This window comes from Soonwooa sp. (genome assembly GCF_030151385.1).
GTDB lineage: Bacteria > Bacteroidota > Bacteroidia > Flavobacteriales > Weeksellaceae > Soonwooa.
In genome coordinates, this window is sequence record NZ_JASLDS010000029.1 from 1 (window position 1) to 57,671 (window position 57,671).

Below are 57,671 nucleotides of genomic sequence, written 5' to 3' on the forward strand. Positions count from 1 at the left end.
ACGATTTCTAAAAAATTCGGAATTAGCGAAAAGAAAATCATTAAATTCAACGAGCTTAATAGCAATACTTTGAAGAAAAATGACATTGTTTTCTTAGACAAAAAGTCATCTTCTGGTAATGTCGATACTTACAAAGCTGAGATTGGTGAGGACATGCACGACATTTCTCAAAAATTTGGGATTAAGCTTTCTAAACTTTATTCAAAAAACAGAATGGACGAAGGTCAACAACCGCGTGTTGGGCAAGTGATCTATCTTAAAAATAAAAAACCGAGAAGCTAGTTTTAATTTGAGATTTGAAATTTGAGATTCGAAATTTTAATTCAACAAAAATAAAAACTGTTTTTCAGACAATAATAAATTCATAACAAAACATGTTATATCAAAGAAGTTCTGCCTTATTTGACGAGGCACAAAAGTATATTCCTGGTGGCGTTAACTCACCTGTAAGAGCTTTCAAATCTGTTGGAGGCGTTCCTGTTTTTATGAAATCTGCAAAAGCTGCTTACCTTACAGATGCTGATAATCGCACCTATGTTGACTACATCAATTCTTGGGGACCAGCAATTTTGGGACACACGCATCCTGTTGTTTTAGAAGCGATTCAAAAACAAGCAGAACACGGTTTTTCGTACGGAACACCAACCGAACTAGAAACAGAAATCGCGAAACTTATCGTCGAAAATGTTCCAAATATCGACCAAATCCGTATGGTTTCTTCAGGAACTGAAGCTTGTATGAGCGCTATTCGTTTGGCTAGAGGTTTTACAGGAAGAGACAAAATCATCAAATTCGATGGTTGTTATCACGGACATTCGGATTCATTTTTAATAAAAGCTGGAAGTGGCGCAGCAACTTTCGGAAATCCAAATTCACCTGGTGTGACCAAAGGAACGGCGCAAGATACTTTGATTGCAACTTATAACGATATCGAAAATGTTGCTGATATTTTCCGTCATAACCAAGGCGAAATCGCTGCCGTTATCGTAGAACCTGTAGCAGGAAATATGGGCTGCGTTTTACCTGAAAATAATTTCTTACAAAACCTAAAAAAGATTTGTCAAGAAAATGGTGCTTTGTTGATTTTTGATGAAGTGATGACAGGTTTCCGTTTGGCTTTTGGTGGTGCACAAGAGACTTTTGGTGTTGACGCTGACATAGTTACTTTCGGGAAAGTTATTGGTGGCGGAATGCCAGTTGGTGCATTTGCAGCCAGACAAGAAATTATGGATTATCTAGCGCCTAACGGTCCAGTTTATCAAGCTGGAACTTTAAGTGGAAATCCTCTAGCAATGCGCGCTGGATTGACAACTTTAGAATTGATTAAATCGGATAAAGATTTCTATAACAAAATCAATAAAACAACCGAAACTTTAGATTTCGAAATCGGAAAAATACTTAATGAAAAAGGATTAAAACATCGTATAAACCGAAAAGGAAGTATGATGTCTATCTTTTTTGAAACCAGTAAAGTATCGAATTTCCAAGATGCTTACGATTCGGTTTACACATGTATTTTCAATAACTTCTTCCAACAGATGTTGGCGAGTGGCATCTATCTTCCACCAAGTGGTTACGAAACATGGTTTATCTCTGCTGCCATCCAAGATGCAGAAATTGATAAAACATTAGAAGCTGTAAGAAAATTCGAGTTTTAGATAAAATTCATCATTAAAAAAGCCTTTCAAAGTTTTAAATTTTGAAAGGCTTTTTGTATTAATGATTGCCCCCAATACAAGTCATCTTTTTTAAACAAAGCTTGTCATTCCGAGGTACGAGGAATCTTATTAAAATAAAATTGAGATTGACTTCGTAGAACCGCTTCGCTAGGTTTCTTCGCTTCGCTCTGAATGACAATGTTTTTTATACTTTAATCGATTTTGTAAACGATTAATTTATTTTATAATTCAAAAATATTTTACTCCATATTTTCAAGATACTTTTTAAGATTTTTTAAAATTTCTGTCCAACCAGCGTTGTAATTTTCTACTTTAAAATCGTCTCCAGCTTCGGCAAGACCATCAAGATTGTCGTGATTTAGATTTACAATCGTTTGACCATCTTTTTCTGAAAGCTTCCAAGTTAAATGTGTTATAGCTTTACTAAAATCAGGATGCTCCCAAGTATGTTTAAAAATTTGATTCGGAATAACTTCTTCAACTTGACAACGATGCCAAAATTTGTTCTGGCCTCCTGGTTCAAAAAAATTAAAAATAGCATCTTTTTCTAAACTAAAATCTGGAATATCAAAATACCAATGTTTCATTTCTTCTTTATTGGTCAAAGCTTTCCAAACTTTATCAATTGAAGCGTTGATGATAACTTCCTTTTCTACATTAGTTTTCATAGATTTTAATTTTCAGGTTTTGCTTTTTCGTATTGTTTTGGGAAGAAACAATTTTCACCATATTCAAAACTATTAAGAACAGGGAAATAAGGATTTCTTAAAAGTTCTCTTGCAAGAAAAATTAAATCGGCTTCGTTATTTTTAAGAATTTCTTCCGCAGATTTGGCATCGGTAATCAAACCAACCGCGCCTGTTCTCATCCCTGATTTTTGTTTTATCTTTTGCGAAAACGGAACTTGATAAGAATTAAATAATGTAATATTAACGCCATGAATATTACCTCCAGACGAAACATCGATTAAATCCACTGATTTGGTTTTAAGAACTTCGGCAAGCTTTACACTTTCGTCGATGTCCCAACCACCATCAGCATATTCGGAGGCAGAAATCCTAACAAAAAGTGCTATATCTTCATCAATAACTCCACTAACAGCGTCAACAATTTCTAAAAGAAAACGAATTCTATTTTCGAAGCTTCCGCCATATTCATCTGTTCTCACATTCGATAAAGGCGATAAAAATTGATGAATTAAATAACCGTGCGCCGCATGAATTTCAATAATGTTAAAACCAGCTTCTACAGCTCGAATTGCCGATTTCTTAAAATCTTCACCAATCGCTTTTATCTCTTCAATCGTTAATTTTCTTGGACTTTCGTCTTCGACCGTATACGGAATTGCACTTGGCGCAACCGTTTGCCAACCACCATCTTTTACAGACAACTGTTTTCCTCCCCAAGTTGAACCTTTACGCCCCGAATGCGCCAACTGAATTCCAATTTTCGATTTAGAAAACTGATGCACAAAATCCACAATTCGCTTAAGTTCGGCTTGTTGCTTATCATTCCAAAGTCCTAAACATTTTGGTGTAATACGACCTTCGGGCACAACGCCAGTTGCTTCAATCATAATAAGTCCAGCGCCACCTTGGGCACGACTTCCGTAATGTACAAAATGAAAATCGGTTGCCACACCTTCTTTTGCAGAATACATGCACATTGGCGACATTACAATTCGGTTTTCGAGTTTTAGATTTCGAAAATTGATAGCTTCGTAGAGTTTCATTATTTTGAAAGTTCTAATAAACGGGTTTTTAATAATTCGTTGTTGTCAAAGAAAACTGGGAACCGCATTTTCTTACTGTAACTTTCCCAATTGCCTTCAAAAACGACCAAAGCCAAATCGTCTGTCAAAATCTTCATCGCCATACTTCCATTAAAAATTCCTGTATGCTCATGAAGTTTTCTCTCTTGAAAATCGAATTTATAAAACAAAGTTGGCATTTTAGAAGTTCCTATTTCCGAATTTGGTTCCAAAGTCAAATTCCCTTCAAAATCACAAATCGTTCCTTCGACATCCGACTTTCCTTTTACTTTTATTTCTTTAGGAAAAGCTGTTAAATCAACAGTTTGTATGCTAACCAAAATTAGCGCACCATTATTAATTTTCCCAACAAAAGCTTGACTATTGTTGAGTAAATATTTTTCCATTGCTTCTTTCGATTGCGAAAAAAACATGCTTGAAAATAGAAATAAAAAAAGATAAATTAATCTCATAAAGCACCAAATTGAGCCAAATGATGGTCGAGATGTTTAGCCATCATATTATTCCATTCCTTAGACGTAAGAATACCAAAACCACCACTTTCTTTACCATTGAAAGCCTCAGCTCCCAACTGTTGTGTTTTTTGCAAAAATCCGATAAGTCGCTTCTTCTCAAGTTCAAAATCTTTGCGGTCTTTAATCACAAACATTGGTCCAGTCGGCAAATTTTGTTTGTAAGGAAGTTCGTTGGTAACTTTTGGTTTTACAAAAGTCTTCATCATCCATTTTGCAAGAAAACTTGGCTTCTTATGTTTTTGAGGTTCATAGACCAACTCGTAAGTGACATTACAATGCGCCAACATTTGGTCAACAGACATTTTACCCCATTTTGCTGGTGTATCTGGTGTTAATGAGTTAATTGCTTTGATGTAAACATCGACATCTGAGGCATCAAATATATTTCGCATTTTATAAAATTATGTGTTAAGTATGGTTTTAATATTATTTTGAAGTCGTTGATTGGCTTTTCGCTTCTTCCAAATTAAGAACAAAAATATTCCTGACAAAACTAATCCAGCAATTATAATAAAAGTATTGAAAGTCGTTTGCTCCGCTTTTATCTTTTTCGTTTTAGTTTGGTTATCTTTTACCAAACTGTCAATGCTTGAATTGATGGACTTTAATTCGTTTTGTTCCCTTTTGAAACGGGCTTGCAGGTATTTTTGATTGTAAATATTATAATTGTTAATATCATTTAAGGCCAAATAATTTTCAGCCAAATTCCTCTGAATACCTTCATACAAAAGCAAATCGCCAACATTCTGTGATAGAACCTCAGCTTTTCCTAGCAACTGCAAAGCTTCCTGATGTTGCGCATTTGCCATGGTTACTTCCGCTAGTCCTTTATAAGCGAAAGCTTCCAAACTTTTGGCTTTCTCCTTTTGGGCATAATCTAGAGAACGCAGAAAGGCTTGCTCCGACTTTGTTTTGTCTCCCAAATCCATATAACAATAGCCGATATTGTAGTACACAACACTCAGATTCGCGTTGGCCTGAAGTGCCGGCGCAATGTGTTCAAAATTTTTGACAGCTACCAAAAATTTGGAAAGTGCCAATTCGGGATTAAGTTGACTTTTATAAATCATGCCTCGCACAGCGTAAGCTTTTCCTAAAACCGAAAATTTGATACGAGAACTATCGGGCATCTTTTGATTGTGAACATCGATTTGATCAAGAAAATTTAAACTTTTATTAAAAATCTCCATTTGCTGATATTGGATGGCAATCGAGATTAAAATCTGCGCTTTGGTATCCGAATTCGTAATGTCATTCAACAAACTTTGCACCTTCATCACATAAGTCAAGGACTTGTCAAAATCCCGTTTTGCAATGCAAGCTTTGGAAATCGTGAGATACAATTCGGCTTTTTTATTGACGTCGGATTCGTCTTTCAAAAGTTGATTTGACAATCTTATCGTCTCATCTGGATTACTAAAAATATTTTCTTTAGCTTTATTAAACAAGGCTTCGCGAGGGTTTCCAGCAAAAGTCAAAATCCCAAAACTAAAAAGCATAAAGCAAATTAAAAACTTTCTCATTGGGCACTTTGATTAATTTGTTGAATGTAAGCATTAGGCGACATTCCCGTAATCGATTTGAAAACCGTTGTAAATGCACTATGCGACGAAAAGCCAGAAACCTCAGCCAAATAACTCACTTTGTAGTTAAGGTAAATGGGATTGGTTTTTAACATATAAGCGATATAATTAACCCTTAACTCATTGATATACAGATTAAAATTTTTACCCTTATATTTATTAATAGTTTCAGAAAGATACTTAGTGTTGGTTTCCAACTGTCCAGCCAAAACGGCAAGCGACATGTCTTTGTTTAAGAATCGATCCGAGTTTTCGAGTTCGTCTAGCTTTTGCAAAATTTCATCTTCTTTTTCCTTAGAAATCAAAGTAGTCTTCTTTGGCAATCTCGCATCATTTTCCACGTCTTCGGTAACCTCTTCTTGTTTGTTAACAGGTTTTTCCTCTGTAACTATTTCGGGACTAATCTCCGTTTTTGGTTTTGCTTCCGATAACTTTTTTAAATACAATTTCTGGTTTTTGAAAAAGTCAACCTGCTTTGTTAAATCTTCTTGACGTTTGTATTCATAAAAATAATAAATACCAAGTCCCAAAACCAAAGCTCCAAAACCGATTAAAAGCAAACCTGTGTTAAAACGTCCATCAGATTCGGTTTGTTCCAAAAGTTGCTGTTCTCGTATTTCGGTTAATTTTAGCAAATATCGAATGCCTTCTTTTTGGCTCGTTTCTATTTTGGTCTTTGTAGTTCCAGAAAGCTTGATGTAGAATCTATACTTTTCCTCGTCTTGAAGTGCCAAATAATTTTTGGCCAACATCTCATAAATCCTAGATTTTAAAACCAAATAATCAACGCCTTCGATATTAGCTAGCGACTTTTCCAAATTTGCAATTGCAGCATGGTAATCTTTGTCCTCAAAATTAATTCGAGCTAAACGCTCATACACAAGACTAAACAAAAATACTTGCTCTGGGTGTGCATCAACAAAAGTTTTGAGCTGCGAAAATTGTTTCCGTGCTTCGTCGCCTTTTTTCTGATTAAGTAAAATACTCGCAACAAGAATTTGGTTTTCAGTTTTAATAATCAGGTTTTCAGCAGATTCTGTTTTGAGGTAGTCATTACTTTTTTGGAAATAAGACAAAGCATCTTCCGTTTTTCTATTAATGGAATAATTAATTGCTTGCAGCTGAAAAACTTTGGCTAGCGTGATACTATAATTTTCGTCCGATTTGTAAAGCGCTTTGTTTTTAAGCATTTCAGTAATCAGACTTGTTGATTGGTCGTAGAGTTTTAGATTTTGATATTGTTCAGACAGCGCGTAATCTCTAAACAATTGTGCAAAATTTCCGTCGCTAATTTTATGGTTAAATGTCGATTCTTTGTCCAAAGACATTCTTACAGACTGCACATAATCACCTTTCATCGCATAAGCTTGAGCCATAAGATTTTGCAAAACCAAACGCAAATCTGGATTTTGCTCACTCAACATAAAGCTTTGGATAAAGCTAATCGCCTCATCAGGATTCTGGTATATCTTCTGCACACTCTTGTCCACCAAAGACGAAAAGTCATTGTTCTTTTGTCCGTTTAACAACGAAAAGACAAAAAACATAAAAACAATTAAAATATGGGGGCGGAACATTTAACAAAAATAGGTTTTTAAGTGCTTGCAGTCCAATTTTATTAAAATATTTTTTCTAAAATTAAAATTTAACAAAAGAAACAATTTACTGATTATCAACTATTTAAAAATAACAGGTTTTAAAATTTCATGAATTTTAAAATACATTTCCTTTGAAACTCAATCAATTTCCCATAAACTTGCTGTACTCAAAAGTAATATAGATTAAAAATATGAAAAAGAATTACAAACGCATTTTCCAAGTTTTGGCAGTATCATTATTTGGAACTTTAACAAATGCTCAATTGTATATCATTGGCGAAGGTTATCAACCAATGAACGTAAGTGCTAATGGAACTGTAGTAGGAAACAAGTCTTCGAAAACAATTTGGATGTGGACACCCAATCAGCAACCATCGGTTATTGGACAAGTAACAACAGGAAGTTTTTCAGGAAATGTTTCTATCTCTGAGGATGGAAATACGATTGCAAGTAGCATGACAAATCCACAGAGCAATCTAAATGAAATGGCAATCTATAACAAAACCTCTAGCACTTGGAATTTTCTAGGAGGATTGGCTGCCAACCAAGATGCGTTCAAAAGCTCTGTTTGGGGAATGTCACCTGACGGGAAAACAATTGTGGGAAATGGATATCAAGTAACCGCATATTCAAGTGCAGCAACTTGGACTGCTGAGACGGGCGTTACAGCAGTGGCAAATCCACTACCTGGAAAAAATGATAGAGCAAATACCATTAGTGCGGACAAATCTACAATTGTCGGATGGCATGAAGTTGCAACAGGCGAAAGAAGTCCAGCTTTCTGGAGAAACGGTGCCGTTACTGCAATAACCAATAGCAATGGTCAACCAATTGGTGGTGAAGCAAGAGCTGCGTCTTCTAATGGAAATATTATTGTTGGAATAAGTGGAGTCAACTCTTTTGTATATGACAACGGTGTATACCAAGAGATTTCTAACCCAAAATATACAGACATGTACTTTTCTGGTGCGTCAGGAATAACACGTGACGGAAAAAAAGTAATCGGATTCTTTAGACCATCTTCGGGAAGTCCTTATGGTGGTGACGGTTATATGTGGACAAAAGAAAATGGCTTGGTTGATCTTAACGCTTATGTTTCTAGTTTAGGAGTTGATCTTGGAAACTATACTTTGGCTTTACCACTTGCAATTTCTGGCGATGGAACAAAAATAGTTGGTGTTGCAAGAACACCAGATTTTAAAACTTATGGTTTCATGGTTGATCTTACAACTTATCTAGCAGCTTCTAACACAACTACAAAATCGGCTGTTAAAATCTATCCAAATCCTGTAAAAGACGTCCTTAGCATTGCTAATTCTAAAAGCATTAAGTCTGTTGAACTAATCAATATGGCAGGACAAAAAGTTGCTTCTGCAACGAGCAACCAAATCAATGTTGCAAATCTTCCGAAAGGAACTTATGTTGTTAAAGTAGTTGATGGTAATCAAACAACAACGCACAAAATTGTTAAAGAGTAGATAATAAATCATATTTTTTAAGTTTAGGTTATAGAGAATCAGCGACGGATTAATCCGTCGCTGATTTGTTTTTATGATTAGCTGATAGCTGATAGCTGATAGCTGATAGCTGATAGCTGATAGCTGATAGCTGATAGCTGATAGCTGATAGCAAAATTAATTCTTAAACCATTAACACAAAAAAAAACAAATAGTTGATTTTAAATAATTTAAATAAAAAACTCTTTAAAATTTCGCGAATTCTGAAAGTCATTTTGTTGTACTCAATTCACAAACAAGCTAACATTGCAATACTAATTCAATAAGAAATAATTATGAAAAAGATGTACAAAATTTCACTGATTGCATTTTCATTTTTAGGGTTACAAAATGTTTCAGCACAATTTTATCAATTGGGAATTAATGTTGCGATGACCGACATCAATAACAATGGTGTTGCAGCTGGAAGCTCTGCAAACAAAAACAACCTTATGTGGACAAAGGAAGATGGTGTACAGAACATTGGTGTTGTCTCTAGAGACTTGCTGGCTGGACAAAGTTTGATTGGGGCAGATAATAATAAAATTATTGGTTTCATGACTAACCCTGACACCAATTTTAACCAACCAGGCATCTATGATACAACTACAAAAACATGGAAGTTGCTAGGTGGACTTTCAGGCGCATCAGATGCAAGAATTGCTACTGCCTGGGGCATGACTGAGGACGGAAAAATGATTGTGGGGTTAGGTTATATTAATGCTGCCGAAAGTCATGCTGTAACTTGGGAAATCGATGGGGATAATGTAACAATAACCGATTTGGGAACTACTGTGCCAGGTAGAGCATCACGTGCAAATACGATTAGTGCTGACCATAGTACCATTGTAGGATGGCAAGATTCTTCTTTTGGAAATCGAGATGGCGCCTATTGGATAAATGGTGTACAAACACTAATAAAATCAGTGACTGGAGTCGCTGTAAGCGAGCCGCTTGGCGTATCGGCAGATGGAAAAGTAATGGTAGGAGCATCTGGCAACTTCCCTTACGTATATAACAGAGAAACAAATACTTACTTAGAAATAGAAAATCCATTAGTAAACAATTTCTACAGAGGTGGCGCAACTGCTGTATCAGCAGATGGCAAAACGGTTATTGGCTACTATAGAACTTGGCCAGGTGGTCCTCACCTTGGGACAGGCTTTATATGGACAGCAGAAAAAGGACGTATGAATCTTGACGATTATGTTGCAAGTTTTGGTATTGATACAGGTGGACTAAAATTATCATTGCCTTTAGCAATATCGCCAGACGGAACCAAAATAGCGGGACAAGGTATGAATCCTGTTAATTCACTACCTTATGGCTTTGTTGTAGATTTAGCAAACGCTTCTCTAGCTGTATCCAACACAACTGAAAAATCGGATGTTAAAATATATCCAAATCCAGTAAAAGATGTCCTTAGCATTGCTAATTCTAAAAGCATTAAGTCTGTTGAAGTTATCAATATGGCAGGACAAAAAGTTGCTTCTGCAACGAGCAACCAAATCAATGTTGCAAATCTTCCAAAAGGAACTTATGTTGTTAGAGTAGTTGATGGTAATCAAACTACAACGCACAAAATTGTTAAAGAGTAGATATTAAATCATATTTTTTTAAATTTAGGTTAAAGAAAATCAGCGACGGATTAATCCGTCGCTGATTTGTTTTTATGATTAACTGATAGCTGTTGGCTTTTAACTTTTAGCTTTTAGCTTTTAGCAAAATTAATTCACAATTCATAATTCAAAAATCGTCAATCAAAAATCGTCAATCAAAAAACTACTCTTTAATCTCCAATTTAGATCCTGCGGTGTGACTGTTCATCTGAGGTGCATAATAATTTTGCAAAGTCGAAATCCCCGTTGAGAACATACCAGATGCATTGGCTACCAAATCATATTCAAAAACATATTTTCCTTTCGGCATAGATTCGATATAGAAATTGGTGGACGCATCTTTAGTCGATTGATAATATCCGAGATTATTTTTCCATTGATAACCAGAGATTACATCCAAAGGCTCAGTCCCTGCTGCGCGCATATCTTTTAGCTGAACATATTCCATATTTCGGTCGGTGTTAAGAATCATTCTTACTGTAATTTTATCACCAACTTTTAAAGCAGTATTCGCTGCAATTGGTTTTAATTCTTCACCATTTTCAGTTTTAACTTTTTTGAAATATTCTTTTTTAATCGAGATATAACTTTCAGAAGATTTTATTTTATCCAAATCCTCATAATACTGCCAGAACAAACCTCCTTGCGCCACGCCTGCTCCAGTTTTAGTGACCGTTACTTTTCCTAAAGATTTATCAACTTTTGACGATGCTTCACTCATTTTGATATAACCAGTCGCCTTTTGCTGCGCTAGATTCAAATCTTTATTTCCCCAAACAATTGTTGCTTTATCACTTTCTGGCGTTGTCCAAGATTTACCAGAGTTTAAAATCGTAAAAATAACCTCTGCTGTATTTCTCGAAGTTCCCCATGAGTTAACTTCTTTTTGGGTAATTAACCAAATTTTCAAATCTTCAATAAACTGAATATCATTTGGCTTCAAAGTATTAAATGCTTCCAAAGCAGCAGCATGATTGACAACTTTTGACGAGTACCAACCCCAATCATCAAGGTTTTGTTTCCAGTAAGCGCCTTGCGTTTTAGAATCTGTAGATGTTTCTTTAAGATAAGTCATCAATTTTGTAGACACATCTTTTAATCCATATTGGTCTAACAACATTGCCGCTCTATGCAACCCAAAGAATGTGAAATCTGTAATCTTCGCCGTTTTTGCTTTTTTAATAACAAGATTTTTCAAAGCTTTTGGATTAGCTGTCAATGGATAATCTTTTTCCCAATAATGTCTTGCATCCAAATATTCTAGCGAAGCATTGCTCCAAGGATTTTCTTTACGAACATCCCAATAACGATTGACATTGTTATCTACGTAATTAATCAACTTCCCAATCATTTCCTTTTGAGAATCCGATTGATAATCTTTAACATTGTCTTTTAACCACAGGTTTAGCTTTCCTAAATTTTTAAGAATATACAAAGACGAATAATAAGAACTTGGATAACCTGCATACCAACTGAAACCGCCATCAGGATTCTGAAGCTGCAACAAAGCATTCCAATCATCAAGAATCGAATTACGCATCGTATTGGCGTCAAACAATCTTGCCAACTTCGTCATTTGTTCTTCCTCCGTCTTGCTTTCTAGCATCCACGGCGTTTCGTCCAAAAGAAGTTGTTTTAACTCTTGATTTTTGTCAAGGTTTGACGTTAAAAGTCCTTTTGATTGGTATTCGTCAAAAATCGTTTTCATTCTTGGATTTGAACGGAAAACTTCCGACGCAATAACATCCGCAAACCACTTGTTAAAGATAACATCTGCCGAATTTTTAGTCTCATTTTTAAGACTTGGCAATGCAAACATCACTTCCCAAATTGGATTGGTTGTCAGCTCCAAAGTATTGCGGACATTAGAAACTGTTGTTGAATTGTTATTAATTAAATTCTCAATTTCAAAAGTTTTGGTTTCGCCTTCTTTTACAAAAATCGGCACAGCATCCGTCACCAACATCCTGTTAGGAAGCACTGCCACAGCTTTTTGTTCGCCATCAGAATAGTTGCCAGCCTGTGCCACAACTTTTATAATAATCGACGAAACATCTTTTGGCGTGGTCAACGTCCAAGACAAGGCTGTACTCGAATTTTCTTTTAAGCTAAATGATTGTTCAATATTATAGCCAGTAACTTGCGTCAAATTTGTTAGTTTAAATTTCTCCGAAATATCTTCATTGGTAAATGCATCCAAAATCTGAAGTTTTGCATAACCAGTCAAGGCTTTCGACACCAAACTACTAATCTTTGTTTGGAATGTTAACACATCACCTTCTCTTAAGAATCGAGGATAATTTGGCGTCACTGAAAAGTCTTTTTGTGTCACTACCGTTTTTTCCAAATAGCCAGACTTTGCGTCTTTGGTATGTGCGAGCAACATCAATTTCCATTTGGTTAAAGCCTCTGGCGTCGTAAATTCGAAACTTACATTTCCTTTGTCATCGGTTACTAAATTTGGATAAAAGAACGCAGTTTCATTAAGATTTTCACGAACTTTGATATTTTCGGATTTATCTCCAGCATTAAAATCGGTACTATTCTTCATTGGTTCTGGCACTATACCTTGTACAACTTCAACCTTATTATAAGCCAGTCCCTTCTTGGAAACAACAGCCTCACCATTTATGTAATTAGCTGATTGGTCTTTAAGAGAAGCTACACCACGAATCATTACTTTGTTTGCTACTGGTGCAGGAGGTGCCATTTCAAGTCCCGCAACTTGTCCACGTAATCTAGAACCACCACTCATCCAATCAGAATACATCCAATTAAATTGTGGCTCAACAACGCTTTTAGAAGTCACATATTGCAATCTTTTATTGTAGTACAACTGCTTTAGGTCAGTCAAAACGCGATATTCATTAACAATGTCTCTACGGTAATAGATGTTGTTAAATTGATAATTGTTAGCAGCAAATTTATCCAAAGACATATCGTACATATTCGCCAAAACTTCAGCCAAAACTTTTTCGTTTTCAGCACCTGAAACTTTTAAAGTCCATTTTTCTTTAGAATTTGGTTGCAACTTGTCACGGAATGTTGTGGTTTCGATTTTCAAAGCATCCTCTTTTCCATTAATCGGAACATAGATATTTTCTGTTTGTACATCATTGAAACCTGCTAAAACCACTTGTACGTTTAGCAATTCAGCTTTTTGGGAAATCTTAACTGGATAAACTAGGAAACCGTTTTTCAAAGTTTTTCTTTCAAAAACAGTATTGCCATCACCATTTTGAACATAAATATTCGCAATCGCATCTGGAACCGCCGAATAAATCATCAGATTGGCTGTTTCTCCAACTTTGTATTCCTTCTTGTCAAAGCTTGCATTAAGGAAAGTTTTTTGTTTCGAATCCAAACTAGACTTGCTCCACACTTGAAAATCCTGACTTGTCTTAATGCTGTCTTTACCTTCGATATTGTAAAAATCCAATCGGTAATAACCTGCATTTAATTTACCAATGTTAAACAAAGAATCTTGCGCAGTTTTATCAAATACAACACGTTCTGTATTCCAGTTTTTAGGAAGATCAGATTTATCAAATCGATCATTTGGGAAAAGATTTACAAATTCTGGTTTTGAGAACTTTGGCAAATCCTGAATTTGATTCTTAAACTGACTTCTGAAAACGCGTTGTGGCTCTTCCAGCTTCGTCAATTTAGCATGATAAGATTTATTAAGATTTTGATTATTGTAGTTTTTTGTTGCAACATTTAACTTAATATCCTCATCCGAAAACTGGTCTTTAAGAGGCGTTGCATCGATGTAATGTGAAACAGACGAAACGGTTAAACTAGTATCAGCAGATTGCGTTTCGCCAGCAATATCGGTTGCACTGGCATTAATGCTGTATTGATCCACTTGGACACCTTCTAGTTTTTCGTCCTTTTTTAAATCCAATACGATCGTGAATTCGCCTTTGTCATTGGTTTTTGTTTCTCCCAAAATCGAATTTTCGTTATCATAAATTCTTGGATACCAAGAGAAATAACGCCAACGGATATTTTCTTTTTTAATCTCATATTGGATGTTAGAATTAGACAACGGAACACCCGAAAACATTGTTGCTTTCCCTTTTAATTCAATCTTTTGACCATATTTGTATTCACCTTTTATTGGCTCAAAATTAAGTTCGAAAGTTGGGCGTTTGTATTCTTCAACTAGGAAATCTTTTTGCTCGGAAATATTTAATTTTTCATCATCGATTACTAACGTGAAATTCCCATTAAGCTTTGATTTTGGAAGCGTAAAACTTCCATTATAAGACCCGAAATCATTGGTTGTAAAACTTTGCTTTGCGAGCTCTTCACCATTCGCATCCTCCAGTTTAATTTCTTGCGTTGCCTTTGGTACAACCGATTCTTTGTCACCAATCAATTTTGTATTAATAACTTTAAAATAAACAACTTGTCCAGGACGGTAGATTTGTCTGTCAAGGAAAATTTGCGCCATGTTCCTTGCGCTAGGTCCTTTATCATTAGAATAATTGTAATTTGCGCCATAGACTTGCTTCAACTCAACATCGCCAGTTTTGCTATCTTGTAACAATTGAAAACGATAATAAGAATTGCTATTTGTTGCAGGAATTTTAAAACTCGAATCTTTGTCAAATACCAAATTGTTATTGCTAGAAAGCTTGCCTTTTGAAACGTATTCATAAAGTTTTAAACTTGGATTTTTCACCAAACTTCCATCCTCAGAATTAATCCAAAGCAATTCGGAATCGCTTTGGTTTTTAGAAGAAATATTTTTGTAAATGGACTTTGCACCAGAAACTAAAAAATAGTTTGAGTTGTCATTATTAGAGCTTTCACCATCTATAAAATATTCTAGCATATAGATTCCAGCAGGAAGAGCCTTAATGTCAAAAGCCGTTTTATGCTGTTTGTAATCATTGGTCACAGGAACATCAAAATTTTCTGTTCTTATCAAAGTCTTTTTAACGCTAGAAAACTTCGAATTATAAGGATCCGAAACATAACTTAAAAAGCCTAGAATATCATCTTTCACTTGATAAATCTTCAACTGAACAGTTTTAACATTTTTAAACTCAACAAGTGCTTGGATTGGCTTGTTGGTCAAAGATGTCGCTTCAAGATGTACGTTAGAAAATGACTGAATAATGCTATTTTCAAGATTCTTGAGACTGCCTAAAAAGTCCGACTTTGGATATTTAGCTTTTGCATTTTTGATCACTTCCAAAGCTTCTTTCTCCTTTTTATCAGCAAGTAAATTAGATGCGATTTCTGACGCAATAGCCAATTTGTAATCACCATCAATTGGGCTATCATATAAAGTCTGCCATTGTGCTTTTAAGCTTTTATCATTAGGATTTCGCTGGATTTGATACTCTAATTTTTCGGATTGATAATACAACTTTGCGTTCGCAGAATTTGCAGTAATTAAATCATCATAAATCTGCAAAATCTTTGGCTGATTAACGTCCAACTCATTCTTTGTGAACAAATTAGAATCGTTTAAAAAACGAACATACTGAATGGACGTCCAATCCAACATCGTTGGATAATATTCTAAATCAAATTTGGAATCAAAAATAGCTTCATAAGGCTTAAGACCAATGGATTTCAGAGCTTCCTTTTTTTCAAAAATAGCTTGGTATTGTTTTAACAAATAATTTTTGAATCCAAGATTGGTCCACGTCTCGATTTGCGACACATCTTGGTTATCGACATTGGTGCGACTACTAATTTTCCATTGCACCGAATTATAATAATCTTTGATAAACTCAGCTTTGAGAACATCTAACACCAAAGCTTCTTTTCCAGAAAAAGAACGTTGTGCTTCTTCAATTTTCTTAAAAAACTGACTCGCATTATCATTTTCGGTGTCATCGAAAGTCTTTTGTGAAATGCTAAAATCGGCTTTTAGCGCTTTAATTAATTCGGGTAGATTTTTATCTTTCATGGCTTGTTTTTCGATATTCTGAATAATCGTCTGGTTGGACTTGAAAGTCCCTTTCTGGACTTGCTCCTTAACGATTTTCCATTGTTGCTCATAATAGTTCTGTCCAAAAACTGGAACCGAAAAACTTGTTAATAGCAACAATCCTAAGCTAGGAAATAGTTTCTTCATAAACTTTTATTTTTAGAAATTTCACCACAAAAGCCACTTTTTTGTTTTCTTTGTATTGAAATGTCAGTTTTAAAATTAGCAAAAAAATATATTGTCGACAGCCAAATCTATGTTTCCTTGATGGGAACAATGTTGGCGGCATTTTTTCTTTTGGAACAAAATACATTCCGTTTTCCCAAGCTGTACCTTATTTTCTTGACATTTTTTAGCGGTTATCTCTATACCAAATACCAAGGGCAAGGCCGAATATTTAAAAAAATATTAATATTCAACGCCTTCACTGGAATCATTTGCGTGCTTCTTATTATCAGAAACCACAACGAAATCGTTTTGCTAAAATGGCTTTTAATCGTCTTTTTGGGACTTTTGTACAATAGCCGTTTCTTAGAAAAGACCATTCGCAATATTCCGTTGGTCAAAGTCTTTTACGTTGGACTTGTCTGGGGATTGTCTTTTGGATTCCTAGGATTGCCAAAAGTTAATTGGGAAATTATCGGTTTTAGCTTTTTTTTCATTTCCGCCTTGGTTTTACCGTTTGACATTCGCGATATGAAGTATGATAAAGTTGTTACTTTTCCACAAATAATTGGTGTCAAAAATACTAAGTTTTTAGCTTTTTTTTTAATTATATTAGCAAACATCATCAGTATTTTATTTTTTAAAATTGATACAATTGTCGCTTTAGCATTGACTTCTGTTGTAAGTTGCATCTTGATATACTTCGCTTCAGATAAAAAATCCGATTCCTATTTTTCTTTCTGGATTGAAAGCTGTTCTGGACTTCCACTTATCATATATCTTGCTATTAAATATTACCTCCTTTTTTAAGAATGCGAATTGACTTATCTTTGCACAGTCAAAAAATATCATTTTGAGAATTAATAAACTCAGTCTTCATAATTTCAAAAACCACGAAAGTCTTCAGCTGGATCTTTCTGCACAAATCAACTGCTTTGTCGGGAACAATGGTGTTGGCAAAACCAATATTCTAGATGCTTTGTATTATCTTTCGGTAGGCAAAAGCTTTCTTGGTAACTCCGATTTTAACAATGTTAAAAACGATTGCGATTTCTTTAGCATTGAAGCGGAAGTTCAAAATGAAGAAAAAGAAGATATTCTTAAAATCATCTTGAGCAAAGAAGCAAAAAAAGTCATCAAGAAAAATGACAAATCTTATGATCGACTTGCTGACCATGTTGGCTATTTGCCGTCAGTTATTATTTCACCATATGATCAAAATCTAATTTCTGATTCTGGAGAAAGTCGCCGAAAATTTTTGGATGCCATGATTTCGCAAACAGATAGCGATTATCTTTTTGCGTTAATTCAATTTCAAAAAACCTTGCAGCAGCGCAATGCTTTATTAAAAAGCTTTGCTAAGAATCGCTATTTTGACAAAGACAGCTTAGAAATCTATGATGAGCCTTTGGTAAAATATGGTGAAAAGATTTTTGCTAAGCGTAAAAACTTTGTTGAACTTCTTAATCCTGTGATGCAAAACTTCTATCAAAGTATTTCTGGAGGTAAAGAAGAAGTTTTAATCACTTATCAATCCGATTTAGAAGAAGATTATGCCAGTTTGCTCATCCAATCTTTAGAAAAAGATCGCGTGTTAACCTACACATCAAAAGGTATACACAAAGACGATTTACTTTTCGAAATGATGCATTATCCCATCAAAAAAGTAGGATCACAAGGTCAACAGAAAACCTTTCTTGTAGCCTTAAAACTTGCGCAAATGGTACGCATTAAAGAATTGACTGGTAAAACACCAATTCTTTTACTAGACGATATCTTTGACAAACTTGATGACAGGCGTGTTGCACAATTAATTGACTTGGTTAATCAAGAAAATTTTGGTCAAATCTTTATCACCGACACGCATAAGGAACGAACCGAAAACATCATCAAAGGAATTAATGCAAAAAGCAGTATCTACGAAATATAAAAAATGCCAGAAAATTTCTGGCATTTCGCATATATAGAATGGTTATTAATCACATTTAGACATTCATGAGATTCTGAAAAAAAATTAAGCAGTAGTTTTTGTCTAAATATTTTTACCAAATTTTCAAAAAAAACAAAAAAAATGCAAAAATTAGGGGTGGACATTGGGGTGGACAAATGATTTTACAAATAAAGCTATATGATTATCAGTCATTTATATAAATTAAAATAATAGCAAAAAAACTATTTTTTTTAAATATCTTTGCCAATATGGCGAAAATCTATCTCTTTTTGTTTCTTTTTTATGTCTGTGGAGCCCAAATTAGAGCTCAACAAACAGAAAATGTGATTTCTGTTGAAACAGATTTCCTAACAAAAGCATCAAAAATTGATAACGAAAAGCAATTAATTAATTTCCTTGATAGTGATCATTATAAAATACCATCAAACAAAAAAGAGATTATTAAAAAAGTTGTTTTAGCAGATTTCTACTCTAAAAAACTAGATAAATCGAATGCACAAAGTCTCCAACTTTATAATGAAGCACAAAAGCTATCAAATCAAATCAATGATGTTGATTTTTTAATCTGGTTTGACACTAAATTTGGGTTTTACTATTACGATTATAATGATTATCCGAATGCATTAAAATTATTTCTAAAAACGTCAAAACTTTTACAAACCAATAAAGACGAAAATATTGTTGATGCTTGTAATACTTTAAAACTTAATGGTTTTTTCTGGTCTACCATCGAAGATTACAAAAAGAGTATCGAATATCTAGAGCGAGCTTTAAAGCAGTGTAATGGGAACAATGAAAACTATGGAACAATCCTAAATAACATTGCAATTGGTTACACGAAACTCAATGATTATGACAAGGCTCTTTTATATTTAGAAAAAACGAAAGCCGCAGCCATTAATATTAATGACAAAGTTCGTTACGCAAAAGCTTTAGGCGACATTGCTTTTATAGAAGCAAAAAGAAAAAATTACGACAAAGCAATTAGTCTTTTACAGGAGGATATCCAGATTTCTAAGGACGAGAAAAGTGACAAAAACACAATGTTTGCGCAAATACGTTTGGCGAACATCTATATGGAGATGAACAAATACGAGGATGCAAAAAAACTCTCTGTTGAAGCTTTAGAATATATCCGAACAAAAACTTATCTCGCGAGTTACGAACTTGACATACAAAAACTCTTGCTACAGATTGCCATTCACGATAAAAATGATATTGCGGAATTGAGCGCAAGACGGAAAATAGAAGAACTAAGCAAGCAAATCGCAATGCAGGACGGTGTTGAAGTTGTTAAATTAGCAAACTGGCAAAGTCAAAAAGAACGTGTCGAATGGCAACTGGAAGCCGAACAAAATAAAGCTGAAAAATCCGAAATCATAAAGTGGTCACTATTAGGAATTAGTATGTTATTGTGTGGCCTTGTTTTCAGTGTTTATAAGTCTAATAAAAGAAAAATTCGCTTGCTAAAAAGTAGTTACGAAAAGCAGATTTTAAAATTTAAATTAGAGCAGGTAGAATCTGACAAAAAACTACAATCGACCAATACTTCTTTAGCAAGTTTCAAAGCTTATCTAATTGATAGGAATAAACATATTGACAAAATTGACACTGAAATTAGTAAACTTCGACAAACAGGAAGATCTACAAAAACGCTTTCTGCAATGGAGGAGTTAAAAATCTCGCATTTGGTTACAGATGAAAACTGGAACAAATTCAAGGAAGTATTTATCCGAGAAGAACCAGAATTCTACCACCACATTGTAAGTACTTTTCATGGCTTAACCGAATCTAATCTTCGAATTATCCTACTAAATAGACTAGAGCTTAACAATCTAGAAATCGCTCAGTTATTAGGACTAAGCGTTGATGGTGTCAAAAAATCAAAACAACGACTTCGCAAGAAGTTCGATGGTGATGGTTCTTTTGTAATTTAATACTTACAAAAAGCTCGAATCGAAAGAGAACGGAAGTAGATCGCGAACAGATTTCGTCTTAAATATTTCACCTTCTAGAGATGCGAAATAGATTTCGATAGTTTCATTCTGTTTAGCTTCATATTCCAAAATACTTTGACGACATGCACCACAAGGCGGAATTGGCTGTGCGCTAACAGCGTCACGAGGCGCACCAATCACAAACATTTTTTTAATTTGAGATTTTGGGAAGTTGGCAGAAGTCCAATATATCGTAGTTCTTTCGGCACATAAACCAGAAGGATAAGCAGCGTTTTCCTGATTGCTTCCAGTAATAATTTCACCATTGTCAAGCAAAAGGGCGCAACCTACAAGAAAATTAGAATAATTTGCATATGCATTTTCTCGCACTGCCTTTGCAGCATCAAAAAGTTTCTTTTCAGTTTCATTGAGCTCTGCATAAGAAGCAATAACTTCAAAACTGATTTTGATTTCTTTTTCCATTTTTCAAAAATCGGAGGGTAAAAGTACGCCTTTTTTAGTTATCCCGAAACTATTTTCAATCTTTAATAACGAAATCTCCTGTTATCTTTTTTATCGGACAAAATCTTCTTGGCTGTCAGTCGTTTTTCGATTTGACTTTTACGAGGTTTCGTCTTCTTTCTGGGCTTTTGGACAATGATAGAGGCGTTAACAATATTAAGTATTCTATCAATTGCGATTGCCTTATTTTCTAGTTGTGAGCGAGCTTCAGTCGAAGTTAGCTGCAAAATACCATCATTGTTAATACGGTTTTTCAATTTTTCTAAAATTAGCAGAACTTCATCCTCCGAAAACAATTTGGTATCGGTAACTTTCCACATCACAGTCACAGCAGTTTCTACTTTGTTGACATTTTGCCCACCAGCACCACCACTCCTAGATGTTTTGAAACTTAGTTCTTTAGAAAAATCAATCATTATTATTGGCAATTAGCTTTTTTAAATCCAAACGACTCACCTTTCCATTCGGTGTTCGAGGAATATTTTCTATAAAGATAACATCTTTTGGACAATCGAGTTTGCGACGATATTCGGTGTCAAGAATTTTCGTTCTTAAATTTTCATTAGGTTCCCCTTCTACAATCGCAATCATCTTTTCACCTAAAACTTCATCTTTAATAGAAGTCACCACAACTTCATTGCTTATGACTTTCTTGATTAAAGCTTCAATCTCTTCAGGATAAATTTTTGCTCCACCAGAATTAATAACATTATCGATTCGTCCCAAAAATCGGAATTGTTTATCATTAATAATTTCTACCAAATCATTCGTTACCAAAAGTTCTGCGTTAATGCTTGGCGCAAAAATCTGTAAACAACCTCTTTCATCTTTAGAAATCCGAACACCATCAAAACACGTGAAAGCTTGTTCTGTCATTGGGTAAATCTTTCTTAATGCAATATGCGACAAGGTCTCCGACATTCCATAAGTTTCATAGATGCTTTGCTCTTCGGACTTTAGTACAGAAAAAATCTTCTTTTTTAAACTTTCAGAAACTGCTGCACCACCAATAATTAGCTTCTTAATTAAATGTAACTTATCTAACGAATGCTCAACTTGCAAAGGCGTTAGCGCACAAAAATCAATTTCGGAGCTAAGATTAGCAAGAGCATCTGTCTTTGGCGTCAAAACATGAAGCTTCAAACCTCTTTCGATGCTACGAATGACCATCATCTTGCCAGAAATATATTCTACAGGAAGACAAAGCGCTGCAGAATCTCCGTTTTTTAAGCCTAAAAAATCACAAGTCATCTTGGCGGAAGCAAACATTCGGCTTTTTTCGACTTCAAAAAGCTTCGGAATTCCTGTCGAACCAGAACTTTTTATCGTGGTTGTTGTCTTATCGGAAAGACATTCTTGAAAAAATTCAAAAACTTTTGATTCGAAGTCATTTTCAGGCTTCGTTATATCTTGCTGAATATCAGAACAGTCGATTACCATTGCTTTTTCTGTGAAATTATTTTGTATAAAATTATGAAATTTTTTGCGAAATATTTTGGAACTTAAAAAAAAAGTCCTACATTTGCATCACAATAAACGACAGACCCATGGTGTAACGGTAGCACTCCGGTTTTTGGTACCGTCTGTTGGGGTTCGAATCCCTGTGGGTCTACGATTGTCCGAATAGCTTGCTAATTTTAGCAAGCTATTTTTGTATGTATTATTTTAAATTCGGCATTCAAGAATTTAATTAAAACCACTCGAATCTAGCATCTACTGTGCAAAAAGGTTAATAATAGCATTATCGACCTCAACCAAACACCAATATACTAGCCAACTATTTAAACAAGAATTAAGTTTGACTTCATTTTTGATTTATTTAAGGCTAAAAAATCAAAGTATTTTAAACATAAAAAAAATGCCACCTCAAAAATTTGACATTACCAGATAAAGCCAATATTTTTGACAAAAATTTTAAAACAATTAAATGTACAATTTCAGAACAATCTTCGCACTAATTAGCATTTTAAGCACCAACATCCTTTTCGCACAGACTGAAGTCAAAAAACCCGCAGAAGCATTTGACCTTTATTTTAAAACCTTTGTCAACAAAAAAGAAAGTTCATTAAAAGAACTTAACGATTATATGCGTCCAACCGTTGAAGGAAAGGACATGTATAATGTAAACTTTGCAGAAGGCGCTTCTGAAATGATATCGAGTATGTCAGAAAACTTCTTAAACATCTTCTCTCCCGCCGCGGCAAAAGCTAACAAAAAAGAGGCTGAAGACTATTTTGCTGCGATGATCAAAAACTTTAATGAGGCAACTTACAAAATAACCAATGTAAAGTTGGTCGATAACGAATATATAAAAGGTGAAAAAATTGCAGAGATTTCTTATCGAGTAACTTTCAAATTACCAAACGAGTCTGCAGACGAAGTAATGACTGCTTACAAAGATAAAAACCCAAAAAGTCTAAAAGCTGAGGAACTAAAAAAACTTTTGGTTTCGCTCAAAAACACATACAGCAACGCGACTAAAGAAGAAAGCATTGACCGCCAAATCAACTTGTACCAACTAAAAGAAAAAGGCAAAATATATTACAACAGTGGAAGTATCTATGAAGAAATCGTAACCAATCTTACAGATTTCTATTTTGGAAGCGATGAAGAAGGCGAAGAATAAACTCTGTCAACATCGCTTTTAGAATAAACTAAGCCAAATAACACAATTATGAATTTACTTTTTGTTTTGTTGTTTTTCTCCGCAAACTTAGCATTGTTTTATTTCAATCCGCTAAAATACTGGCAGTATATATTGTCATTTTTTGCAATGTTTATCATATTAACCATTGTATTATACATCTTTCCAAACCTCTATTATTTGCACTTTAGATTTGTGATGCAAATTGTAATGTCATTTATGATACTAATCAGCACCAACATTGCGAGAATACTTTGCGAGTTGGTAGTTGATAGAGTCGTCAACTTTCACCTACAAAACAATAATGAAAATTTGAATCGAAATCCAATTAAATTCTTAGTAAAAAACGCCGTCAAAATAAAGAAAGGCTACATCATTGGACTTCTCGTACTTTCGTTGATTATGCTATTAGGAAATTGGTTTGGTCAACAAAATTAAATATAAAATATCCCCGAAAGCTTTTGTTTCGGGGATATTTTATAGCATTTATACTAAACTGTAAGATTCTGTATAAAACTTTGCAAGTCCATATCTTTATCCAAGCCTAATTTAATCTTAAGTCGGTATTTTGTCATCCTTACTGTTTTTACCTCCACTTTCAAGAGATTTGCAATTTGCTGATTATCCATATTAAGATACATATAGGAAGCATATTTAAGATCCTGTGTTGTCAACTTGCCTTTTGAGACTTCGTTAAGTTTTTTAAATAATTGCGGATGAACTTCCTCATGCATATCCTGAACACGTGTCAAATCGCGCTCCATCATTTTGTCATCACGCAAAAGCTTATCAATATTTTGCTTTTGTTCAGTATTTGTTTTTATCTGCTCCGTTAATTCATTAATAATACTATTCTTCTGATCCAGTTGAATAGACTTTGCCAAAGTCTGCTTTTGGAGACGCTCCTGCTCTACTTCCAACAACTTCTGTTCTGCTTCCAAGCGCGCTTTTTCTTCAGATTCGAGTTGAAGTTTTAATTCAGTTTCATTCTTCTCAGCACCTAGCAAATCCGCTTGTTGTCGTGCAAGTTTGTGTTTGTACTTAATATTATTGAAAAGAATCACAAATGCCGCAATAACAATAATTACGATCGCAAGCAACATCCACAACTGTCTCGTATATGCTTTATTAATTAATTCTAATTGATGAATTTGCTCATTCTTCTTTTCGGTTTCATAAAAAATCTGAAGCGATTTTGTATTGTTATCAAATCGCTCTTTGCTCTCTTGTTGAATCATATCTTTTGCCTCGCGCTCTATAACCAAAGCTTTTTCGAAACGACCAGAATTAGAATAGATACGTGACAAGTTGTCAATTGTTGAGATTTTAGAACTTAACATAATCTCGGTATTTGAGCGACCAAGATCATAAGCTTTTTGATAGTAGGATTCTGCTAAACTTACATTTCCTTCATTTTCGTAATTGTAACCAATATTATTGTAGATTAATGATGTGAGATCGACGTAATTAGCATCCTTACTGGTTAAATCCAAAGCTTTGAAAGCCAAATCCAAGCTTTCTTTACTAGCATTACCCGAGCGTATAAAAGGAACCAAACTACTATAGTTGATATAATAAGCAATCAAAGACCGTTTTTGAGCAAGGGCGGGTTGTATTTCCTTAATAACATCAAAAGCGCGGCGATAATTAACATCAGCAGAATCCAAAAACTTCTTCTGATTGGTCGCAGTACTCAGATTTTTATAATAAAAGCCAACATTGTTATACGTGAAATTAATGAGTAATTTGTTATGCGACTTCTTTGCGTAATCCAAAGCCTTAAAAGCATCCTCTTTATAATCCGCCACATCAGCCGCAGTTTTAACCTGATAAGAGAACTTCAGAAAATAAAGTAGTGTTAGAATAAAGTTTTCATTTTTTTGCTTTTCAAAAACAGAGATACTTTCATTAACAGCTTTTACAAATTGTTCGCCTTTATTTAAACTTAAATAATATCGTGCAAATCCATAATCTACATAAGCCTTTGCCAAATCAGACTTAGTCGAACTTGCCAAATCTTGCGCTTTCTTTAAAGTACTAACTTGCTTTTCTTCATCTTTGGTAACAGAAAAATAATCAGACAAATATACCAGACCAATAACTTTTCGGAGATCATCTTTACTAGCCAAAAAATCTGTATCTAAGATTTATTTCGCATTTCCATACTCCTTACTGTAGATGTAAGCATACACCAATTGTTGATTTTTATCCAGATCACTCTGAGCATAAAAAACGATCGGAAATAAAAATATCGCAAAAAAAAATCTAAAACAGCTTAACCTATACATTAAAAAAAACTAACAAATTCTATTAAATCTCATACAGACGAATAAGTAACAAGTCTACACACCAACTCAACCATTTGATTATCAACAATCAAAAGCTCAAACAGCAAAAATAAACTTCATACTTAATTCGAAATCATATGAAATACAAAAATATAAATAATTGATTAATAAAGCATTATTAATTCATGTATATAATTTGTAGACACAATTTTTCAACTTGTCAATATCTTGTCGATATAAAAAAGAAGCACTTAACAGGAAAAAGTGGGACATTTGTATTACAAAACGGACGAAACTAAACTGAAATTTTAAACTATTAAAAATCAGTAAAACGGATCTCTTCACAGAGGTCCGTTTTTTTATGCAAAAAAAAATAAGCCATCAAAATCGACAGCTTATTTATACTATTATAAGTTTTGAAATATTACATTCTATTAACAACACCAATTCCTAAAAGCGAAAGCGCTTTCTTAATTGTTTTAGCTGTTAAGTCAGAAATCTGCAATCTAAATTGAACCGTATTTTTATCTTCCTGATTAAGGATCGGATTATTCTGATAAAACGAGTTATAAACTTTAACCAACTCATAAACATAATTTGCAACCAATGCTGGACTTAATTGCTCAGCTGCTTTTGCAATAACATCTTTAAAGTTAGACAAAGTCATAACCAACTCCTTCTCATTATCATTAATCTGGTAGTCTTTACTAAGCTCTCCTGATTGGTAATTTGCTTTAGTTAATAAAGATTGAATTCTCGCATAAGTATACTGAATAAAAGGTCCTGTATTACCATTAAAATCGATACTTTCTTCCGGATTGAAAAGCATTTTTTTCTTAGGATCAACTTTTAGCATAAAATACTTAAGCGCACCAATACCAACTTTCTCATAAGATTCTTCTCTTTCCGCTTCAGTCAAATGCTCAAGCTTACCAAGTTCTTGCGATTTTTCTTTGGCTGTTAAATACATTTCCTGCATCAAATCATCAGCATCAACAACTGTCCCTTCACGAGATTTCATCTTACCATTTGGAAGCTCAACCATACCATAAGACAAATGATAAAGATGCTCTGCCCAATCGTATCCTAATTTTTTAAGAATTAAAAACAAAACTTGGAAGTGATAATCTTGCTCATTACCCACAGTATAGATCAACTTCTGAATATCATTATCCTTAAAACGCTCAACAGCCGTTCCCAAATCTTGTGTCATGTATACGGAAGTTCCATCTGATCTCAGCAATAATTTTTGATCGAGACCATCATCAGTTAAATCCGACCAAACAGAACCATCTTCTTTTTGAAACAAAACACCATTTTTAAGACCTTCTTGGATAATATCTTTTCCTAAAATATAGGTATTACTTTCGTACTGAACTTGGTCAAAAGCGACACCCAATCTTTGATAGGTTTGATTAAATCCAGAATACACCCACGCATTCATTTTTGACCAAAGTTCACGAACTTCAGGATTTCCGTTTTCCCAATCTAGCAACATTTTCTGAACAGCCAACATAGACGGCGCTTGCTTTTTAGCAGTCTCCTCATCCATACCATCAGCGACAAGTTTTGCGATTTCGGTTTTGTAATTTTTATCAAATTCTACATAGAAATTACCAACCAACTTATCACCTTTTAAATGCTCTGATTCTGGTGTAACGCCGTTTCCAAATTGTTCCCAAGCCCACATTGATTTACAAATATGAACACCACGATCATTAATGATTTGCGTTTTGATAACATCATAACCATCAGCTTCCAAAATTTGCGCAACAGAAAAACCTAAAAGATTATTTCTGATATGCCCCAAATGCAAAGGTTTATTAGTATTTGGCGAAGAATATTCCACCATGACCGTTTGATTTTTAGAATCAACTTTATCAAAATTTTGGTATGTATTTTCTAAGTTTTCTAAAAACAGAGTGTTATTAACTTTAAGATTTAGAAAGCCTTTAACGGCGATAAAACTTTCAATGTATTCCACTTCATTAGTCAACTCACTCCCTAATTCCATTCCGATGACATCTGGACTTTTCTTAAGAAGTTTCACCAAAGGAAAAACAACAACCGTGAAATCACCATCGAAGTCTGTTTTGTTTTGTTGAACTTCAAGTTTCAAATCATGGATCTGATAAAGGTTGGTTATAATCTCAGAAACCTTCTGCTGAATGCTATCTTTAATATTCATTATGCTAAAAAATAATGGCAAAGTTACGAAAATAAAAAAACCGCCCGAAGGCGGTTTGAAATTTATTATACTATAATAAGATTATTTGTAAATAAATGGAGTAAACTCATTCTTAGCAAAAATTTGTGCTAATGTAACATTCGGAACATTAGTAGTGTTACTAGAATATTCTGATGCAGGATATAACATTCTCCATGGCTTATTAGCTCTAACTGTAGTTGTTGCTAATGGTGTCTCAGGATAGCCAGTTCTTAAATAATTAATGTAAGATTCAATACCATTATAATTGATTAAAGCAACCCATCTTTGATATTGAATAGCTGCAATTTTATCTGCATTACTTCCTGTCCAACCAACTTTAGCATTGTTAGCAGCACTCAAAATATATGCTGGAGCATCTGAAGCTTTACCATCAAAAGTAAATGAATCTTTAATACCCTGCTCGAAATGAGCTTGATCTCCTAAGAATCCAGCATAACCTCTTAAAGCAGCTTCCGACTGAAGGAACTCACTCTCTGATTTCATCATTAAATAACCATTTTCAAGAGCTCCACTTCCTGATGTTGCAAATATCCCGCCTAAGCATGAAAAATTTTTAACCGCAGGTTTTAAAGGATTTCCAGGGTATCCCATAAAAGTTTTGTAGTCTTCATTACCCATTCCTTGTGGATAACCGTAATAACCTACAGCACCTCCAGCAGAGGTACCATTATACTTAACACCCGTAGTAAATACAGATCCAATACGAGTATCAGAAACACCACTTGTAATCTTAGATGCATCTCCTCCTAAAGATTTTACAGCATGATCAGAAGCAGTCATTAAATAATAACCTTGTGTATTCTCAGCTCCAGAAGCAAACTTTAAACCAAAATTACCATAAAGAGGGTTTTGCGAAGCATCGGAAGCATTACTATAACCAGGATTAATGCTAACATTACCTGTAATATAAGTAGCTCCAGAAAGTGCCGAAATAATTTGATTTCTTAAAGCAATACCATCCGCATTTGTCGTACTTGAAAGTCGAACAGCAAATTTTAGTAAAACCGTGTTTGCAAACTCAACCCATTTTGGTAAGTTACCTTTAAATATAGGGTCTGCAGTCGCTGGAATTTTAAAATCAGGATTAGCAGCATTAGCAGCTAAGATAACTTTTGCATCTAGCAATTCAGCCACCAAACCTTTATAAACATCAACGTCTCTATCATACTTTGGAGTTACATTTGCAAATTCTTTAAATGCTTCTGTATAAGGAACATTACCATAAAGATCCACAATATACTGCATGTAAAAAGCTTTTTGAATTTTAGCAATCGCCACATAATTAGGATACTTAGCAGTACCAAAATCAATTATTCTTTCAAATCTTGTTACAGCTTTGTAAGTATCTTGGAAAAGAGTTGCACGGTAAGATGTATTAACTTCTAAATTTGACTCTATCGTAAATGGATTTCCAAATTGAGCAAAGTTACCAGACCATGTGTTCATCCAAGCGTTTCCAAGTCCATTCATCGTACCTGCTTGCATAGCATAAGCAGTTGTTGAAGCACCTGCGAGTCTATCAACAGGCATTACATTTTCTGACAAAACCTTATTAGGGTTTAAATTATCATCTAATCTACACGAAATAATCGATAGACCAACTATTGATAATAAAATATATTTTTTCATACTGTTATATTAAAAATTAAAAATTAGAATCTTACATTTAAGGAGAAACCATATACTTTCGTACTTGGTAATTGTCCACGATTAGATACACCCCTTGCGTTCAATGGCGTATTTCTGGTACCAGATGTATAAAAACTAGCTTCTGGATCAGCATAATTCAAGTTGTCTTTAGCAAATTTTTGGAATGGATTTCTCGCATAAGTTCCAATTGTAATTTCTTGAAGTCCATAAGCACTTATCAAACTCTTAGGCAATGTATATGATAATGAAACTTCTCTAATCTTGAATGCTCTACCATCAGTAAGAAGATTCTCTCCAACTGTAGCATAAAAAGAACTAAAGTAGCTAATTGCATGAGCATAATCATTACCACCAGTCATAACTGTTGTATTAGGTTTGTAACCACCATTGCCATCAGAAATTACAGAGTTCGGCATAATAAAGCCTCCTTTTTCTCTATCAATTTCTCCAGAATCCCATAAAGAACCATTAAATGCTAATCCACTTTTTATATCAGCAATAAACTTAGATCCAAATCTGTAGTCTCCAACAACCCCAAGTTTAAACCCTTTATATGAGAAATTAGTACTAAAGTTGTAGATACTCTTTGGCACTGCGCTTCCTGCATTTTGCATAGTTGAAGTTACAAGAGGATTACCAGTTTTTGCGTCGATAATAATTCTACCCTGATCGTCTCTTTGCATCATATTCACTTTTATCAATGGGAATACTGATCCTTTCTGAGCATATATACCCCAACCTGTACCTGTTTGTAAAACAATTTCATCAGCTACTCCAGGTAAAACTTCTTTTACAATTGATTCATTGTAAGAATAACCTCCATTAATTTCCCATTTGAAATCTGAAGTTTTAATTGGAACTAAGCCCAAATTAATTTCAGCCCCCTTAGACTCCATTTTTGCAATGTTGATCTTTCTAGTATTAATCCCTGACGCACTTGATGCAGTTTGATCAGTAATCATATCTTTAGTATCTTGCTTATAAATAGACCCTCCTACTTTAACTCGGTCATTGAAAAATCCTAAGTCTAGATTTAACTCACTAGTCGTTACAAATTCTGGGCGTAAATCTGGATCAGTTTGTACCATTCCATTTCTAAAAGAACTCACACCATTAAATGGAAAACCAGCGGCAATTTCAGCAGTTCTATTAACATCGTACCATCCAATTCCTCTAGAATTACCAACTCTACTCCATCCTCCAGAAATTTTGAAATAATTAAGAACACTTCCTCCAAAATCAAAAGCTTTAGTTGGGATAAAAGATAAACCTACAGAAGGATAGAAATATGAATTATTTGCTTTAGGTAATTTTGAAACCCATTCGTTTCTTGCAGTTGCATTTAAGAACAAGAAATCTTTATAAGCTAAATCTAAGTTAGCGAATAGTGAGTGCGAATTTTTTCTAAAAGTACCGTTCTCTAAAAATGTCGAAGAAAATGGTAATGGTTGATTAATATTCGCCATTGTATATACTCCTGGATACGCTAAATTTGCACCTCCTCTTTCTATACTTTGGTATCTTTGTTCTTGATAATTATGCCCTAAGTTTAATTTTGCATTAATATCTTTAGTTAGGTCATAATCAAAATTCAAAAGGAAATCTCCATAGTAATCTAAGCTTTTTGTATCACTAAGAAATAATGAAGAAGTAACTGTTTTCATTGGACCAGCAGCAGCACCACTGTATATCGCTTTTGACCATGCATCTCTATGGCTTTGCGAACTAGCATATGTCCCTTGTAAATTTCCAGTGTAGCGTACATTAATATGCTTATTAAATTCATAGCCTACACCAAAATTTGCACTAAAATAATCTCTACTATAATCCTGTCTTGCATGCTTCATTTTCCAATAAGGATTCATATAATAGATATTATAGGTATAAGCAATATCAGATGAATTGTATCTATATCTAGTAATTGGGATGTCAGGTGAAGACTGTAACAACGCCCAATATAATGATGAATTACCATCATCATCATACATAGAAGTTGTTTGCGTATAATCTGTTCTGATATAGTTGATACCACCATCAAATGACAATTTATCTAACTTTACACCACCTTTAAATAAGAATGAAGTTTTATTTGACTTGTCTCCTTCTACAATAAAATCCCTTTGTGTATTATTTATACTTACTAATGCATATTTACCTTCACTTCCAGCATTTAATGTAATACTATGACTACGGGTAGCACCAGTTTTAAAGAAGTTTTTAATTTCATTAGGTCTACCAACATATGGCGCATTAATTGCCGCAGGATTATCAGCAGATAAATGATCTGGATCACCCCAACCGATACCGTCTGTATTAATAGTTCCATCACCATTATAATCATACAATGGCAAACCATAGGTTGTCATGCTTCCGTCGAAAGCAGGCCCCCAAGCTCCATTTTCAAATTGATCTCTAGCATTGTCCCATCCTTGACCATATTTATCCTGTCTTTTAGGAATGAAAGCAAGTGACTCAAAATCTACAGATCCAGTATAAGTAACTGATAGTCTATTTTTCGCTCCTCTTTTAGTGGTAACGATAACAACACCGTTAACACCATCAGACCCATACAAGGCAGCACCTTGAGACCCTTTGATTACGTTAATAGATTCAATTAAGTCAGGAGGAAGTCCTTGAAGTACACTTACGCTAGAAATCACATTATCAATTACAACCAATGCACTATTATCAGACGATATGGAACGAAGTCCTCTTAACTGAATAGTGTTAGAGCTATTTACAGAGCTGTTATTTTGAATAATAGATAAACCAGCTACCTTTCCTGTTAAGGCTTGTACAGCATTTGGGTTACTTGCTTGATTCAACTGATCAGCAGAAACTACCTGTTGTGATGATGTTACAGCATCTGCTATTTTTTTAATACCTAAGGCTCCAGTAATGATAACTTCACCAATTTCTGTGGTTTTAGCCGTGTCACTCTTTTTAGTTTGCGCGGAAACCATCGCTAACGAAGAGCCTAACACCAGTACTAAAACACTAGCTGTTAATTTTTTCATATCAAATTAAATTTTTCAATAAAGCAAATTTGCAAAACTTTCTCAATATAAACAATAAAAAAGTTAAACAATTCTTAATTTTTATGTAACATTTATTTCATTTATCGATAACTTTGTTAAATGAATACTGAAATTAAGCTTGCTAAAAGTTTCTCAAACAGCCTTATAGAAGCAGGTTGCGACGAAGTTGGAAGAGGATGTCTTTGTGGTCCAGTGGTTGCGGCAGCCGTTATTATTGATCAAAATTTTAACCAAAAATTTATTAAAGATTCTAAAAAATTAACATTTAAGCAGCGAAATGAGCTCGATATCTATATAAAAGAAAATGCAGTTTGCTTTGCAATCGCCGAACTTTCACCAGAATTCATTGATAAACATAACATTTTGCAAGCTAGTATTCACGCCATGCATCTTGCTCTAGATCAGCTTAAAACAAAACCAGAATTAATCCTCGTCGATGGTAACAAGTTCCATCCTTACAACGACATTCCCCACCATTGTATTGTTAAAGGTGATTCCAAATTTGTTTCCATTGCTGCTGCATCCATTATTGCAAAAAACTATCGAGATAATCTTATGATAGAACTTGCAAAAGACTTTCCCGAATATGGATGGGATAAAAACTTTGGATATTGCACCAAAGTTCACCAACAAGCTTTAATGAAATACGGACCAACAATCCACCATCGAAAATCTTTCAAACTTATATATAATATAGAAGACTAAATTTTGACGATGCAGAACTTTGCCCTAAATTGTAGCAAATTTCCATGAATGCAAAATTCTTATTTAGTCATCAATGCTTCGGCGGGTTCTGGCAAAACATACAGCCTCGTAAAAAACCTTCTTAAAATTTGTCTTAGATATCCGAATCAAGCAGATAGTATTCGTAAAATATTGGCTTTAACCTTTACCAACAAGGCAGCCAACGAAATGAAAGGAAGGATTCTGGAATGGCTGTTTAAGTTTTCTAAAGACAAAGTTGGAGAGAATCAAGATCTTAATAATATAAAAAAAGAACTGGATGAAGAAGGTAATCATATTAGCATTGAAGACCTACACGAACGTGCTAAGCAAATTTTAGACTACATACTTCATCATTACTCAACTTTAAATATTGGTACGATTGATAAGTTTAATTCTAGATTGGTAAGAAGTTTCACTTACGAATTAGGACTTGCGCAAAATTTTAACTTAGAAATTAACGCGGAACCATTTCTTATCGAAGCTGTCGATCAACTTTTAGACGAAATCGGCGATGACCAAAAGATTTCTGAAGCTTTCATGGATTATGTTAACTATGGTCTTGACAACGAAACTAAAGTTAACATCAACAAAAATCTATACGACGCTGCAAAAACATTTATTAGCGACACACATTACGAAGCCTTATCAGAAAATAAAGACTTCGAATGGGATGCTTACGATCGTAAAAAATCACAACTAAGAGAACAAATAAAGGACAATGAAATCCAATCTCGCACGCTAGCAAAGGAAGTCATTCAAAATCTAGAAGCAGCAGATCTTTCGATTGATGATTTTGCAGGCGGAAAATCTAATGGGATCGCAAAGTTCTTTTTTGAAGTTGACAAATACTACAAGGAAGAACGAGATTCTTTTCCTTTCCCTGCAAGTGGTGAAGTAAAAGCAAATGAAAACTTCGAAAAAGGCGCATCAGCAAAAGGCAAAAAGAAGGAGACAGAAATCCTAAATATTTTACCACAGTTAAAAGCGCAACGACTTGAGCTGATTAAGAAATATATTTTGACGGAGCGTGATAAAAAAATACTAGACGCTTTGTTACCTCTTAAAGTCAATGCGGATATTCAAAATAAATTAAAGGATATTGAAACAGAAAACGACCTCGTTCTTCTTTCAAAATTCAATGTTTTGATCAACGAAAATCTTCGGTCAGAACCATCCTCATTTATTTATGAAAAGGTTGGGACGCAATTTCAACATTTCTTTTTTGACGAGTTCCAAGATACTTCTATTATGCAGTGGGAAAACTTCAAACCACTTCGTGACAATGCTATTGCAAGCGACAATACCAGCTTTAGTTTAGTCGGAGATCCCAAACAAAGTATCTATCGTTTCCGTGGTGGTGATAGCGAAATTATGCTCAACATTATTGCAAACAAAGAAGAAGTTGCTAAAAAAGCAGATGTTCAGATTTTGGAGCACAATTGGCGAAGTGCACAAAACATCGTCGATTTCAACAATCAGCTCTACCAACACATGTCAAGCAATTTGAAAGATATTCATCAATATATTTTCGGAGAATCTGCAACTCAAATTGCACAATCAAAAATAAAAGGTCGTGTTCGCGTCAATCTTATCGACAATGATAAAAAAGAAATCTATTATCAAGAAGCGGTTTCAAAAATGAAAGACGACATCCAAAGTTGCCTTGATAATGGTTTTAACTTTTCTGACATTTGTATTCTTTGTCGCGGAAATTCAGATATTTTTAATTTTTCGAATTTGCTTGGACAGCAATTGGTTCTATACAAAAATAAAGAGCAATACATTAAAAGTATCTCGGAGAGTGGTCTTACAATTGGTTTATCTTATACCATAAAAGCGTTAATCGAGTTTTTGAATTGGAAAGCAAATCCTAAAAATTTCCAATTCTTCATTAAGATGTTGTACAATCTGAATCATCTTGGAAGAATCCATATCCAAGACTTTACCACAGAAGTATCAGAACTTATTGAAACTAAAAATTTCGGTGTTATAAACGAGCTTTTAAAAACGAAATATAATTTAGATCTAAGTTCAGAGGACATACTAAATCTTAATCTTTATAATTATATCGAACATTTCGTAAAAGAGTTTTCTGTTGAAAATAAGGAAGTTGATTTCTTACTCAATTTTTTAGAAATGTTGTTTAATTACACACAAAATGCGGGAGCAACCGTTAAAGATTTTCTGAAATACTGGAATGAGGAAGGCATCAACCTAAGTATACAAGCCAGCGAAAACATTGACGCTATTAAAATGATGACGATTCATAAGTCAAAAGGTTTAGAGTTTCCAGTTGTGTTATTACCAATGCGAAATGAAAACAAAGACGCAAAGTTTTCGGATTGGTTTGATCTTGGAAATAATGACGAATTAAAAAAGGTAAATATTTCTGGTTTCAATGCCAAGCTTTTGGAATATGACACCACAATGTTTGCGTTTAATGATGAGAATCAATACAAAAACAAAATTGATCGATATTGTTTGCAATATGTGGCAACAACAAGAGCAGTAGAGCAATTTTATTTATACTTAGAAAAGCCAAGTAAATCGAGTAATCATCTAGAAATCATCGATTTTATTAACACGAAAAAACCAGTAATTAATGATGAAGAATCAGATTCTTTTGATCTTTATCCAATCGAAGAATCTGAGTTAAAAAAGCAAATTCACAAAACTAAAAATAGCGTTGAAAAGCTTTCTATTTCTAGTATCACTGGGGAAAGCACTAATCATGATGCAATCAAAATTGCAACACCAAGTAAGAATTATCAAACAAGAGTTGAAAAAGTGAGATTGGGAATTTTTGTACACGAAATTCTTTCAAAAATAAAATCAAATCGTGACCTTAAGAAAGTTTTAGAAAAATATGAACTAGAAGGGATTTTCACATCTGATGAGCGCATAGAAATCGAGAACCGAATTTTAGAAATAATCACTTCAGAAAAATACAGCAAATACTTCACCGAAGATTTGAAAGTGATCAGCGAACGTGATATTATGCTTTCCGAAAATTCTGAAACCAAAGTACTGCGCCCTGACAGGCTTATCGAAACTGACAAAGGTTTTATCATCATTGATTTCAAAACGGGAAGCCCAAAAGATGCCGATCAACAACAAGTAGAAAAATACAAATCAGCTCTTGAAAAGCTAGGAAAGACAGTACTAGAAACAGAAGTTATTTACATTTAATAAAATAAAAAAAAGGTTTAGAAATTCTAAACCTTTTTTTTGTTTTATTTTTTCTTAACCACGGTAACAACCTGTGCTTCCATATTAGTTATATTATCGAAGACCTGCTTGAATACAGGATAATAAGCTTCAGGATAAATGGAATCTTCAACTGAAGTTGTCGACTCAACAGTCAATTTATTTCCATCTTGTTTTATAACATAACTGTAGACAACAGAACTATCTTCACTTCTAAATTTTTTCGATTTAGGAAGGTTTTCAAATGTATAGCCGTCTGGTAGTTCAACAGTCACTTTTTTAATTCTGTCATAACCAGAAAGCATCTCTATGGGTGATCGACGTGCATCTTCTTGATCAAAATCATGATTTTTTCTAAACAAGAACAGCAAAGGATTAAATACAAATTTTCCACCTACACCATCAACAAAATTATCCGAATTAAAATTGAACTTAGTTACAAACGTTCCATTTTCCATTTGCTCTCCTTTCATATTCTCAATCGGAAACTTGTAATTTTCTTTATAATCTTTAAAGTATTGATCTGCATCTTTATTATAAGCTTCAGAAGATGTCAAAGCGTATAGTACTGCATCGGTATCAGAAAAATCTCCAGAAATAGTACCATCAACATTGAATCTTGCATTAGCAACCTGTATAGTCGAACTTTTACCATCTGGCAATACATTAATCTGTACACCTTCCTTATCCCTTATCAAATATGCAAAATAATTGTAAGCGCGAGAAGGCAAGACATTAGCTGCAGAATATTTACTAGTTGCATCATAAAGTGTTAATTTTCCCCCAATCTCAACTGTTGTTAGAACATAATTAATTTGTGTTAGCGAAGGTGCATTAAAATTTAGAAAACCTCTTTTTTTGGTTGGCATAATTGCAGGGTTTGCTTTAAGCCCCGCACTTTTCATAAGCATCGTCAACAAAAGATTAATCTCCGCAGAGTTACCAATTTTTTTTGAAATAAGATTTCTAATTCCATCTTCACTCCAACCTGTAACCTTTTTGTTCCAAGTGTAGTTTTTTTGAACATATTTTAAAATCGCATCAGCACGTTCTTTTTCGTTGGCAATAGATTTGATTTCAGCAGGCAGAATATCTTTAACAGCTCCCATTTTTCCATATTCTACACCAAAATCATCTTCATTAAGAATGGTTTTCCTAAGATCTTCCCAAGTTACAGTATAAGATTTAAAACCACCACTAATACTTCCCATTTTACTAGTAATAGGAAAATTTGTACTTGCCAGCTCAGCACGAATAGCGGTGCGATAATTGTCTATATTATAAACATATTTTTCATCCTTATAAGCTTTAACATTTTCGTACGCAAACCTAACTGTTTTGTAATCTCCACCATACATATCTTTTTGACTAACATCACGAAACGTTGGTGCTAAGCTCCCTTGATAATTGATACTATATCCCAAGTAAATTGGCATATCAAACACATATTCGAAATATCTAACAGGTACGGCAGATTCTACCATCACCCGAGGAATAGCATAATAAAATGGTGTGCTAAGTTTGTATTTATATTCTAACACAGAGCCATTTTTAACATTTGCAAAAGCAAACTTCAGGATATCAACATTCTTGGTTTCGTTAGATTTTATTCGGGATTCTTTGTCAACCGTTGTTGCAGCAACTTTCCCATTTTCTAGATTATATGTCGTCGCTTTAAGACCACTTACCGATTCGCGATCACCGCCTTTTATCTTAAGAGGAATTTCAACATTAAGAAATTCTTCCGCTTTTGTTTTGTCGTAAATTTTAACACGTTTGATAACTTCAATGGTCATAAAGCCATTGGTATCAATTAAAAAATGATGAGAATCATACAGAACTTCAGCTGGAACTTTGGCATCCATCGTACTTACTGTTGATGCCACATCAGCTTGATCTAGTTTTGGCAGATTTAAGAATTTATGTTGTCCAAAAAGAAAAGCTCCCAACAACATAGAAGTTAATAATATAGTTTTTTTCATTAATCAGTTGTATTATTTTTTTGTAATTAAGATTTTAGTGTTATCGTTAAAATTTATTTTTTTCCTAAATTCTTGATAAGCTTTCATTTGGTCGGGTTGCAACAGCATTTTGTTTAGCTTCAATTGTCTTTCCACAATTAATTTTCCATCTTTTTGCTTAACAGCAAGTTGATATTCGCCAAAGTCAGACGTCAATTTAACAGCATTTGGAAGTTCTCCAATTTTAAAATTTTGTGGAAGCTCATATTCGATCTCGTATTGATCATGGTAAGCAAACGGAATTTCGATAGGATTAAGACGCTCCTCCGAGCTATCGATGTAGAATCCTGTTTGGCTAAAAGGAACAACACCGAAGAATAAATCCTCGCCCATTTTCTTAGAATAATTACTAGCCTTAAACCCAAAATCCAGATTGATATCCGCAGAATCTCTATTATTATCAACTTTTTTTATTGCTAAATCTTCAAATTTTAGATTTGAAAACATGGACTTCAAAGTACTTTTCTGCTCATCAGTTGTATCATTCGACATTCCGAGCATAAAATCATAAAGTCCTCCAGAATAATTAAAATTAGCGTTCCCTGTAAGAGAATTATCCTCCAAAATTTTTGCAGTTAACTTTAATTTTTCATTAGAATCCTCAGTTTTATAAACTGGCGTATCCATCAGCTCAATCCCATCTTCTTTTATCAATAGTACATTTCGACTGGTATTATATATTCCAATATGGTTAAAAGCAATTTTTTGCGAAGTATTCTCCAACCACATATTCCCTTTCTCTGTAGGAACCATCAAAACAATATGATTGCCCGCCATTTTTGGAAAATCCGGATCAAACTTTTTAGGGGTAAAATCTGAATAAATAATTGCATAGTACGCAGGAATACCAGCCGCTTTCAGCAAAACACGCATATAGTTGGTAAGACCTTTACAATCACCATAACCTTTGCGACGCACATCATCAGCTGGCATAGGCTGCCATCCTCCGATACCAATTGCTACGTTAACGTAACGCGTCTTGTTTTGCATATATTGGTAAAGCGTTTTCACTTTTTCAGAAACCGAACCTTGCAAATTGAGATCATTAACTTCTTTTTGAATTTCTGGCGTAACCACCGAAACCGGTTCTAGCAAAGTATTATACCAAAGTCCAAAACTTTTCCAATTTGTTAAATCACCTTTTCTTCCAGCCAAACTAAAAGTTTCTAAAGAAAATTCTGCGCGAGGTAATAGCGTGTTAATATTTGGAGAATATTTTTCTTCTTTTAGTGCAGGTACATTTGTAAAGGACAAACTAAAATCGTTATCGGAGCCTTGTTCTTTAATGTTTGCGATTGATGTATTCTTAATTTTCTTTCGAAGTTTAACACCAGATTTATTGATTAGTTTCAGTTCAGCATTTTCAAGGCTAATGTTGGTGGAGCGAAAAGGAACAAACTCAGGAATAAAAGCTGTGTTAGAAGTATTCATCTCATAACTTTCTTCAATCGTATAAGGATAGTTGGTGTTAGTTACTTGTAGATACAAAACACGATCATCCGTATATAGACCAGACGATCCCGTACTGCTTACATCTTGAAAATCGCTCTTAGAGTAAGTCTTAATTTGTTTCCCAAACTCGTCAAAAACTTTGATTTTGATGTTGCTAACTTTTTCAAACTTATCGTAATATATAGCGACAAAAGAGTTTTTCTCTCCAGCTTTATTTAGAATCGTCGTTGCTTTGTTAAACTTGATATTTAGATTATCAAAAGAAGAAATTGTGTAGACTTTGCTATCATTTCGGACAACTGTATTAGCATTTTTTTTCAGTTCGTTAGAAATACTGCTAAACATATATTGTTGCCCAAAAAGGTAACTACAGCTAATTGTAGCTGTAGTTAGTATCATTTTTTTAATCATTTTGTGATGTGGTGTAGTGTGTGTTGTCTAACAGCTATGCTGCTCCGTTATCAGGAGTGAAAACTCGTTGCGCCAACTCTTGATCGAAAAGATACATTGCTGACGGATTATCTTTAACACGTTTAATCTTTGTTACCAAAAGTGAAGCACTTGCTTCTTCCTCAACTTGCTCGTTAACGAACCATTGCAAAAATGTTGTTGTTGCAAAGTCACTTTCCTCAGTTGCAGCTTTAACGATATTAAAAATACTTTTCGTAACCAATCTTTCGTGTTCTAATGCTTTTTCAAAAATTTCTTCAGCATCTTTAAAGTCATGTGGCGGAGCGTCAACAGCTCCTAAAACAACTTTGCCTCCGATATTGTTGATATAATCAAACATCTTATCAGAGTGCATCAATTCCTCTTTAGATTGTACTCTAAAGTAATTTCCAATACCTTCCAAATCCTGAGCATAACACCAAGCTGACATCGACAGATACAACTGTGCAGCATATTGCTCCTTAGTAATTTGTTCGTTGATAAGATTAATAATTTTTTCCGTAACCATAATATTTTTATTGTATGCTCAAATATAATAAATATTTAACTTTATTTAACAAAAAAAATAGGAGTAAACTTCGCTTACTCCTACTTCTTGATTTTGCATTTCAATTATTTCTTCACCTCCATTTTTTCCTTTCTCATTTCTTTACGTTCAGCCATTTTTTGCTTCTTCATATCTTGCCATTTCGTGTATTGATCTGGTGTTAAAATTTGCTTCATATCATCATTATTCTTCTCCATATTCGCTTTCATATCTTGACGTTGCTCTTTCATTTGCGCCATCTTTGCAGCTTTTCTTTTATCTTGAAGTTCTTTTATTTTGGCAACCTGAGCATCGTTAAGATTTAGGCTAGATTTCATTTGGTTAAGATATTCTTGTTGATGATCTTGATAGTTTTTCTTACTTTGCATATCTGGTGTTTGCTGTGCGAATGCTAAAGATCCAACTACGACGAATGCTAGGCTTAATACTAATTTTTTCATTGCTTTAAAATTTTACGTTAATTTATTTTTGTTTTTAAATTCATCTTTTGGATTCGCTTAAAATATTAAAGTTAAACCAAAAAATATTAAAATTTGTTAAATTCAATCCATTCATAATTAAAATAAAATGGAGAAAGTTTAAAAAACTTCCTCCATTTCCAAAATAACACAAACACTAAAAAACTTACCTACCTCTTGAAGTTCCAGAATTAGAACTTCTTATACCTCCAGCATTATCTCTTTGAGATTCTCTACCACCTGAACTTCTTGTTTCAAAACTTGGTGAAGACATTCTCGTATTACTTCTCATTTCTATCCCAGAAGAACGTACAGATTCTGTATTTCTCACAGGATTATTTCTAACACCACCAGTAGGAAAAGATTCTGATGGCATATTTTGATTTCTCACATTACTTCTAACATTAGAAGAATTCTCTTGCATGCTTTGATTTCTAACTCCAGACGAACCTGATCTGATGCTGCTTGACTCATAAATCATCGGCGATTGATTTCTAATTCCTGAAGATCCAGATCTAATATTTCCTGTATTTTCTGCGATGCTTGTTTGATTTCTAACACTTGACGAATTTCTAATATTGTTGTTAGCATTATCATTAATCATGCTTTGATTTCTAACACCTGATGCATTACGAATACTGCTTGCTTTAGTATCAATCATCGCCACATTTCGTGTTGACTTCCAAGTATCATTTAGGTTATAACGATCCACTCTATATCTTACAATATCAACATTTCTATATTTTGGACGAATGTGATAATTAACCACATAATAATTAGTTCTGTAGTTTTGGAAATATACAATTGGGCTAAGACCTCTGTAATAATTTTTCTGATACACTACAAAGACTTGCGGCCCCAGGATTCTTTCCAATGCATAAAATCTATCATAGTACCAACGATCAGGATTCATTCCGTAATAAGAGTTCCAAGCCATAAAGGATGGGAATCTGTTATTAAGATTAATAATCGCTTGTATCTGCCAAGGTGACAATCTATAGTTTCTAAAAAAACCATTCCAATTGATGTTTACAATACTATTTCTGTAATCGTTGTAATAGTTTTGGTAATAATCTTCTGGATAATAATCCGTAGGATAATTGTAATAATAATCATCAGGATAACTGTATTGACTATCATAATATTCGTTACCGTAATAGTCTGGATATGTATCTTGATAATATTGTGAAAACGCAAAGCTGCCAAACATAAGCATCGTTGCAAGAATCAATTTTTTCATAACTCGTGGTTTTAGCAAAACAAATTATTTTGTTTAACTCTATGATTCTCTAAAACGAAAAAAGTTAAAAGCACGTTTGACTTTTAACTTTTTTTATGTTTTTCAACACTGATTATCAGCATATTATTTTCTTCGAGAGTCTTTAACCCAGTTAGATAATTTTTGATTAAATGAAGTTTCATTTTTTAAATCTTCCAAATTAAGATGCATTCTGTAACACCAATAATATGGAAAAATAGCAGGATTATTAATACGATCGTTTTCCATATTTTCATTAACAAGTTTTTGATCCGTCCCTAGCAAATCCTGAATTGGGAATATTGCTAACATTGCATTACTAGCCAAGTGTTGCTTAATTATTTCTTCCGAAAACTCTGGCAACAAATCCCAAGGCGCAGTGCCATATTGCTTAAAATACTGGTTAAAAAAAGTCTGTGTTAAATTGCGATCTTCATGCCACCATTGTCGCAAGGTAGAACTGTCATGCGTTGAAGTTGTAACCACATTAAGGTAAGCTGCACTACGAGGATCATAAAAGGAATTCTTTCCAAATAACATTCTTTGGACTTTCATACCCAAAATCGCTAACTCATCCATAACAACTGGCACTGAATCAGGTACAAATCCTAAATCCTCACCACAAATCAACATCTTAGTAGCACTCAACAAAGTTGGAAGTTTTTCCATGGCACTTTTATACCATAAAACATCTTGACGGACATAAAAGTAATCATGATAAATCTCCGCTAACTTTATTCGATCCCATTCTGGTAAATCTGCAAACGACAATGTTTTTTCCATATTAAACCTTGGATGATAAACATTTTTACTATCTTCAGTTGTCTCAATAATAAACAAAACATTAGCTGCCAAGGCGAGAAGTTTTTCTTCCTTCCAATCCCAAGATTGTTTTTTAAAACTTTCACTAAGCTTTCGTTGGGTATCGAATTCTGATTTAAACTTATAACGTCCGTTAGAATTTAATTCAAAAAAATGAGATTTAACAACTTCCGAATCTTCACCAAAAGTACGTTCCAAAATAATTTCTGTAATGTAAGGTTTACAAAAACGATCTTCATCAAAATCGATATGATTGGCTTTTAACTCTTCATTGGAAATCGGAATAGCAGGATAAAAATATCCCAAAACACTTTGCGTTGCTTCTATTGGGATTCTCCAAATTCTAAAAAAGCCTAGAATATGATCAATTCTCATCGCATCAAAATAACGCTCCAAAGCTGCAAAACGCTTTTTCCACCAAGCATAATTATCGAGCTTCATGGCTTCCCAATTATAAGTTGGAAATTCCCAATTTTGCCCCAACTCAGTAAATAAATCAGGTGGTGCACCAGCTTGGAAGTTTAATCCGAATAATTCTGGCATCGTCCAAGCGTCAACACTATAACGGAAGATGCCTATTGGCAAATCACCTTTAAAAGAAATCCCTAAACTATGAGCATAATTAACAGCCTCTGTCAATTGCAGATGCAATTGATATTGTACCCAAACATGCAACATCACCGAAGAATAATCTTTATGTTTAGGATCAAACATCATTGCAATTTTACCAGCTACATAACGTTTGTGTGTCTTCCAGTCATTAAAATTCGGCGTTTTGTATCGATCTCTCAAAACACAAAAAGCAGCATAAGGAATCAACCAATCTTGTTGCTCTTTATAAAAAGCTTTAAAAGCTTTATCCTTGAGAATCGCTGATGCATATTCTTTATAGATTTTACTGATAATTTTCCATTTTTCAGAAATTACGCGCTCATAATCGACATTTAATTTTTGATTTAATTCAGATTTCAAAGCATTAAAAGCTTCCAAATCTGCCTTTGCAATTGGAAAATCCAAAGCATCAACACGCAAATACTGTGGATGCAAAGCATAAACCGAAATAGCTGCATAAGGATAACTGTCAGTCCATTTATGATTGGCTGTGGTATCATTAATTGGTAAAATCTGAATAATTGATAAATCTGTAGATTTTGACCAATCTGCCAAAAGTTTTAAATCCGAAAACTCTCCAACGCCAAAACCCTCATCCGACCTCAAAGAAAATATCGGAACTGCCACACCAGCAGCATGCCAAAGCCGCGCATCATCAAATACAAAATAATGGTCAGCGTTAACATTGAGAAGTTCAGAATTAAAATTGGGTGATGCTAATCTATTGGCACCCGATTCGATGAAAACTACTTTCTTGGTTACATCATCGTAGATACCATATTTATATTCAAAATCTTGTTGAGAAAAAACCTCTACGCCAATTTCCCAAATACCATAATCAACTTCCTTAAGCGCCAATGCTTCATTATATTGCCAAGCGCCTAACTCAGGAATACTTCCAATTAATAAAATCTTCCAATTAGGATTGTATAGAGGCGCTTCGATTCTGAAAAGATGGCTGTGTTTTTTTCGGACATTAGTTTTCTCAGGAACAAAATCTTTCTTTTTGTTTCTAAAAACTTTGTTGTTGAGATAATTCTCAGGAAAGTTCTTGTTATTCCAAGTGTCAAAAATCTGATATTCTTTGAAACTATATCCCAAATGCAATTGATGAGGAACAATCTCTTCGTGACAAAGCTGATTATCCTTATCCCAAACCTGATATTTGTAAGAAATTTCTTTTGAAAAATAATCGACTTCTCCTTGCCAAATAAAAGTATTTTCACCATGAAGATTATGAGATTTCCAAAGAGAATCTTTCATTAGAACTTGTAAAACGAGACGCTCACCAAGTTTGGTTTCATATTTAATTTTAAAATAGAGTTTCATCAAAAATGTATTTGTTTAAAGTAAAAATCAAACTTTAGCCAATGCAATTTAATGAAAATAAGCAATTTAGAAAATACAAAAACTCTAGATTAATCTTTTTTAATACGTTTTAGAAATTCGGGAATATGTTTTTCCATGGTAACAATCAATCCGCCTTCATTTCGGGCTTTTACATAACGCGCAACTTCGGGATCTGCCATGATAAAATTTAAAAATGCGTTAACCTGATCTTTAGGAATCTCAGCGCTTTCGAAATAGGAAGCATCTATCCTAGTTCTGATCCACCTCATATCATCTTGAGAATCCTCATAACGATAAAGCGTCTTCATTTGTCGCGACCTTCCAGATAAAACTTTATACAATCCATCGATATTGAGCTTAGCTGTCAATAAAGGCAACAAAACATCATTTACCATTTCTGGTGCTTTTTCACGAGGTTTCTCTGGAGGTTTTGGCGTACCAACTTCCCTACGGAGACGTTCCGCACTGTCGTCTGTTTTCAATCTATTAGCATCATCGATTTTTCCTGTCACCTTTATGTTGGACACTGTAACTTCTTCGATTTCTTCAAGTGATTTAACCAATGTAACAACATAAGTTTTGCCTGCTTCCGCATTAATCGTTTGCCGATCGTAATGATCTTTTAAAACTCGAATCGTTTGACCTGCCTCCGCTGCCACAAAAAACTCACCGACATTGTTAGTATAAGACTTCTTGCCTGTAACAGTGTTGACCAGCATAGCATTTGGAACTCGATAGCCATTCTCTGTCTGAACAATACCAGAAATCTGATTTTGCCCAAATATTAAATTCGAAAAAATGAATAGAAAAAATAAAAGTAGTCTCAAATAGTTTTTTTTCAAAAATAAAACTTTGAGTAATATCTAAAACAACTTTAACGCGGATTAACGTGCTTTAGGATATTTTAAGAAAAAAGCCCCAAAATTGGGGCTTTAATTTATATTGTTGTTAATCTCAACGTATTGGTTTTTCCACCATAATGTACTGGCATCGCATTGAGGTTGATAACGAAATCACCTTGCTCTACGAAACCATAATTATGTGCTAACATATTAACCTGAATTACCGTCTCATCCGTAGATTTTTGCATATCGTAATAGAAAGCTCTAACACCCCAAAGTAGATTTAGCATTGTAATAACGCGTCTATTAGAACTAAATACGATAATATGTGCATCTGGTCTGTGTGCCGAAATTTGGAAAGCTGTATAACCTGAAGAAGTCAAAGTAATAATTGCTTCTGCTCCAGAATTTCTAACAATATCAACTGCCGAACGACAAACCATATCTGTTACAAAACGGTCATCAACACAATTGATTTTTTCTTCTAAAGGCACATTCTGTTTTGCGTAAAGATGTGTCGTTTCAGTTGTTTTAACAATCTTCGTCATATTTTTGATAACGTCAACTGGATATTTACCAACAGAAGTTTCTCCTGATAGCATCACACAATCTGCGCCATCCATCACCGAGTTTGCAACGTCATTAACTTCTGCTCTTGTTGGTGTAAGACTTGTAATCATCGTTTCCATCATTTGCGTCGCAATGATAACAGGCTTAGAATACAATCTCGCTTTATGCACCAAGTTTTTCTGAATAACTGGAACTTGCTCCATCGGAACTTCAACACCAAGATCTCCACGAGCAACCATCAATCCATCACACTCGATAAGGATTTCGTCAATATTTCTAACACCTTCTGGCTTTTCAATTTTCGCGATAATTGGTGTTTTAAGATTGTTGGTTGGATGGTTTTCTATTAAAACTTTTAAATCTTTAATATCTTGTGCATGACGAACGAATGACAATGCAATCCAATCAAACTCCAAATCTAACATAAAGTTAGCATCTTCGATATCCTTTTCCGTTAAGGCAGGAAGCGAAACATTTGTGTTAGGAAGATTAACCCCTTTTTTAGAACTCAAAGGTCCACCTTGGATGGTTTTAGCTTTAACTGTATCTTTCTCGTTGGTTTCGATAACTTCTAAAACTAACTTACCATCATCAATAAGGATTCTTTCTCCAACTTTAACATCTTGAGGAAACTTCTCATAAGTCATATAGACCTTTGTAGAATCGCCTTCAACTTTTTCGTTTGTAAAAGTTAAAACGTCACCAGGATTAAGGAAAGAACCTTCCTTAACAACACCAACACGAAGTTTTGGACCTTGTAAATCTCCAAGAATAGCCACAGAATAGCCATATTCTTGGTTAATCTCACGAATCATTTCTACATTTCGTTTTACCAAATCGTAGTCGGCATGTGAGAAATTTATTCTGAAAACATCAACACCCGCTTTCACCATTTGGATCATAACATCTTTATCGGATGATGCTGGTCCTAGTGTAGCGATGATTTTCGTCTTTTTTAAATTCTTATTCATAATATTGAATTATTTGATAGAGCTCAGTATCCGCAGACAACTCAAACTCTTGTATTGGAAAGAACAATTTTTCCGGCAGCAAAATTACTGAAAAATCTGCAAATGAATCTGATGATTTAACAATATAGTCAACATCATGCTGATCATTTAATAGAAATTTCACATCTTCTTCATCTTGAAAAAGCTGACTTTGTTCTTTTTTAATTTCCGTAAAAACAGATTTGTTAGAGACAAGTTTCCAACAATTTTTGTTAGACTTGTCATAAGCTTCGAAACATTCGAAATGATAATCATTGTACACACCGTGCAGAACAATATCTGTTGCTCTTTTTAGGTTAAATGTGTTATGATTATTAAGGTGATAAAAAACTTCTGAATGTGGCAAATTACTAGCAATACGCATCAATCCAACCTCGATGCATTCCTCTTCTTCAAAATCAAGAAATAGTTTTTTGCTTTTCAATGATTTGCTCTTTTTTATTTAACATATAGAAAGCACGTTGCGCTGCTTTTTCTTCCGCTTTTTTCTTAGAAGATTCCGATGCATTTGCAATCTTATCGTCCTCTAACCAAACATTACAACGGAATGCAATCTGCTTGCCAACTAAATGCTCTTCACAAGTTTCGTATCGTATAGAAAGTTTTTTCTTTTGACTCCACTCTAGCAACAAGCCTTTGTAACTAATAATTTTGTTTTCGAGTTTGTTAATCTCTTCTGGAGGTAATAACTTTTCCAAAACAATCTTTTTACAAGCTTCATAATCGACATCCAAAAATAAGGCGCCGACAAAAGCCTCCAAAAGATTCCCTGCAATATTTTCACTTAAGGTAACACTGTTATCTGCAAAAATAAGCTTAGGCAAACCAAGTTCGTCTCCGAGTTTATTAAGGTTTTTTCGATTAACAATTTTGGACTTCATCTGTGTAAGAAAACCTTCATTAGCATCAGGATACCTTTGGAACAAATAACACGAAATTATCGAACCTAAAACCGAATCACCTAAAAACTCAAGTCTTTCATAGTTTTTCTTCTCAGAATTTCGACCAGATGCTTTCAACGAAAAAGCTTCTCGAAAGACCTCAAGATTGTTAACCTGATAGCCGACAAGGTTAGTGATTTCCTTTTGAAATTTGGAATCCCTTTGAGAAAGTCCGTTTGTTTTTCTTTTTATTAGGAATTTAGAAAGTAACTTCTTCAACTCCATAATAACCTAGATTTTTTTGAAAAGTACACAAGCATTATGTCCTCCGAATCCGAATGTGTTACTCATCGCAACATTAACATCCTTTTCGACAGCTTTGTTAAAAGTAAAGTCTAGTCTAGAATCAATCTTTTCATCATCTGTGAAATGATTAATCGTTGGTGGAATCACACCATGGATAATGGTTCCAATTGCTGCAATAGCCTCAATAACACCAGCTGCACCCAAAAGGTGACCTGTCATCGACTTGGTAGAATTAAGGTTAATATCATAAGCGTGCTCACCTAACAATCTTGCAATAGCGCTAGATTCTGCAATATCTCCTAACGGCGTAGATGTACCATGCATATTGATATGGTCTACATCGTTAGCAGTAAGTCCTGCATCTTCTAAACAATTTTTCATTACAAGATAAGCGCCCAATCCTTCTGGATGTGGTGCCGTCATATGGTGTGCATCTGCACTAAGTCCACCACCAGCTAATTCTGCGTAAATCGTTGCGCCTCTTTTAACAGCGTGTTCGTATTCTTCAAGAATGATACAACCTGCACCTTCACCTAATACAAAACCATCTCTGTCTTTGTCAAAAGGTCTCGAAGCCGTTTTAGGATCATCATTTCTTGTAGAAAGCGCCATCAAAGCGTTGAATCCACCCATACCACTTGCCGTAACTGCAGCTTCCGATCCACCACACACGATTACATCAGCTTTACCTAGTTGGATAAGCATTCTTGCATCGATAAGTGCGTTAGCCGACGAAGCACACGCCGAAACGGTTGTATAGTTAGGACCATGGAATCCAAACTCAATTGAGATATTACCTGGCGTAATATCAGCAATCATTTTAGGAATAAAGAATGGGTTGAATCTAGGAATGTTTTGAGAATTAGCCCAACCAACAACTTCTGTTTCAAAAGTTTCTAGTCCGCCAATACCTGATCCCCAAATAACACCTACTCTATTTTTGTCAACAGAATCTTCGATAATACGGCTATGTGCAATCGCTTCGCGCGCTGCAACTTGACCGAATTGTGAGTTTCTGTCCATTTTTTTCGCTTCTTTTTTGTCAAAATGATCCAAAGGATTAAAGTTTTTGACTTCGCAAGCGAATTTTGTTTTAAAATTAGTGGAATCAAAAAGAGTAATGGGAGCGGCTCCGCTCTCACCTTTTACAAGACTGTCCCAATATTCTTTCGCATTATTTCCTATCGGTGTAATGGCACCAAAACCTGTAACAACTACTCTTTTTAATTCCATATAATTTTTTATAATTTCTAATTAATTCGTTAGAAAATATTATTTGTTAACTACTTCCTCGATATAAGCGATAGCGTGACCTACAGTAGTAATTTTTTCTGCTTGATCATCTGGAATCTGAATGTTAAATTCTTTTTCGAATTCCATAATCAATTCTACAGTATCCAAAGAATCTGCTCCTAAATCGTTAGTGAAGCTAGCCTCTGGAGTCACTTCTGTTTCTTCAACGTCAAGCTTATCAGCGATGATAGCTTTTACTCTTGATGCAATGTCTGACATAGTATTTAATTTTAATTAATGTTAATTTGGTGCAAATATATAAAAATTCAATTCAAAATAATTAAATTTTATCATCTCAATAGCATAAAAACACAACCAAAAGATTATCAGCGTGTTTAATATTTTGAAACTTTTATAATACTAAAGCTACAATAAAATTTTAATAAGGCGATGCTTTTAGTCACAAAAAGTATAATTTTTCCTAATTTTGCTTATTATAATTAGTTTTTAGAAATGACGGAACATTTTGATAATGACGATGACCTTTTCACAGGTAAAGAACATACACCACTTCGAGAAGATGCTTTTGCACTAAGTCCAGACGAAAAAATTGAAAAAATCCAAGGACTTTTTGGGGAGATTATGCAAACTTTGGGACTTGACATGACAGACGACTCTCTAAAAGATTCGCCAAAGCGTGTTGCCAAAATGTATGTCAATGAAATTTTCGGAGGTCTTCTTCCTGAGAACAAACCTGGTATTTCGACTTTTTCTAACAAATACAAATACCGTCAAATGCTTGTTGAAAAAGACATTACGGTATACTCTTTCTGCGAACATCATTTTTTACCGATTATTGGTCGTGCGCACGTCGCGTACATCTCTAATGGTGAAGTGATTGGTCTTTCCAAGATTAATAGAATTGTAGATTATTACGCAAAAAGACCACAAGTGCAAGAACGATTAACCATGCAAATTGTGGATGCTTTAAAGCTGGCTTTAGGAACAAAAGATGTCGCTTGTATCATCGATGCAAAACATCTTTGCGTTAATTGCCGTGGCATTAAAGACACAGCGAGTTCAACAATTACAGCAGAATTAAGTGGCATATTCCGTACTAATCCAATCACGCGTCAAGAGTTCTTACATTATGTAGGAAGTCATGCAAAGTTAGATTAAGATGGATTTTCAAATCTTAAAAAATATTGTTGAAGAGCAAACTTTGCGTTTTAATTCCATTACAGAAAAGGATTGGAATTTTAAAATAGCGGATAATAAATGGTCAAAAAAAGAAATCCTTGGACATCTTTGTGACAGCGCATTTACCAATATTAGGAGATTTGTCATAACACAATATAAAGAAAACGAAAATATCGTCTATGATCAAAATGCTTGGGTAAAAGCGCAGAATTATCAGAATATTCCAATTGAAAACATCGTCAATCTTTGGAAAGCTTTGAACTTGCAAATCGTCAACGTTGTTGAAAATATCCCAGAAGAATTTTTATTAAAAACTTGTGACACTTCAAAAAATGAACAAAGAATTGTAACTTTAGAGTTTTTGATACAAGATTATATTGATCATCTTAACCATCATCTAGAACATATTTAATAATGATAAAATTCAAAAAAGTATTAAGTAAAATTTTCATCACGACAATTATTTGTTGTTGAGGAAATTTCACGTTAAAACAATCACTATTTTTTTGAATTTAAAATCTTTTAAAACTAAACAATGCAACTTAAAATATACAACTCCTTAACTGGAGAAAAGGAAATTTTCGAACCGATTTTACCTGGAAATGTTGGGATGTATGTCTGCGGACCAACTGTCTACAGCAATGTACACTTGGGTAATGTCCGAACATTTTTGTCCTTTGATTTCATCTACCGAAGCTTGATGTTTTTGGGTTACAAAGTTCGTTATGTTCGCAACATTACCGATGCTGGGCATTTGACGGATGATGGTGACATCAACAACGACCGATTTATTAAACAATCGCGTTTGGAAAAATTAGAACCAATGGAAATTGTACAAAAATACACTGTCGATTTTCATGATGTTCTAAAGAGATTCAACCTTTTGCCTCCAACCATAGAACCAACCGCAACTGGACATATTGTTGAACAAATAGAATTAACCAAAACACTAATCGAAAAAGGCTTTGCCTACGAAAGTAATGGTTCTGTTTATTTTGATGTTTTAGAATATAATAAACGAGGACTTAACTACGGCGAATTATCTCGTCGTAATATCGAAGAGCTTTTTGCCAACACACGTGACCTAGACGGACAACACGAAAAGAAAAATCCTCAAGATTTTGCACTTTGGAAAAACGCGTCGCCACAACATATCATGAAGTGGATTTCGCCTTGGGGAGAAGGTTTCCCAGGTTGGCATCTCGAATGTACGGCGATGAGTACCAAATATCTTGGTAATCAATTTGACATCCACGGTGGCGGAATGGATCTTAAATTCCCGCATCACGAATGTGAAATCGCACAAGGAAAAGCTTGCAATGGTGAAGAACCTGTGAAATATTGGATGCATGCGAATATGCTAACGATGAATGGTCAACGTATGTCAAAATCAACGGGCAACTATATTCTTCCAATGGAATTGATTACAGGAAATAATAATTTCTTTGAGAAAGCTTTCCACCCAAGTGTGTTGAGATTTTGCTTTATGCAAGCGCATTATAGAAGTGTTTTAGACATTTCTAATGAGGCGATGCTTGCTAGTGAAAAAGGCTTTAATAGATTGATGGAAGCCGTAAAATCTTTGGATAACTTGGAAGCTTCAGCGACGTCGAGCATTAATGTTGAAGAATTAAAAACTAAAGTTATTGATGCTTTATTGGACGACTTTAACAGTCCAATTCTTATCGCCAATCTTTTCGAAATTGTTAAAACAATATTCGCTATTAAAGATAAAAAAGAAACGATTAGCCAAACTGATTTGGATTCATTAAAGCAGTTTGTCCATGATATTGTTTTCGAAGTTTTGGGTTTACAAAATGTTGAAGAAAATAATAGCGAAAAACTAGACCAAGCTTTAAAAGTTCTTATCGACCTAAGAAATCAAGCTAGAAAAGCGAAAAACTTTGATCTATCAGATCAGATTCGAGATCAGCTTTTGGAGCAAGGTATTGAGCTAAAAGACAGCAGAGACGGTACAAGTTACCAACTTTTATAAAAAGATTCGGCGCCCTTTGGGCGCCGAATTTATTTTAATCCAAATTAAAAACATTTAATCATTAAATATTTCCAACAACAGTTTTTGTAATCGTAAATTCTTTAAGTGCAACTGTCGAAAGTTCTACACCATAACCAGATTGTTTGGCACCACCAAACGGTAATCTCGCATCAGAACTTGTTGACTTATTAATAGAAACCGTTCCTGATTCCAAATTATCAATAAAGAATTGCGCACGTTTTTTATCTTTCGTCCAAATCGCATTTCCTAAACCAAACGGAATATCATTTGCCAAAGCCAATAACTCTTCATCCGTTTCGCCGACCATTAACATTGCCAAAGGACCAAATAATTCTTCTTGAAGAATCGGATTTCCAGCTTTTACTTTGATAATTCCAGGTTTTAATTCTTGGTCAGAAATTCGCTCCAAAGGCAGCACAATTTCGGCGCCGTTTGCAATGGCTTTATCATATTGTGCCAACAATTCGTCCGCTAGATCTTTTCTAGCCATTTTCGAAATACGTGTGTTTTTATCCATTGGATCGCCAGGAACATAAGTTTTATATTCCTCTACAAAAGCTGGAATAAACTCATTTTCCACAGATTTTTGAACCAAGAAACGTTTTGCAGCATTACAAACTTGACCTGTATTTTGTAGTTTTCCACGAGGTGCTTCTTTGGCTGCTTTTAGAATTTCGGCATCATCCAAAACAATATAAGCGTCGCTACCACCCAATTCTAAGACAGATCTTTTAATATTTTTACCAGCAATCGACGCCACTTCGCCGCCCGCTTTTCCGCTACCTGTCAAGCTTACACCCTGCACATAAGGACTTTCTAAAATCTCTTGAATTTCTTGATGTCCAACTTCAAAGTTCTGAAATACTGCTTCAGGGAAACCTGCTTGTACAAACAATTCCTCGATTAGTCGTCCAGTCCCAAAACAAATAGAAGCGTGTTTTAACACAACGACATTACCTGCCAAGATTGCAGGAACCGCAAATCTCAAAACTTGCCAAAAAGGAAAATTCCAAGGCATAACGCCCAAAATAATTCCCATTGGTGCATGATGAACTTCAGAAACATTAAATTCGGTTTCGATATTCTCAGGCGCTAAAACATTTTTGCAGTTCGCATAATAATCTAGCATTCCAGCAGTTTTATTGATTTCCGCGATGGACTGGGTAATCGGTTTGTGCATTTCTTTAGTAATCGTAACCGCATATTTGTCAACATCTGCTCTCATTAAATCCGCCATTTTTGAAAACAATTTTTGACGTTCTTCAAAACTTTGGCTTCTCCAATTGAGAAAGGCTTGGTTACCTAATTCTAATTTTGCTTGTATATTCATAGTATAAAAATTCTGCACAAAATCTGTGCTAGAAACTTTGATTTTAATTAAAATTAAACTTGTTTATGATAGATAGAATCAGTTTTACTTTCGCCTAAAAAGTAAGACCGAATTAAGGAAAATCAATAGTAAATCCAGTGTTACCCAGATACTAATTTTGATGTTATCGTATTTTAAAAATCCAACTTGATCAGAGGCAATACCTGACAGTTTTTGACTTTGATTAATGTAATTACGAACCTCAACGACTTGATCTTGTGTACCTGACGGAATCGCATGTTGCGAGAAATAAACCATTCTCGACTTCTTGATATACCCAACAATCCAAAATTCACCAGAATTCTGCATGTTAAGATACTCTATTCGGTAATAATCTGGACGAATGCGACCAAGATGCTTCGAAGAAAATTTGTCTTCACCTTTTACATTATCATCAACGCGAATAATGTAAAAATCTATTGGTTGTGGCAAATGGTTGATCACTTGTACAGCCATTGAGTTTTCTAAAAACTGGCTAAGACTACGCTCTACAAACCAATAAGAGAAGTATACAATACTCCCAATAACAATAATAAATCTTATGATTTTGCTAACAACTGCGAACCGCCCTTTCTTGTACAAAGACAATATTAAGGACGCACAGAGTAATAAAAAAATAAGAATTATTATTAAATACATGTTGCAAAGATAAGAAAGCTTTTGAAACTACAGCCTAGTCGACGTTCCACTCTTTATAAAATTGGTCTAAAAAAGCGAGCATAAATTGGTGACGCTCTTCTGCTATTTCCTTTGCAGAATCGGTATTTAGCAAATCTTTTAACAACAAAAGCTTTTCGTAAAAATGGTTAATCGTCGTTCCATTCGATTTTTTATATTCCTCTTTTGACATTCCAAGTTGTGGTGGCAAATTAGGATCGTACATCAAATTGTTTTTAAAACCTCCAAAATTAAAAGTTCTGGCAATCCCAATAGCACCAATCGCATCGATACGATCAGCATCTTGGACAATCTTTAGTTCTATCGGAAGATTTTCGGGCGCTTCATTTCTATTTTTAAACGAAATATTATTGATGATAAAAATAACTTGTTCGATTTTATCATCAGGATAATTGCAACTTTCCAAAAATTCTCGAGCCACTTTTGGTGCTACGGTTTCGTCACCGTTATGAAATTTTGGGTCAGCAATATCATGCAATAAAGCCCCAAGTTCTACAATTTCGGAATCATTAGATTCTTTTGCGGCAATCTTTTTTGACAATTTCCAAACACGCTCAATATGGAACCAATCGTGTCCAGCTTCCGCGCCTTCTAATTTTTGTTGAACGAATTTTATAGTTTTGCTTATGATATTTTCCATTAAATAATTTCGTTTAAAATAATTGACCAAAGTTTTTGATTATAACTTCTGAAAAAATTGACATGTCCAATTTTACCAACTTCAGAATCTTTGGTTTTTAATAAATGATATTTTGGCTTTAGCTTTGGATAAGTACTTTTCAATAGCGATTCAACGCCATTTTTAGTTAACCAAGAATCATCTTCTACATAAAGTACAAAAACTTCCTTCGAAATTTCTTTCGAAATATTAACTTTAGAATTTTCGAGTAAAAAGTCGGTTGATTTTTGTTTTAAAATTAAATCTCGCCAATCTGCACCAACACCTCCTGGCAAACTTTCGCCCAATCCAAAGCGATGCGCAGGGAAATAACCGAATAATTTAGTTGACAAAGGTTGCATTAAGCCAAAACCGAAATAAGCCGAAATTCTTGTTTTAAAATTAAGATAGCCAACATAAGCATTTTGAGTTGCCACAAAAAAAACTTTTTCGAAAACTTCAGAATTTTGATTCATTCCAAGAATTAAAGCGCCAACACTGTGACCTAGCAAATATTTGGAATGCTGCGGAAATTGCTCCAACATATAATCTGACACCGCCTTGAAATCCAAGTTTCCCCAATCTCGCATGGTGGCAGAAAAGCCTTTCATACTTTTAGGCTTAGACAATCCAATGCCACGATAATCGTAAGTGATAACCGTGATACCATTTTGCGTTAAAAACTGAGCAAATCCAAAATACATTTGTTGCTTAACACCTGTCGCCGAATTGATAATCAAAACCTTGTTCTTATCAACTTCGGGCACAAACAAAGTCGCGGCTAAATGATATCCATCCTCAGCTTTTATCAACAACTCCTTCATTGGAGAAAAGAATTTTATTTAAGTTCTTTAAGGTTTGGAAGACCTTTTTGAGAATCCAGCTGACTTGCGGCACGAAGCGCAATCTTGTTACCGAATTTCACACAATCTTCAATGTCATTTTGATGCAAAAGCGCAATCGCAAAACCAGAAGTAAAGGCATCGCCCATTCCCATTTTGTTGACCATTTTACTAGGATTTTCGCGGAAATATTTCATTTCGGCGCCATCATAATAACTGGTGGAATTGGCATCATCACGCAAAAACAATTTGTTTGGCAAACTCTTCATAATGCTTTCTACAGGCACATCGCCAAAAACAGTTTTAACATCATGATTTTTAGCAACGATAAAAGTGGCCGCTTCTACAACCTCTTGAGACAAATGCGCTGCTGGCGCTGCATAAACACCTAGTTTTTTAGAATATTTCTTACATTTTTCAGCAACATAATTAATGGTCTCCGCTGGAATTTCCATTTGCATCAAAACCAAATCTGCACTTTGTATAAAACGATCGGCTTCGTCGATATAACGTTTTCCCAATT

Annotated in this window: 45 protein-coding genes and 1 tRNA gene (1 of these 46 running past the window's edge); 15 read left to right on the top strand and 31 right to left on the bottom strand. The window is 34.3% G+C overall.

Annotation, left to right across the window (positions count from 1 at the left end):
* The coding region (locus Q1V95_RS04580; RefSeq protein ID WP_300670865.1) for a LysM peptidoglycan-binding domain-containing protein at positions 1–282 on the top strand (282 nt) is incomplete at its 5' end.
* Between the two features lie 92 nt (positions 283–374).
* Positions 375–1,658: a glutamate-1-semialdehyde 2,1-aminomutase gene (gene hemL, locus Q1V95_RS04585; RefSeq protein ID WP_300670867.1), complete on the top strand. Its 1,284-nt coding sequence runs from the start codon at positions 375–377 to the stop codon at positions 1,656–1,658.
* Between the two features lie 260 nt (positions 1,659–1,918).
* Here hemL and Q1V95_RS04590 read toward each other — a convergent pair whose 3' ends face one another.
* From Q1V95_RS04590 to Q1V95_RS04615, 6 genes are all read right to left on the bottom strand, one after another.
* Positions 1,919–2,347, bottom strand: coding sequence for an SRPBCC domain-containing protein (locus Q1V95_RS04590; protein ID WP_300670870.1), 429 nt, complete (start codon positions 2,345–2,347; stop codon positions 1,919–1,921).
* Between the two features lie 5 nt (positions 2,348–2,352).
* On the bottom strand, positions 2,353–3,411 hold the full coding sequence (locus Q1V95_RS04595; protein WP_300670872.1) for an NADH:flavin oxidoreductase/NADH oxidase: 1,059 nt from the start codon (positions 3,409–3,411) through the stop codon (positions 2,353–2,355).
* Positions 3,411–3,836 (bottom strand): hypothetical protein, encoded by a 426-nt coding sequence (locus Q1V95_RS04600; RefSeq protein WP_300670875.1) that lies wholly within the window; start codon positions 3,834–3,836, stop codon positions 3,411–3,413. The genes Q1V95_RS04595 and Q1V95_RS04600 overlap by 1 nt, the downstream gene beginning before the upstream one ends.
* Positions 3,837–3,898: 62 nt before the next feature.
* Positions 3,899–4,357: a DUF1569 domain-containing protein gene (locus Q1V95_RS04605; protein ID WP_300670877.1), complete on the bottom strand. Its 459-nt coding sequence runs from the start codon at positions 4,355–4,357 to the stop codon at positions 3,899–3,901.
* A gap of 9 nt (positions 4,358–4,366) precedes the next feature.
* Positions 4,367–5,488, bottom strand: coding sequence for an LPXTG cell wall anchor domain-containing protein (locus tag Q1V95_RS04610; protein ID WP_300670880.1), 1,122 nt, complete (start codon positions 5,486–5,488; stop codon positions 4,367–4,369).
* Positions 5,485–7,125: a helix-turn-helix domain-containing protein gene (locus tag Q1V95_RS04615; RefSeq protein ID WP_300670882.1), complete on the bottom strand. Its 1,641-nt coding sequence runs from the start codon at positions 7,123–7,125 to the stop codon at positions 5,485–5,487. The genes Q1V95_RS04610 and Q1V95_RS04615 overlap by 4 nt, the downstream gene beginning before the upstream one ends.
* Positions 7,126–7,337: 212 nt before the next feature.
* Between Q1V95_RS04615 and Q1V95_RS04620 the strand changes: the two genes are divergently transcribed.
* Both Q1V95_RS04620 and Q1V95_RS04625 read left to right on the top strand, forming a co-directional pair.
* Positions 7,338–8,624, top strand: a complete 1,287-nt coding sequence (locus tag Q1V95_RS04620) for a T9SS type A sorting domain-containing protein (protein ID WP_300670884.1) — start codon at positions 7,338–7,340, stop codon at positions 8,622–8,624.
* Between the two features lie 323 nt (positions 8,625–8,947).
* Positions 8,948–10,240, top strand: coding sequence for a T9SS type A sorting domain-containing protein (locus tag Q1V95_RS04625; protein ID WP_300670886.1), 1,293 nt, complete (start codon positions 8,948–8,950; stop codon positions 10,238–10,240).
* A 184-nt stretch (positions 10,241–10,424) separates the two neighbouring features.
* Here the strand turns inward: Q1V95_RS04625 and Q1V95_RS04630 are convergent, their stop codons facing one another.
* Positions 10,425–16,361: an MG2 domain-containing protein gene (locus Q1V95_RS04630; RefSeq protein ID WP_300670888.1), complete on the bottom strand. Its 5,937-nt coding sequence runs from the start codon at positions 16,359–16,361 to the stop codon at positions 10,425–10,427.
* 60 nt (positions 16,362–16,421) lie between these two features.
* Here Q1V95_RS04630 and Q1V95_RS04635 point away from each other — a divergent pair, with 60 nt between their 5' ends.
* The 3 genes from Q1V95_RS04635 (at position 16,422) to Q1V95_RS04645 (ending at position 20,267) form a co-directional block, all read left to right on the top strand.
* Positions 16,422–17,189 (top strand): hypothetical protein, encoded by a 768-nt coding sequence (locus Q1V95_RS04635; RefSeq protein WP_300670890.1) that lies wholly within the window; start codon positions 16,422–16,424, stop codon positions 17,187–17,189.
* A gap of 43 nt (positions 17,190–17,232) precedes the next feature.
* Positions 17,233–18,309: a DNA replication/repair protein RecF gene (locus Q1V95_RS04640; RefSeq protein WP_300670892.1), complete on the top strand. Its 1,077-nt coding sequence runs from the start codon at positions 17,233–17,235 to the stop codon at positions 18,307–18,309.
* Positions 18,310–18,653: 344 nt separating this feature from the next.
* On the top strand, positions 18,654–20,267 hold the full coding sequence (locus Q1V95_RS04645; protein WP_300670894.1) for a tetratricopeptide repeat protein: 1,614 nt from the start codon (positions 18,654–18,656) through the stop codon (positions 20,265–20,267).
* Between the two features lie 3 nt (positions 20,268–20,270).
* On the opposite strand, the gene Q1V95_RS04650 is transcribed toward Q1V95_RS04645, so the two are convergent.
* The 3 genes from Q1V95_RS04650 to Q1V95_RS04660 all read right to left on the bottom strand — a co-directional run bounded on the left by Q1V95_RS04650 (position 20,271) and on the right by Q1V95_RS04660 (position 22,229).
* On the bottom strand, positions 20,271–20,750 hold the full coding sequence (locus Q1V95_RS04650; protein WP_300670897.1) for a cytidine deaminase: 480 nt from the start codon (positions 20,748–20,750) through the stop codon (positions 20,271–20,273).
* Between the two features lie 62 nt (positions 20,751–20,812).
* Entirely contained in the window at positions 20,813–21,205 is a 393-nt protein-coding gene (arfB, locus tag Q1V95_RS04655) for an alternative ribosome rescue aminoacyl-tRNA hydrolase ArfB (RefSeq protein WP_300670899.1), read from the bottom strand.
* Positions 21,198–22,229, bottom strand: coding sequence for an AMP-binding protein (locus Q1V95_RS04660; protein ID WP_366143268.1), 1,032 nt, complete (start codon positions 22,227–22,229; stop codon positions 21,198–21,200). The genes arfB and Q1V95_RS04660 overlap by 8 nt, the downstream gene beginning before the upstream one ends.
* 101 nt (positions 22,230–22,330) lie before the next feature.
* Between Q1V95_RS04660 and Q1V95_RS04665 the strand changes: the two genes are divergently transcribed.
* The 3 genes from Q1V95_RS04665 to Q1V95_RS04675 all read left to right on the top strand — a co-directional run bounded on the left by Q1V95_RS04665 (position 22,331) and on the right by Q1V95_RS04675 (position 23,871).
* Positions 22,331–22,401 (top strand) — tRNA-Gln (locus Q1V95_RS04665).
* Positions 22,402–22,716: 315 nt separating this feature from the next.
* Entirely contained in the window at positions 22,717–23,415 is a 699-nt protein-coding gene (locus tag Q1V95_RS04670; RefSeq protein WP_300670902.1) for a hypothetical protein, read from the top strand.
* 48 nt (positions 23,416–23,463) lie between these two features.
* Positions 23,464–23,871, top strand: coding sequence for a hypothetical protein (locus Q1V95_RS04675; RefSeq protein WP_300670905.1), 408 nt, complete (start codon positions 23,464–23,466; stop codon positions 23,869–23,871).
* Positions 23,872–23,924: 53 nt separating this feature from the next.
* Here the strand turns inward: Q1V95_RS04675 and Q1V95_RS04680 are convergent, their stop codons facing one another.
* From Q1V95_RS04680 to Q1V95_RS04695, 4 genes are all read right to left on the bottom strand, one after another.
* Positions 23,925–25,562 carry a tetratricopeptide repeat protein gene (locus Q1V95_RS04680; RefSeq protein WP_300670907.1) on the bottom strand — a complete coding sequence of 546 codons (1,638 nt, stop codon included), beginning with the start codon at positions 25,560–25,562 and terminating at the stop codon, positions 23,925–23,927.
* A 583-nt stretch (positions 25,563–26,145) separates the two neighbouring features.
* Positions 26,146–27,909 (bottom strand): arginine--tRNA ligase, encoded by a 1,764-nt coding sequence (argS, locus tag Q1V95_RS04685; RefSeq protein WP_300670910.1) that lies wholly within the window; start codon positions 27,907–27,909, stop codon positions 26,146–26,148.
* A gap of 81 nt (positions 27,910–27,990) precedes the next feature.
* The gene (locus Q1V95_RS04690) at positions 27,991–29,496 is read right to left on the bottom strand and encodes a SusD/RagB family nutrient-binding outer membrane lipoprotein (RefSeq protein ID WP_300670913.1); all 1,506 of its coding nucleotides are present in this window, start codon (positions 29,494–29,496) and stop codon (positions 27,991–27,993) included.
* Positions 29,497–29,603: 107 nt separating this feature from the next.
* Positions 29,604–32,618 carry a SusC/RagA family TonB-linked outer membrane protein gene (locus Q1V95_RS04695; protein ID WP_300670916.1) on the bottom strand — a complete coding sequence of 1,005 codons (3,015 nt, stop codon included), beginning with the start codon at positions 32,616–32,618 and terminating at the stop codon, positions 29,604–29,606.
* A 132-nt stretch (positions 32,619–32,750) separates the two neighbouring features.
* On the opposite strand from Q1V95_RS04695, the gene Q1V95_RS04700 reads away from it, so the two are divergent.
* Both Q1V95_RS04700 and Q1V95_RS04705 read left to right on the top strand, forming a co-directional pair.
* Positions 32,751–33,344, top strand: a complete 594-nt coding sequence (locus Q1V95_RS04700; protein WP_300670979.1) for a ribonuclease HII — start codon at positions 32,751–32,753, stop codon at positions 33,342–33,344.
* A 48-nt stretch (positions 33,345–33,392) separates the two neighbouring features.
* Positions 33,393–36,554 carry a UvrD-helicase domain-containing protein gene (locus Q1V95_RS04705; protein ID WP_300670918.1) on the top strand — a complete coding sequence of 1,054 codons (3,162 nt, stop codon included), beginning with the start codon at positions 33,393–33,395 and terminating at the stop codon, positions 36,552–36,554.
* Positions 36,555–36,598: 44 nt separating this feature from the next.
* On the opposite strand, the gene Q1V95_RS04710 is transcribed toward Q1V95_RS04705, so the two are convergent.
* The 12 genes from Q1V95_RS04710 to Q1V95_RS04765 all read right to left on the bottom strand — a co-directional run bounded on the left by Q1V95_RS04710 (position 36,599) and on the right by Q1V95_RS04765 (position 50,663).
* Positions 36,599–38,554: a transglutaminase-like domain-containing protein gene (locus Q1V95_RS04710; protein WP_300670921.1), complete on the bottom strand. Its 1,956-nt coding sequence runs from the start codon at positions 38,552–38,554 to the stop codon at positions 36,599–36,601.
* Between the two features lie 12 nt (positions 38,555–38,566).
* Positions 38,567–40,444 carry a DUF3857 domain-containing protein gene (locus Q1V95_RS04715; protein WP_300670928.1) on the bottom strand — a complete coding sequence of 626 codons (1,878 nt, stop codon included), beginning with the start codon at positions 40,442–40,444 and terminating at the stop codon, positions 38,567–38,569.
* Between the two features lie 46 nt (positions 40,445–40,490).
* Complete coding sequence (locus Q1V95_RS04720; RefSeq protein ID WP_300670929.1) at positions 40,491–41,003, bottom strand: ferritin; 513 nt, start codon at positions 41,001–41,003, stop codon at positions 40,491–40,493.
* A gap of 104 nt (positions 41,004–41,107) precedes the next feature.
* The gene (locus tag Q1V95_RS04725) at positions 41,108–41,482 is read right to left on the bottom strand and encodes a hypothetical protein (RefSeq protein WP_300670931.1); all 375 of its coding nucleotides are present in this window, start codon (positions 41,480–41,482) and stop codon (positions 41,108–41,110) included.
* A 184-nt stretch (positions 41,483–41,666) separates the two neighbouring features.
* Positions 41,667–42,740, bottom strand: coding sequence for a hypothetical protein (locus Q1V95_RS04730; RefSeq protein ID WP_300670932.1), 1,074 nt, complete (start codon positions 42,738–42,740; stop codon positions 41,667–41,669).
* Between the two features lie 123 nt (positions 42,741–42,863).
* Positions 42,864–45,521, bottom strand: a complete 2,658-nt coding sequence (locus Q1V95_RS04735; RefSeq protein ID WP_300670934.1) for a 4-alpha-glucanotransferase — start codon at positions 45,519–45,521, stop codon at positions 42,864–42,866.
* Positions 45,522–45,610: 89 nt separating this feature from the next.
* Positions 45,611–46,369, bottom strand: a complete 759-nt coding sequence (locus Q1V95_RS04740) for a hypothetical protein (protein ID WP_300670936.1) — start codon at positions 46,367–46,369, stop codon at positions 45,611–45,613.
* Positions 46,370–46,479: 110 nt separating this feature from the next.
* Positions 46,480–47,925: a pyruvate kinase gene (gene pyk / locus Q1V95_RS04745; protein WP_300670938.1), complete on the bottom strand. Its 1,446-nt coding sequence runs from the start codon at positions 47,923–47,925 to the stop codon at positions 46,480–46,482.
* A complete protein-coding gene (locus Q1V95_RS04750; RefSeq protein WP_300670940.1) occupies positions 47,918–48,388 on the bottom strand; it encodes an IPExxxVDY family protein in 471 nt (156 codons plus the stop codon). Before Q1V95_RS04750 ends, pyk begins: the two co-directional genes overlap by 8 nt.
* On the bottom strand, positions 48,363–49,130 hold the full coding sequence (gene rnc, locus Q1V95_RS04755; RefSeq protein ID WP_300670941.1) for a ribonuclease III: 768 nt from the start codon (positions 49,128–49,130) through the stop codon (positions 48,363–48,365). Before rnc ends, Q1V95_RS04750 begins: the two co-directional genes overlap by 26 nt.
* A gap of 6 nt (positions 49,131–49,136) precedes the next feature.
* Positions 49,137–50,384 carry a beta-ketoacyl-ACP synthase II gene (fabF, locus tag Q1V95_RS04760; RefSeq protein ID WP_300670942.1) on the bottom strand — a complete coding sequence of 416 codons (1,248 nt, stop codon included), beginning with the start codon at positions 50,382–50,384 and terminating at the stop codon, positions 49,137–49,139.
* A 39-nt stretch (positions 50,385–50,423) separates the two neighbouring features.
* Complete coding sequence (locus Q1V95_RS04765) at positions 50,424–50,663, bottom strand: acyl carrier protein (RefSeq protein WP_002976354.1); 240 nt, start codon at positions 50,661–50,663, stop codon at positions 50,424–50,426.
* Between the two features lie 234 nt (positions 50,664–50,897).
* On the opposite strand from Q1V95_RS04765, the gene folE reads away from it, so the two are divergent.
* The 3 genes from folE to cysS all read left to right on the top strand — a co-directional run bounded on the left by folE (position 50,898) and on the right by cysS (position 53,580).
* Complete coding sequence (gene folE, locus Q1V95_RS04770; protein ID WP_300670944.1) at positions 50,898–51,563, top strand: GTP cyclohydrolase I FolE; 666 nt, start codon at positions 50,898–50,900, stop codon at positions 51,561–51,563.
* Position 51,564: 1 nt separating this feature from the next.
* A complete protein-coding gene (locus tag Q1V95_RS04775; RefSeq protein ID WP_300670945.1) occupies positions 51,565–51,996 on the top strand; it encodes a DinB family protein in 432 nt (143 codons plus the stop codon).
* Positions 51,997–52,119: 123 nt separating this feature from the next.
* On the top strand, positions 52,120–53,580 hold the full coding sequence (gene cysS, locus Q1V95_RS04780) for a cysteine--tRNA ligase (RefSeq protein WP_300670946.1): 1,461 nt from the start codon (positions 52,120–52,122) through the stop codon (positions 53,578–53,580).
* Positions 53,581–53,641: 61 nt separating this feature from the next.
* On the opposite strand, the gene Q1V95_RS04785 is transcribed toward cysS, so the two are convergent.
* The 5 genes from Q1V95_RS04785 to Q1V95_RS04805 all read right to left on the bottom strand — a co-directional run.
* Positions 53,642–54,931 (bottom strand): aldehyde dehydrogenase family protein, encoded by a 1,290-nt coding sequence (locus Q1V95_RS04785; protein WP_300670948.1) that lies wholly within the window; start codon positions 54,929–54,931, stop codon positions 53,642–53,644.
* An 84-nt stretch (positions 54,932–55,015) separates the two neighbouring features.
* Complete coding sequence (locus Q1V95_RS04790) at positions 55,016–55,552, bottom strand: hypothetical protein (protein WP_300670949.1); 537 nt, start codon at positions 55,550–55,552, stop codon at positions 55,016–55,018.
* A 91-nt stretch (positions 55,553–55,643) separates the two neighbouring features.
* A complete protein-coding gene (locus Q1V95_RS04795; RefSeq protein ID WP_300670952.1) occupies positions 55,644–56,288 on the bottom strand; it encodes an HD domain-containing protein in 645 nt (214 codons plus the stop codon).
* On the bottom strand, positions 56,288–57,130 hold the full coding sequence (locus Q1V95_RS04800) for an alpha/beta fold hydrolase (RefSeq protein ID WP_300670956.1): 843 nt from the start codon (positions 57,128–57,130) through the stop codon (positions 56,288–56,290). The genes Q1V95_RS04795 and Q1V95_RS04800 overlap by 1 nt, the downstream gene beginning before the upstream one ends.
* A gap of 14 nt (positions 57,131–57,144) precedes the next feature.
* On the bottom strand, positions 57,145–57,671 hold the 3' portion of the coding sequence (locus Q1V95_RS04805; RefSeq protein ID WP_366143269.1) for a PfkB family carbohydrate kinase. Its footprint extends 361 nt past the window's final position; the window shows 527 of its 888 coding nt (coding positions 362–888); its start codon lies beyond the right edge, outside the window — the gene reads right to left on this strand; the stop codon is at positions 57,145–57,147.

Excerpts from the sequence above, each read along its gene's own strand:
- hemL (WP_300670867.1), top strand. The coding sequence starts at position 375 with ATGTTATATCAAAGAAGTTCTGCCTTATTTGACGAGGCACAAAAGTAT.
- Q1V95_RS04590 (WP_300670870.1), bottom strand. The coding sequence starts at position 2,347 with ATGAAAACTAATGTAGAAAAGGAAGTTATCATCAACGCTTCAATTGAT.
- Q1V95_RS04595 (WP_300670872.1), bottom strand. The coding sequence starts at position 3,411 with ATGAAACTCTACGAAGCTATCAATTTTCGAAATCTAAAACTCGAAAAC.
- Q1V95_RS04600 (WP_300670875.1), bottom strand. The coding sequence starts at position 3,836 with ATGGAAAAATATTTACTCAACAATAGTCAAGCTTTTGTTGGGAAAATT.
- Q1V95_RS04605 (WP_300670877.1), bottom strand. The coding sequence starts at position 4,357 with ATGCGAAATATATTTGATGCCTCAGATGTCGATGTTTACATCAAAGCA.
- Q1V95_RS04610 (WP_300670880.1), bottom strand. The coding sequence starts at position 5,488 with ATGAGAAAGTTTTTAATTTGCTTTATGCTTTTTAGTTTTGGGATTTTG.
- Q1V95_RS04615 (WP_300670882.1), bottom strand. The coding sequence starts at position 7,125 with ATGTTCCGCCCCCATATTTTAATTGTTTTTATGTTTTTTGTCTTTTCG.
- Q1V95_RS04620 (WP_300670884.1), top strand. The coding sequence starts at position 7,338 with ATGAAAAAGAATTACAAACGCATTTTCCAAGTTTTGGCAGTATCATTA.
- Q1V95_RS04625 (WP_300670886.1), top strand. The coding sequence starts at position 8,948 with ATGTACAAAATTTCACTGATTGCATTTTCATTTTTAGGGTTACAAAAT.
- Q1V95_RS04630 (WP_300670888.1), bottom strand. The coding sequence starts at position 16,361 with ATGAAGAAACTATTTCCTAGCTTAGGATTGTTGCTATTAACAAGTTTT.
- Q1V95_RS04635 (WP_300670890.1), top strand. The coding sequence starts at position 16,422 with ATGTCAGTTTTAAAATTAGCAAAAAAATATATTGTCGACAGCCAAATC.
- Q1V95_RS04650 (WP_300670897.1), bottom strand. The coding sequence starts at position 20,750 with ATGGAAAAAGAAATCAAAATCAGTTTTGAAGTTATTGCTTCTTATGCA.
- arfB (WP_300670899.1), bottom strand. The coding sequence starts at position 21,205 with ATGATTGATTTTTCTAAAGAACTAAGTTTCAAAACATCTAGGAGTGGT.
- Q1V95_RS04660 (WP_366143268.1), bottom strand. The coding sequence starts at position 22,229 with ATGGTAATCGACTGTTCTGATATTCAGCAAGATATAACGAAGCCTGAA.
- Q1V95_RS04670 (WP_300670902.1), top strand. The coding sequence starts at position 22,717 with ATGTACAATTTCAGAACAATCTTCGCACTAATTAGCATTTTAAGCACC.
- Q1V95_RS04675 (WP_300670905.1), top strand. The coding sequence starts at position 23,464 with ATGAATTTACTTTTTGTTTTGTTGTTTTTCTCCGCAAACTTAGCATTG.
- argS (WP_300670910.1), bottom strand. The coding sequence starts at position 27,909 with ATGAATATTAAAGATAGCATTCAGCAGAAGGTTTCTGAGATTATAACC.
- Q1V95_RS04695 (WP_300670916.1), bottom strand. The coding sequence starts at position 32,618 with ATGAAAAAATTAACAGCTAGTGTTTTAGTACTGGTGTTAGGCTCTTCG.
- Q1V95_RS04705 (WP_300670918.1), top strand. The coding sequence starts at position 33,393 with ATGCAAAATTCTTATTTAGTCATCAATGCTTCGGCGGGTTCTGGCAAA.
- Q1V95_RS04710 (WP_300670921.1), bottom strand. The coding sequence starts at position 38,554 with ATGAAAAAAACTATATTATTAACTTCTATGTTGTTGGGAGCTTTTCTT.
- Q1V95_RS04715 (WP_300670928.1), bottom strand. The coding sequence starts at position 40,444 with ATGATACTAACTACAGCTACAATTAGCTGTAGTTACCTTTTTGGGCAA.
- Q1V95_RS04720 (WP_300670929.1), bottom strand. The coding sequence starts at position 41,003 with ATGGTTACGGAAAAAATTATTAATCTTATCAACGAACAAATTACTAAG.
- Q1V95_RS04725 (WP_300670931.1), bottom strand. The coding sequence starts at position 41,482 with ATGAAAAAATTAGTATTAAGCCTAGCATTCGTCGTAGTTGGATCTTTA.
- Q1V95_RS04730 (WP_300670932.1), bottom strand. The coding sequence starts at position 42,740 with ATGAAAAAATTGATTCTTGCAACGATGCTTATGTTTGGCAGCTTTGCG.
- Q1V95_RS04735 (WP_300670934.1), bottom strand. The coding sequence starts at position 45,521 with ATGAAACTCTATTTTAAAATTAAATATGAAACCAAACTTGGTGAGCGT.
- pyk (WP_300670938.1), bottom strand. The coding sequence starts at position 47,925 with ATGAATAAGAATTTAAAAAAGACGAAAATCATCGCTACACTAGGACCA.
- rnc (WP_300670941.1), bottom strand. The coding sequence starts at position 49,130 with ATGGAGTTGAAGAAGTTACTTTCTAAATTCCTAATAAAAAGAAAAACA.
- fabF (WP_300670942.1), bottom strand. The coding sequence starts at position 50,384 with ATGGAATTAAAAAGAGTAGTTGTTACAGGTTTTGGTGCCATTACACCG.
- Q1V95_RS04765 (WP_002976354.1), bottom strand. The coding sequence starts at position 50,663 with ATGTCAGACATTGCATCAAGAGTAAAAGCTATCATCGCTGATAAGCTT.
- folE (WP_300670944.1), top strand. The coding sequence starts at position 50,898 with ATGACGGAACATTTTGATAATGACGATGACCTTTTCACAGGTAAAGAA.
- Q1V95_RS04775 (WP_300670945.1), top strand. The coding sequence starts at position 51,565 with ATGGATTTTCAAATCTTAAAAAATATTGTTGAAGAGCAAACTTTGCGT.
- cysS (WP_300670946.1), top strand. The coding sequence starts at position 52,120 with ATGCAACTTAAAATATACAACTCCTTAACTGGAGAAAAGGAAATTTTC.
- Q1V95_RS04785 (WP_300670948.1), bottom strand. The coding sequence starts at position 54,931 with ATGAATATACAAGCAAAATTAGAATTAGGTAACCAAGCCTTTCTCAAT.
- Q1V95_RS04795 (WP_300670952.1), bottom strand. The coding sequence starts at position 56,288 with ATGGAAAATATCATAAGCAAAACTATAAAATTCGTTCAACAAAAATTA.
- Q1V95_RS04800 (WP_300670956.1), bottom strand. The coding sequence starts at position 57,130 with ATGAAGGAGTTGTTGATAAAAGCTGAGGATGGATATCATTTAGCCGCG.